This window comes from Neobacillus canaveralius (genome assembly GCF_047237705.1).
In the GTDB taxonomy this organism is placed as follows: Bacteria; Bacillota; Bacilli; order Bacillales; family Cytobacillaceae; genus Neobacillus; species Neobacillus niacini_K.
In genome coordinates this window covers 1-57,671 of the sequence record NZ_JBDFLL010000001.1, presented here as the reverse complement: position 1 = coordinate 57,671, position 57,671 = coordinate 1, and the positions used below count along the sequence as shown (strand labels likewise).

Annotated in this window: 58 protein-coding genes and 1 tRNA gene; 56 read left to right on the top strand and 3 right to left on the bottom strand. The window is 38.6% G+C overall.

The window, feature by feature from the left end; all coding sequences use genetic code 11:
• The first annotated feature begins 52 nt into the window (after positions 1-52).
• From ABC255_RS00295 to ABC255_RS00285, 3 genes are read left to right on the top strand one after another with little or no spacing between them, the layout of a single operon-like run.
• A complete protein-coding gene (locus ABC255_RS00295) occupies positions 53-709 on the top strand; it encodes an SGNH/GDSL hydrolase family protein (RefSeq protein ID WP_412990862.1) in 657 nt (218 codons plus the stop codon).
• A 44-nt stretch (positions 710-753) separates the two neighbouring features.
• Positions 754-1,737 carry an aldo/keto reductase gene (locus tag ABC255_RS00290; RefSeq protein WP_412990861.1) on the top strand — a complete coding sequence of 328 codons (984 nt, stop codon included), beginning with the start codon at positions 754-756 and terminating at the stop codon, positions 1,735-1,737.
• Positions 1,738-1,750: 13 nt separating this feature from the next.
• On the top strand, positions 1,751-2,353 hold the full coding sequence (locus tag ABC255_RS00285; RefSeq protein ID WP_412990860.1) for a polysaccharide deacetylase family protein: 603 nt from the start codon (positions 1,751-1,753) through the stop codon (positions 2,351-2,353).
• Between the two features lie 15 nt (positions 2,354-2,368).
• On the opposite strand, the gene ABC255_RS00280 is transcribed toward ABC255_RS00285, so the two are convergent.
• On the bottom strand, positions 2,369-2,986 hold the full coding sequence (locus tag ABC255_RS00280; RefSeq protein WP_412990859.1) for a YesL family protein: 618 nt from the start codon (positions 2,984-2,986) through the stop codon (positions 2,369-2,371).
• A 170-nt stretch (positions 2,987-3,156) separates the two neighbouring features.
• Between ABC255_RS00280 and ABC255_RS00275 the strand changes: the two genes are divergently transcribed.
• The 11 genes from ABC255_RS00275 (at position 3,157) to rsmI (ending at position 13,451) form a co-directional block, all read left to right on the top strand.
• Positions 3,157-4,926, top strand: a complete 1,770-nt coding sequence (locus ABC255_RS00275) for a sensor histidine kinase (RefSeq protein WP_412990858.1) — start codon at positions 3,157-3,159, stop codon at positions 4,924-4,926.
• Complete coding sequence (locus ABC255_RS00270) at positions 4,895-5,680, top strand: response regulator transcription factor (RefSeq protein ID WP_412998430.1); 786 nt, start codon at positions 4,895-4,897, stop codon at positions 5,678-5,680. The genes ABC255_RS00275 and ABC255_RS00270 overlap by 32 nt, the downstream gene beginning before the upstream one ends.
• Before the next feature lie 137 nt (positions 5,681-5,817).
• Positions 5,818-7,110 (top strand): extracellular solute-binding protein, encoded by a 1,293-nt coding sequence (locus tag ABC255_RS00265; protein WP_374935227.1) that lies wholly within the window; start codon positions 5,818-5,820, stop codon positions 7,108-7,110.
• 90 nt (positions 7,111-7,200) lie between these two features.
• The gene (locus ABC255_RS00260; protein WP_412990857.1) at positions 7,201-8,076 is read left to right on the top strand and encodes a carbohydrate ABC transporter permease; all 876 of its coding nucleotides are present in this window, start codon (positions 7,201-7,203) and stop codon (positions 8,074-8,076) included.
• A 17-nt stretch (positions 8,077-8,093) separates the two neighbouring features.
• Positions 8,094-8,987 carry a carbohydrate ABC transporter permease gene (locus ABC255_RS00255; protein WP_412990856.1) on the top strand — a complete coding sequence of 298 codons (894 nt, stop codon included), beginning with the start codon at positions 8,094-8,096 and terminating at the stop codon, positions 8,985-8,987.
• 192 nt (positions 8,988-9,179) lie between these two features.
• Entirely contained in the window at positions 9,180-9,509 is a 330-nt protein-coding gene (locus tag ABC255_RS00250; RefSeq protein WP_090767872.1) for a cyclic-di-AMP receptor, read from the top strand.
• Between the two features lie 30 nt (positions 9,510-9,539).
• Positions 9,540-10,547, top strand: coding sequence for a DNA polymerase III subunit delta' (holB, locus tag ABC255_RS00245; protein WP_412990855.1), 1,008 nt, complete (start codon positions 9,540-9,542; stop codon positions 10,545-10,547).
• On the top strand, positions 10,540-11,367 hold the full coding sequence (locus ABC255_RS00240) for a PSP1 domain-containing protein (protein ID WP_335537295.1): 828 nt from the start codon (positions 10,540-10,542) through the stop codon (positions 11,365-11,367). The genes holB and ABC255_RS00240 overlap by 8 nt, the downstream gene beginning before the upstream one ends.
• Positions 11,368-11,379: 12 nt before the next feature.
• Positions 11,380-11,751, top strand: a complete 372-nt coding sequence (gene yabA, locus ABC255_RS00235) for a DNA replication initiation control protein YabA (protein WP_412990854.1) — start codon at positions 11,380-11,382, stop codon at positions 11,749-11,751.
• A 60-nt stretch (positions 11,752-11,811) separates the two neighbouring features.
• Positions 11,812-12,555: a tRNA1(Val) (adenine(37)-N6)-methyltransferase gene (locus ABC255_RS00230; protein WP_335537294.1), complete on the top strand. Its 744-nt coding sequence runs from the start codon at positions 11,812-11,814 to the stop codon at positions 12,553-12,555.
• Between the two features lie 14 nt (positions 12,556-12,569).
• Positions 12,570-13,451: a 16S rRNA (cytidine(1402)-2'-O)-methyltransferase gene (gene rsmI, locus ABC255_RS00225; RefSeq protein ID WP_412990853.1), complete on the top strand. Its 882-nt coding sequence runs from the start codon at positions 12,570-12,572 to the stop codon at positions 13,449-13,451.
• Between the two features lie 44 nt (positions 13,452-13,495).
• Here the strand turns inward: rsmI and abrB are convergent, their stop codons facing one another.
• Positions 13,496-13,780: a transition state genes transcriptional regulator AbrB gene (gene abrB / locus ABC255_RS00220; protein WP_045515586.1), complete on the bottom strand. Its 285-nt coding sequence runs from the start codon at positions 13,778-13,780 to the stop codon at positions 13,496-13,498.
• A 484-nt stretch (positions 13,781-14,264) separates the two neighbouring features.
• On the opposite strand from abrB, the gene metG reads away from it, so the two are divergent.
• From metG to ABC255_RS00090, 26 genes are all read left to right on the top strand, one after another.
• The gene (metG, locus tag ABC255_RS00215; protein ID WP_412990852.1) at positions 14,265-16,232 is read left to right on the top strand and encodes a methionine--tRNA ligase; all 1,968 of its coding nucleotides are present in this window, start codon (positions 14,265-14,267) and stop codon (positions 16,230-16,232) included.
• 383 nt (positions 16,233-16,615) lie between these two features.
• Positions 16,616-17,383, top strand: coding sequence for a TatD family hydrolase (locus tag ABC255_RS00210; RefSeq protein ID WP_412990851.1), 768 nt, complete (start codon positions 16,616-16,618; stop codon positions 17,381-17,383).
• Positions 17,384-17,620: 237 nt separating this feature from the next.
• A complete protein-coding gene (locus tag ABC255_RS00205; RefSeq protein ID WP_412990850.1) occupies positions 17,621-18,799 on the top strand; it encodes a ubiquitin-like domain-containing protein in 1,179 nt (392 codons plus the stop codon).
• A 198-nt stretch (positions 18,800-18,997) separates the two neighbouring features.
• The gene (gene rnmV, locus ABC255_RS00200; protein ID WP_412990849.1) at positions 18,998-19,558 is read left to right on the top strand and encodes a ribonuclease M5; all 561 of its coding nucleotides are present in this window, start codon (positions 18,998-19,000) and stop codon (positions 19,556-19,558) included.
• Positions 19,551-20,429 carry a 16S rRNA (adenine(1518)-N(6)/adenine(1519)-N(6))-dimethyltransferase RsmA gene (rsmA, locus tag ABC255_RS00195; protein WP_412990848.1) on the top strand — a complete coding sequence of 293 codons (879 nt, stop codon included), beginning with the start codon at positions 19,551-19,553 and terminating at the stop codon, positions 20,427-20,429. Before rnmV ends, rsmA begins: the two co-directional genes overlap by 8 nt.
• A 127-nt stretch (positions 20,430-20,556) precedes the next feature.
• Positions 20,557-21,441, top strand: coding sequence for a sporulation peptidase YabG (yabG, locus tag ABC255_RS00190; RefSeq protein WP_412990847.1), 885 nt, complete (start codon positions 20,557-20,559; stop codon positions 21,439-21,441).
• 204 nt (positions 21,442-21,645) lie between these two features.
• Complete coding sequence (gene veg / locus ABC255_RS00185) at positions 21,646-21,909, top strand: biofilm formation stimulator Veg (protein WP_132097037.1); 264 nt, start codon at positions 21,646-21,648, stop codon at positions 21,907-21,909.
• A 224-nt stretch (positions 21,910-22,133) separates the two neighbouring features.
• Positions 22,134-22,319, top strand: coding sequence for a small, acid-soluble spore protein, alpha/beta type (locus ABC255_RS00180; protein ID WP_307193111.1), 186 nt, complete (start codon positions 22,134-22,136; stop codon positions 22,317-22,319).
• A gap of 196 nt (positions 22,320-22,515) precedes the next feature.
• Positions 22,516-23,385, top strand: coding sequence for a 4-(cytidine 5'-diphospho)-2-C-methyl-D-erythritol kinase (gene ispE, locus ABC255_RS00175; RefSeq protein ID WP_335530493.1), 870 nt, complete (start codon positions 22,516-22,518; stop codon positions 23,383-23,385).
• 56 nt (positions 23,386-23,441) lie between these two features.
• Positions 23,442-24,272 carry a pur operon repressor gene (purR, locus tag ABC255_RS00170; protein ID WP_179603568.1) on the top strand — a complete coding sequence of 277 codons (831 nt, stop codon included), beginning with the start codon at positions 23,442-23,444 and terminating at the stop codon, positions 24,270-24,272.
• Positions 24,273-24,274: 2 nt separating this feature from the next.
• The gene (ridA, locus tag ABC255_RS00165; protein ID WP_335530491.1) at positions 24,275-24,649 is read left to right on the top strand and encodes a 2-iminobutanoate/2-iminopropanoate deaminase; all 375 of its coding nucleotides are present in this window, start codon (positions 24,275-24,277) and stop codon (positions 24,647-24,649) included.
• Positions 24,650-24,831: 182 nt separating this feature from the next.
• On the top strand, positions 24,832-25,122 hold the full coding sequence (spoVG, locus tag ABC255_RS00160; protein WP_003347151.1) for a septation regulator SpoVG: 291 nt from the start codon (positions 24,832-24,834) through the stop codon (positions 25,120-25,122).
• A 369-nt stretch (positions 25,123-25,491) separates the two neighbouring features.
• Complete coding sequence (gene glmU, locus ABC255_RS00155) at positions 25,492-26,865, top strand: bifunctional UDP-N-acetylglucosamine diphosphorylase/glucosamine-1-phosphate N-acetyltransferase GlmU (RefSeq protein ID WP_412990846.1); 1,374 nt, start codon at positions 25,492-25,494, stop codon at positions 26,863-26,865.
• Positions 26,866-26,886: 21 nt separating this feature from the next.
• Complete coding sequence (locus ABC255_RS00150; RefSeq protein ID WP_412990845.1) at positions 26,887-27,843, top strand: ribose-phosphate diphosphokinase; 957 nt, start codon at positions 26,887-26,889, stop codon at positions 27,841-27,843.
• Between the two features lie 99 nt (positions 27,844-27,942).
• Positions 27,943-28,578 carry a 50S ribosomal protein L25/general stress protein Ctc gene (locus tag ABC255_RS00145; RefSeq protein WP_412990844.1) on the top strand — a complete coding sequence of 212 codons (636 nt, stop codon included), beginning with the start codon at positions 27,943-27,945 and terminating at the stop codon, positions 28,576-28,578.
• A 258-nt stretch (positions 28,579-28,836) separates the two neighbouring features.
• Positions 28,837-29,397 carry an aminoacyl-tRNA hydrolase gene (gene pth / locus ABC255_RS00140; protein WP_335530484.1) on the top strand — a complete coding sequence of 187 codons (561 nt, stop codon included), beginning with the start codon at positions 28,837-28,839 and terminating at the stop codon, positions 29,395-29,397.
• A gap of 113 nt (positions 29,398-29,510) precedes the next feature.
• On the top strand, positions 29,511-29,741 hold the full coding sequence (gene fin / locus ABC255_RS00135) for an anti-sigma-F factor Fin (protein ID WP_179603562.1): 231 nt from the start codon (positions 29,511-29,513) through the stop codon (positions 29,739-29,741).
• A 98-nt stretch (positions 29,742-29,839) separates the two neighbouring features.
• Complete coding sequence (gene mfd / locus ABC255_RS00130; RefSeq protein ID WP_412990843.1) at positions 29,840-33,373, top strand: transcription-repair coupling factor; 3,534 nt, start codon at positions 29,840-29,842, stop codon at positions 33,371-33,373.
• Positions 33,374-33,565: 192 nt separating this feature from the next.
• Positions 33,566-34,102: a stage V sporulation protein T gene (spoVT, locus tag ABC255_RS00125; protein WP_095250673.1), complete on the top strand. Its 537-nt coding sequence runs from the start codon at positions 33,566-33,568 to the stop codon at positions 34,100-34,102.
• Between the two features lie 523 nt (positions 34,103-34,625).
• A complete protein-coding gene (locus ABC255_RS00120; RefSeq protein ID WP_412990842.1) occupies positions 34,626-36,248 on the top strand; it encodes a putative polysaccharide biosynthesis protein in 1,623 nt (540 codons plus the stop codon).
• 6 nt (positions 36,249-36,254) lie between these two features.
• Positions 36,255-37,715 carry a bifunctional methyltransferase/pyrophosphohydrolase YabN gene (gene yabN, locus ABC255_RS00115; protein ID WP_412990841.1) on the top strand — a complete coding sequence of 487 codons (1,461 nt, stop codon included), beginning with the start codon at positions 36,255-36,257 and terminating at the stop codon, positions 37,713-37,715.
• 17 nt (positions 37,716-37,732) lie between these two features.
• Positions 37,733-38,002 (top strand): RNA-binding S4 domain-containing protein, encoded by a 270-nt coding sequence (locus ABC255_RS00110; RefSeq protein ID WP_090767940.1) that lies wholly within the window; start codon positions 37,733-37,735, stop codon positions 38,000-38,002.
• A gap of 90 nt (positions 38,003-38,092) precedes the next feature.
• Positions 38,093-38,395: a sporulation protein YabP gene (gene yabP, locus ABC255_RS00105; protein WP_095250671.1), complete on the top strand. Its 303-nt coding sequence runs from the start codon at positions 38,093-38,095 to the stop codon at positions 38,393-38,395.
• Positions 38,392-39,024, top strand: a complete 633-nt coding sequence (gene yabQ / locus ABC255_RS00100; RefSeq protein WP_412990840.1) for a spore cortex biosynthesis protein YabQ — start codon at positions 38,392-38,394, stop codon at positions 39,022-39,024. The genes yabP and yabQ overlap by 4 nt, the downstream gene beginning before the upstream one ends.
• A gap of 13 nt (positions 39,025-39,037) precedes the next feature.
• The gene (locus ABC255_RS00095) at positions 39,038-39,433 is read left to right on the top strand and encodes an FtsB family cell division protein (RefSeq protein WP_412990839.1); all 396 of its coding nucleotides are present in this window, start codon (positions 39,038-39,040) and stop codon (positions 39,431-39,433) included.
• Between the two features lie 83 nt (positions 39,434-39,516).
• The gene (locus tag ABC255_RS00090; RefSeq protein WP_412990838.1) at positions 39,517-39,966 is read left to right on the top strand and encodes a S1 domain-containing RNA-binding protein; all 450 of its coding nucleotides are present in this window, start codon (positions 39,517-39,519) and stop codon (positions 39,964-39,966) included.
• Positions 39,967-40,127: 161 nt separating this feature from the next.
• On the opposite strand, the gene ABC255_RS00085 is transcribed toward ABC255_RS00090, so the two are convergent.
• Positions 40,128-40,201 (bottom strand) — tRNA-Met (locus ABC255_RS00085).
• A gap of 237 nt (positions 40,202-40,438) precedes the next feature.
• Between ABC255_RS00085 and spoIIE the strand changes: the two genes are divergently transcribed.
• The 16 genes from spoIIE (at position 40,439) to lysS (ending at position 57,421) form a co-directional block, all read left to right on the top strand.
• A complete protein-coding gene (gene spoIIE, locus ABC255_RS00080; RefSeq protein WP_412990837.1) occupies positions 40,439-42,919 on the top strand; it encodes a stage II sporulation protein E in 2,481 nt (826 codons plus the stop codon).
• 89 nt (positions 42,920-43,008) lie between these two features.
• Positions 43,009-43,752, top strand: coding sequence for a vWA domain-containing protein (locus ABC255_RS00075; protein ID WP_335530466.1), 744 nt, complete (start codon positions 43,009-43,011; stop codon positions 43,750-43,752).
• Positions 43,721-44,737 carry a protein kinase domain-containing protein gene (locus tag ABC255_RS00070; protein ID WP_412998429.1) on the top strand — a complete coding sequence of 339 codons (1,017 nt, stop codon included), beginning with the start codon at positions 43,721-43,723 and terminating at the stop codon, positions 44,735-44,737. Before ABC255_RS00075 ends, ABC255_RS00070 begins: the two co-directional genes overlap by 32 nt.
• Before the next feature lie 156 nt (positions 44,738-44,893).
• Entirely contained in the window at positions 44,894-46,282 is a 1,389-nt protein-coding gene (gene tilS, locus ABC255_RS00065; protein ID WP_412998428.1) for a tRNA lysidine(34) synthetase TilS, read from the top strand.
• Positions 46,283-46,307: 25 nt separating this feature from the next.
• Positions 46,308-46,853, top strand: coding sequence for a hypoxanthine phosphoribosyltransferase (gene hpt / locus ABC255_RS00060; protein WP_218895895.1), 546 nt, complete (start codon positions 46,308-46,310; stop codon positions 46,851-46,853).
• Positions 46,854-46,986: 133 nt separating this feature from the next.
• Entirely contained in the window at positions 46,987-48,933 is a 1,947-nt protein-coding gene (gene ftsH, locus ABC255_RS00055; protein WP_412990836.1) for an ATP-dependent zinc metalloprotease FtsH, read from the top strand.
• A 110-nt stretch (positions 48,934-49,043) separates the two neighbouring features.
• On the top strand, positions 49,044-49,829 hold the full coding sequence (locus ABC255_RS00050) for a type III pantothenate kinase (RefSeq protein ID WP_335530459.1): 786 nt from the start codon (positions 49,044-49,046) through the stop codon (positions 49,827-49,829).
• 14 nt (positions 49,830-49,843) lie between these two features.
• Positions 49,844-50,722, top strand: a complete 879-nt coding sequence (gene hslO, locus ABC255_RS00045; protein ID WP_412990835.1) for an Hsp33 family molecular chaperone HslO — start codon at positions 49,844-49,846, stop codon at positions 50,720-50,722.
• Positions 50,723-50,743: 21 nt separating this feature from the next.
• Complete coding sequence (locus ABC255_RS00040; RefSeq protein WP_412990834.1) at positions 50,744-51,640, top strand: peptidyl-prolyl cis-trans isomerase; 897 nt, start codon at positions 50,744-50,746, stop codon at positions 51,638-51,640.
• A gap of 164 nt (positions 51,641-51,804) precedes the next feature.
• Positions 51,805-52,731 carry a cysteine synthase A gene (gene cysK, locus ABC255_RS00035; protein WP_412990833.1) on the top strand — a complete coding sequence of 309 codons (927 nt, stop codon included), beginning with the start codon at positions 51,805-51,807 and terminating at the stop codon, positions 52,729-52,731.
• Between the two features lie 110 nt (positions 52,732-52,841).
• Entirely contained in the window at positions 52,842-53,687 is an 846-nt protein-coding gene (folP, locus tag ABC255_RS00030) for a dihydropteroate synthase (RefSeq protein WP_412990832.1), read from the top strand.
• Positions 53,680-54,039: a dihydroneopterin aldolase gene (gene folB / locus ABC255_RS00025; RefSeq protein WP_412990831.1), complete on the top strand. Its 360-nt coding sequence runs from the start codon at positions 53,680-53,682 to the stop codon at positions 54,037-54,039. The genes folP and folB overlap by 8 nt, the downstream gene beginning before the upstream one ends.
• Before the next feature lie 2 nt (positions 54,040-54,041).
• Complete coding sequence (gene folK / locus ABC255_RS00020; protein ID WP_412990830.1) at positions 54,042-54,569, top strand: 2-amino-4-hydroxy-6-hydroxymethyldihydropteridine diphosphokinase; 528 nt, start codon at positions 54,042-54,044, stop codon at positions 54,567-54,569.
• A complete protein-coding gene (locus tag ABC255_RS00015; protein WP_283862999.1) occupies positions 54,521-54,727 on the top strand; it encodes a helix-turn-helix domain-containing protein in 207 nt (68 codons plus the stop codon). Before folK ends, ABC255_RS00015 begins: the two co-directional genes overlap by 49 nt.
• A 14-nt stretch (positions 54,728-54,741) precedes the next feature.
• Complete coding sequence (gene dusB / locus ABC255_RS00010) at positions 54,742-55,728, top strand: tRNA dihydrouridine synthase DusB (protein ID WP_412990829.1); 987 nt, start codon at positions 54,742-54,744, stop codon at positions 55,726-55,728.
• A 208-nt stretch (positions 55,729-55,936) separates the two neighbouring features.
• The gene (lysS, locus tag ABC255_RS00005; protein ID WP_412990828.1) at positions 55,937-57,421 is read left to right on the top strand and encodes a lysine--tRNA ligase; all 1,485 of its coding nucleotides are present in this window, start codon (positions 55,937-55,939) and stop codon (positions 57,419-57,421) included.
• The last annotated feature ends 250 nt before the right edge of the window (positions 57,422-57,671 follow it).

The following is a 57,671-nucleotide window of genomic DNA, read 5'->3' as shown; positions in this document are numbered from 1 at the left end:
CTTCTAGTTGACTGGCCTTAGCCAGTTCTCTTAAGCAAGGGAGGAAAGAGAAATGAAGCTGGACCAAGGTCAAAAACTCTTATTTATCGGTGACTCTGTAACAGATTGTGAACGAGCAAAACCAGAGGGTGAAGGTTTATTTGCTGCCCTGGGTAAAGGGTACGTATCTTATGTTGATGGGCTGCTTCAAGCTGTTTATCCTGAATTAGGAATTCGGGCAATAAATAAGGGCATTAGCGGCAACACCGTCCGTGATTTGAAAAATAGGTGGCAGGAAGATGTCATCGATCAAAAGCCAGATTGGTTATCCATTATGATTGGAATTAATGATGTATGGCGTCAATATGATACTCCTTTTATTAAGGATTGGCATGTGTACATTGATGAATACGAACAAACGCTTAGGGAGCTCGTGTTGGAAGCAAAGCCATATGTGAAGGAAATGGTTCTAATGACTCCATTTTATTTGGAGAGCAATGAACAGGATCAAATGCGCCGGTCAATGGACCAGTACGGGCAGGTTGTCAAAAAAATAGCGGAAGAAACAAATTGTTTATTTGTGGATACACAGGCAGCATTTAATTTTTTATTAAACGATCTGTACCCAGCAACTATTGCTTGGGACCGTGTTCATCCTTCTACTGCGGGACATATGGTACTGGCCCGTGCTTTTCTGAAAACAATTGACTTTGATTGGAACCGTTCTTAAGCAGTGTCTAAATTGAAAAAAGATTAGATAAAGGAGTTGTCGTTATGAATTATCGTGAGCTAGGTAATACAGGAATCATGATCAGTGAGGTCAGCTTTGGAACATGGGCAATAGGCGGTTCATGGGGCAGGACGAGTGATACAGAAGCCCTGAAATCTTTAGAATATGCAATGGACCAGGGTGTTAACTTTTTTGATACTGCCGATGTATATGGTGATGGTCATAGTGAAGAGTTATTGGCCAAAGCCACGAAAGGCAAGGAAAACCAGATACATATAGCAACCAAGTTCTGCCGTCAGGGTGATATTTTTGATCCGAAAAATTACAGTTATGAAAAAGTAAGCGCTTATTGTGAAGACAGCCTGCGCCGATTAAACAGGGAAGCGATAGATTTGTATCAAATCCATTGCCCAGCAACAGAGATTTTAAGAGATGGCAGTGTTTTTGAGGTACTAGACCGTCTGAAGAAGGAAGGGAAAATTCGTCACTATGGTGTCAGTGTGGAAACCGTCGAAGAAGGACTGATTTGTTTGGAACATCCTAATGTAAAAAGCCTGCAAATCATATTTAACATGTTCCGTCAAAAGCCAGTAGAAAAGTTATTACCTGAGGCTTATCAAAAAGGCGTAGGCCTGCTTGTTCGTTTACCGCTGGCGAGCGGACTGCTGACTGGTAAATTCACCACTGAGCATGTTTTTGAGGCCGATGACCATCGCTGCTTTAATGAAAATGGGGAGGCTTTTAATGTAGGGGAAACCTTCGCAGGTCTCGGATTCCGTAAGGGTGTCGAATTAGCTGACGAATTAAAGTGGATTGCAGAAGACCGTAAATCAATGGCTAGTGCAGCACTTCGCTGGATTCTTGATCAACAGGAAATTACGTGTATTATTCCTGGATTTAAAAATGTTAAACAGGTAGAGGACAATCTCTCTGCTCTTGATACGAAGCCATTCTCTGCAGAAGAACAGAAAGAGATTCAACGGTTCTATCAGGAAAAAGTAAGGGATTTTATAAGAGGTCCTTATTAAGGGAGTGTGCATGATGATTAACGAAATTCCTACATCGCAGAGAGCTGTTGCCATTACATTTGATGATGGACCAAATCCGATTTATACCCCGCAAGTTTTAGAGATTTTCTCTGAAGCAAAAGGAAAAGCAACTTTCTTTATGATCGGTGAACAGATGAAGGATCACCCAGATGTTGTAAAGCAGGTTTGTGACCAGGGACATGAAATTGGAAATCATACTTTCACTCACCCAAAACTATCTGAGCTAAGTGTACAAGATTGTTTAAAGGAAATTGACGAAACGGAAAAATTAATAGAGGAAATGGCGGGAAGAAAACCTGTTGTCTTTCGTCCTCCATACCTTGATTATAATCAGGATACAGTATCTTTGCTCCAAAACAAGGGATACCCAATGATTGGTGCGCTAAATTTAGAGGCTCAGGACTGGGAGCAGCCCGGAGTTGAGCATATCCTGGGGAAATCGAGAGAGGCTGTAAAGAATGGAAGTATTCTCATCTTCCATGATGGCTATGGTGACCGATCACAAACTATAGAAGCCGTGCGGATGCTTGTTTACGAGTTAACATCACAAGGCTATCAACTCGCAACGGTCAGCGAACTATTAGATTTAGCATAACAAAAGGAAGCACAACTAAAGTGTTTGTGCTTCCTTTTGTTTTTTCTCAACTTTTTGAAAGGCTAGATAACAGGATGACATGATAATCCCTGCTGAGAGGCTTCCGCCGAAGAAGACTGATAGTGCGGGTAAAAACTTCATAACAAAGAATAAAGCCACAAAGCCTATTAGCATGATTATACTTGAGAGTGGATTCACCATCATGATAAAGAATGAGTTCTTAAACAGTTGAATGAATGTAACGTTATAGTGAACGTATACAGGAAATATATACAAAATTGTCATAACGATCGCAAAAATGATGAGGTATAAAGGAAGTTGAATAATCGTATCTATTTCTATATAGTTCAAATCAATAAAAATAATATAAGCAAATAAAGCTATGATGAGTCCTAATCTATTACCTCTAAGGAACTCTTTTTTATAGGAATTCCAAAATGTTTGAAATACCGGAATTTCAATTTCACCCATGATCCATTTACGTATGATTGCAAACATGGCAACAGTCGCAGGGCTGATTCCAAAGACAACAAGACCAAGAAGCGTGAAGCCAATCCATAATAAATTTACATAGGCAAACCTAGTGATCCATTCGGTAAGAGTATACAGGCCGCTAAATGATAGCTTATTCATAATCATTCCCCTTCTTATGGTGCTTAACTTTTATACACATTATAGAACAATAGGTACATGTTGAAAACGGTTAATTTCTAAATTTACAGATTTTTGATATTTTAAAATAATATTACGTTATTCGACAAAATGCGTTATAGTAAAAAAAACTATTTTAGAAGGGCGATATTATGTTCGCTAGATTACACAAATGGAACACATTGCGAAATCAAATACTTGTGGTATTTTTAGTGGTCATGCTGATTGTTTTAGCTATTGTCAGCTTAATCACTTTTAATAGAGTATCAACCCTGTTGAAAAATAATGCCGAAAAACAAATACACCAGACGGCAGTAGAGGCAAACGGAAGATTAGAATCTTTATATAAACAAATTAGCACTTCGTCTAAACTAGTCATGACAAATGATGCAATTCAGAGAACCTTAACAAAAGCATCTCAAGGAGAAAATATTAGTTTTGCTGAGCGGCAGCAGTTAGACGGCATAGTAACCACAATTCAAGCAAATACAGATGGGATTTTTTCGTTTGAACTTTATACAGATACAATGGATCGCTTAATCCCGTTAGATGACACAAATTTACTCACGAGAATTGACAGTAATTGGATTCAACAGGCTGATTATGCAAATGGAAGCCTAGTCTGGATTGGTGACGACCCGCGTAACTCTGATAACATCCTTGTACTCAGGCGGGTCAATCTATTAAACCACGGCTTTGAGAATGGCGGTTATCTGCTCATTAGTATTTATCGAGATTACCTTCAGTTTGTGGATCCAGATACATCCAATATTGAAAATCAGTATTCAATTTTACTAGACCAGTACTCTGAGCCGATTCTATCAAATTATAATGACCCGCTTGAACCGATTATTTTAGATCCTTCTCCTACGTTGACGTTGGACAACCAAGAGTATATGGTGACAAGACAAACGTCAGATGAAACAAGGTGGACACTGATAATCTTAACTCCGATTAAAGCCCTTACGGAAGGAATTAGTGTATTACGGTCGGGAATCATTATCGCTGGAATTATCGGATTTATTATCTTTTTAATCAGTACGCTGGGGCTATCGAGTTTTATTACAAGACCGATTGTTAAATTGACAAAGACTATGCAGCAGGCGAGCGCAGGCTCGCTAACCTTAAACCCTAGTGTTACCGCTGTTAATGAGATCAATGAGTTAAATAGTACCTATAACCAACTAGTAAAAGAAACAAACCACTTAATCAAAATGGTTTACCAAAAGGAAATTACCCGCAGTCGGAGTGAATTAAAAGCATTACAAGCACAAATTAATCCACATTTTCTTTTTAATACATTGGATGCGCTTAAATGGTCGCTTGAAGATAAAGATGAGGATGAACTGGCGGAGCTTGTAGTGGCGATGTCAAACTTATTCCGTTATACAATAACGAAGCAAAGTGATGGGGATTGGGTTCCAATCAAGGCTGAAATCAAACACATCGAAGACTATATGGAGATTATGAAAATGCGCTTTGGTGATCACTTAAAGTGGTACCTCGACATGCAGTGTGAATTAGGGCATGTCAGAATCCCGAAACTATTAATTCAGCCGTTAGTCGAAAATGCCATTCTGCATGGGGCTGGGAATACATCACAGCCATGTACCATATCTGTATCAATACAACCTACGGAAAATCAGGAATACCTTGAAATTGTCGTTAGAGATGATGGACCGGGGATGAGTCGGGAAAAACTAGACTCTATTAAACAAGCAATACATTCAGGAGGGGTCATTTCGAAAGGCGGAAATGGAATGGCAATTTCGAATGTACACAAACGCTTGGAATTATATTATCAAAAAAGTGGTTTGACCATTATAAGCGAAGAAAATAGAGGGACAAAGGTTTCGTTTGTCATACCTGTGAAGGGGGAGGAAGACCATGTTGAAAACAAAGACGATTTTAATCGTGGATGATGAACCAAGAACCCGGCAAGGGCTGAAAAAAAACTTAGATGCATGGGCGAATGGGAATTACCAAATTATCACCGCTTCAAATGGAGAAGAAGCCATCCAAATGATGAAAGAGAATAAAGTTCATATCCTCATCACCGACATCCGGATGCCGGAAATAACAGGATTAGAATTATTAAAAATTGCAAAAGAACTTAATATTTTTCCTGTAATCATCGTGATTTCGGCATACTCTGAGTTTGAGTATGCCCAAGAAGCCCTTCGTCTAGGGGTTATAAACTATCTCCTAAAACCAATCAGCAAAAAGGCGTTAATTGAGGCTGTAGAGGAAGCGCTTAAAGAGGTGGAGAAAAAACAACGGGCGGGCTTGATCGAAAAAGTAGTCGATACGAAGCTTGTGGATGCCAATACCCAAAATCCACAGAATCGTGAACCAATCAGAGAAGCAATTGACTATATCAACAACAATCTCAAAAATGAGTTAACCCAGAAAGAAGTTGCGGACCATGTTCATTTAAACCCAAGCTATCTAAGCTCGCTTTTTAAAGAACATGTGAAATTAACCTTCAGTGAATATGTAACTCGCCGCAGAATCCAGCGGGCAAAGGAATTGTTAATGACAACCAATCTCCCAATTAATGATATTGCCGAAGAATCCGGCTATAAAACGGCAAAATACTTTATTAAAATCTTTAGGGAATTAGAAGGTGTGACACCAAGCGCTTACCGAAAAAACAATAATGAAAAGGCTTTCTAAAAATAGTGGCATTTTTCCTAATGGTTGTGACCTATTTTTCAGAACTATCAGAATGTAAGATATAAATGTAAGCGAAAACATACAAAAGGTCATAGGGGGAATCACGATTGTTTAATAAGAAAACGGTTGCAATCTTCATGTCAGTCATTATGCTACTCTCTCTAGCACTTGCAGGATGTTCTTCTTCAAGTTCTTCAGAGGAAAGCAGTGCAGATGGTAAAAAGGTTATTAAATTTATGCATTTATGGCCGGAAGGCAGCTCAAATGCTCAGTTCTCTATTGTAAAAGATGTGATTGCAGAGTATGAAAAAGAGCACACAGATATTAAAATCGAAACTGAAATCCTAAACCCTGATCAATACCGTGAAAAGCTGAAAGTATTAGCTTCATCAAATGAACTGCCAGATATCGGTATGACATGGTCAGATGGTTTTATCAAGCCTTACGTTGAAGGTGACATGTTAGCTCCACTAGATGATATCGTTGAAAATGATGCTGACCTTAAAGATGCATTTATCCCTGGTGTAAAGGAATCATATGCAGTAGATGGAAAAACATATGGTCTTCCACTTGAGTTAAATATTTCTTACGTATTCTACAACAAAGAAATTTTTGAGAAATATAATTTAGAAGTTCCAAAGACTTTCGAAGAGTATAAAAATGTTGTAAAAACTTTAGCTGACAACGGTGTTGTTCCTGCAACTGTTGGTGCGAAAGACGGCTGGCCGGCATCATTCTGGTTCATGTATCTAGCAGACCGTATAGGCGGATCTACTATTTTAACAGACGTTATTAAAGGTAAAGCAAAAATGGACGACCCAGCGATTGTAAAAGCAGCTGAGGAAGTACAAAACCTAGTTGATATGGGTGGATTCGTTAAAGGTTCAAGTGCATTATCAAACGACGATGCAAAAGGTTACTTCATGAATGAACAGGCAGCGATGTTCTTAACGGCTACTTGGGAATTGCCAAACTACACAACAAGCCCTGACGTGGCACAAGAATTCAAAGATAAGATTGGCTATTTCAAGTTCCCTACATATGAAGGCGGAAAAGGGGAAAGTATCGACAGCTACGTAGGCGGACCTGGTGTTGGTTTATTCGTAGCAAAAGATTCTAAAGTACAAGAAGAAGCAAAAGACTTCGTTGGATACCTTGTAAAGAGATGGGGAGAAAAATCAGTAATCGACGCTGGTGTTATTCCTGCAACGAAAGTAGACACAGCAAGCCTTGATCTTGCTCCAATGTACATTGAAATCTTAAAGGATTTGAGCGAAGCATCAAACGTTACAACATACTTTGATACTCAATCCAGCCCGGCTGTATCTGAATTACATCATGATTTAGTAACTGCTCTCTTTGGAAAACAAGTGACACCGGAAGATTTTGTGAAACAACACAAAGATGAACTTGCTGAAGAGAAAAAGTAAATGGCCTAATCAAAATCTCAGTGTAGAGGGCATACAGGTTATGCCCTCTATCATTTTAGCCGCCTTTTCAAATAAGAAGGGAGTATAAACATGAAAAGTGTAATGTCAAACAAATGGGTAATCAGCCTTTACGTACTTCCATCGTTACTTCTTATTCTGCTATTAATCTATATCCCGATTGTCTTAACTGGATATTACGGTCTAATGGACTGGAACGGTATCGGTAAGATGAAATTCATCGGTTTAGAGAATTACATTGAATTAGCAAAGGACACAAAGTTTTGGCAAAGTGCATGGCATTCCCTATTGCTGGGTCTTTTTTCCACTTTAAGCTTAGTTGGTTATTTAATTTTATCACTAATTTTAGCAAGTAAAATTAAAGGTGCTAACTTTTTAAGAAAAATTTACTTAATCCCAATGTTATTATCTTCTGTCGCTATCGGACAGCTTTGGGCGAAAATTTTTGACCCTACGAACGGTATGCTTAACAGAATGCTAGTGTTGATTGGCGTTGACAATCCTCCGCTATGGTTAGCGGATTCTAATATCGTATTATATGCGCTCTTTTTTCCAATTGTTTGGCAATATGCCGGTTTCTATATCATTATTTTCTATGCAGCATTAAAAAATGTTCCGGAAGAACTGATTGAGGCTGCAAAAATTGATGGGGCCACTTCCATTCAAATTGCTTATAAAATTAAGGTTCCTTTAATCGCAGGTGTAATCAAAGTCATGATCATCCTGGCGATAGTCGGTTCGTTAAAGTACTTTGACTTGATCTTCGTCTTAACTGGCGGCGGACCTAACGGTGCCTCTGAGGTTATGGCATCATACATGTATAAAGAAGCATTCAGCAAGTATAACTTCGGATACGGAAGCGCTATTGGCTTCGGTTTATTGGTCATTTGTATTGTTGCAACATGGGTAATTCAAAAGTTACTTAATACAAAAGATGTCGACTATTAAAAAGGGAAGTGAAAAGGATGAGTAGATTTGCACTAGAAACACAAAAAACGACCCTATCAGCTTCTTATAAAACGAGTAAAACACTAGGAAACAAAATTGGATATGGAATTCTTTATTTTATCCTAGGAGTAATTGCAATCATACAGGTGTACCCGCTAATATGGTTATTCCTGTTCTCCTTAAAAACAAATCAGGAAGTTTTCGGGATGTCCCCGTTTGCGCTCCCGCAAGATCCACAGTGGGGCAACTACGCGAAGGCCTGGACAGCAGGTCATATCGATGTTTACTTCTTTAATAGTGTTTTTTACACGGTGGCTGCAGTTGTAATTACTGTTATCCTTGCCAGCTTTGTAACATTTGCTATTACGAGAATGGAATGGAAGCTAAGTGGATTGGTCCTTGGTTTGTTTATGGCTGGATATATGATTCCGCTTCATTCAACCTTAATTCCATTATTTAATTTCTTTAAAACAGCAAATATGATTGATAATCCAATGTCTGTAATCTTATCGTATGTAGCATTTAACTTGCCGATTACGATTATGATTTTAACTGGATTTTACAAAACCATTCCACGGGAGATTGAAGAAGCAGCCGTTGTGGATGGCTGTTCTATCCACCGGATCTTCTTCCAGATTACACTTCCAATGACAGTACCAGTGCTTTCAACCACTGTCATCATCAACATGATCTATAACTGGAACGAATTCGTATTCGTTAACACTTTCCTGAGCTCTGACAAATGGAAAACCATTACCGTTGGGGTAAACAATTTCGTAGGACAGTATTTGACGGATTGGGGAGCAATTGGTGCCACATTGATGATTAGTATTATCCCGGTATTGATAGCTTACTTTATTTTAAGTGATCGTATTGTTGAGGGTATTGCAGCAGGATCTGTAAAAGGATAATGATGTAAAAAAGCTGACTTGAAAACGAGTCAGCTTTTTTACTATAAAACACATAATTAGTTAACTTGCGGCCCATAAAAAGATTTCAGACAACTTTCATAAACAACCTCTGTCGAATATCAATGTAACGAGGACAAATACCTGTTATAATATAGGAAAGATATATGAATGTTGACGAAGGGGTTGGTAAAGATGAAACTTATCATCGCTGTTGTTCAGGACCAGGATAGCAATCGGTTATCAAAAGCACTGGTTGATCATAATTTTAGAGCGACAAAGCTTGCCACTACAGGCGGCTTTTTGAAATCTGGCAACACCACCTTTATGATTGGAACAGAAGATATTCGTGTAGATCGTGCCTTGCAAATCATAAAAGATAATTGTAAGTCTCGAGATCAATTAGTAGCACCCGTCTCCCCTATGGGAGGAAATGCTGACTCTTTTGTACCTTATCCGGTTGAAGTTGAGGTCGGCGGTGCTACGGTTTTCGTTCTTCCAATTGAACAATATATGCATTTTTAAATCAATAATATATGTAAGTGGGTGATAAACTTGGTGAAAACATGGGATCAACTAGAAGAACTTCAGCCTACCGTTTTAAAAATGTTAAAGAACAGTTTGTTGAAGCATCGTGTCGCCCACGCCTATTTACTTGAGGGAATCAGAGGGACTGGAAAAAAGGAAATTGCCTTGTTAATCACAAAAGCTATATTTTGTGATTCTTTACTAGAAGGCTATAAACCATGCGAGACCTGTCATAATTGCCGTCGTATTAATAGCGGTAATCACCCAGATGTCCATAAGGTTGAGCCTGATGGACTATCGATTAAGAAACAACAGATTCAAGATCTCCAGCAGGAGTTCTCAAAAAAAGGTGTGGAATCGTCAAGAAAGGTTTATATGATTAGTGACGCTGACAAAATGAGTGTGAGCGCGGCAAATAGTTTGTTAAAGTTTCTTGAGGAACCAAACTCACAAACAACAGCTTTTCTATTATCAGAGCAGCCACAACAATTGCTGCCAACCATTCTTTCACGGTGCCAAATTTTATCATTTAAGCCATTATCTCCATTAGCGATGATTAATCAACTGACTGAAAACGGTGTAAATCCAATGAAAGCGCCCTTATTAGCACAGCTAACGAATAACCTTGATGAGGCATATGAGTTAAATGGTGATGATTGGTTTGCACAAGCTCAAAAGATAGTGGTAAAATTATATGAGGTGTTGAGAAAAAATCCTTTAGAAGCAATGGTTACTCTTCAAGGAGAATGGTTCTCACACTTTAAAGAGAAAGAACAGATTAATCGTGGTTTAGATCTTTTACTTCTTATTTTTAAGGATTTATTATATATACAATTAGATAAACAGGAGCAAATCGTCTTTATAGCTGAAAGTGACCGGTTGAGACAGTATGCTCTTGAAACATCCGGACGGCGGTTATCGGATCAAATGTCGGCTATTCTCGAGGCAAAAAGGAAGCTTGCGGCTAATATGAATCCGCAGCTAATGATGGAAGAGCTTGTGTTGAATTTGCAGGAGGGATCTTCATTTGTATGATGTTGTAGGAGTACGCTTTAAAAAAGCGGGTAAAATCTATTATTTTGATCCTGGAGACCTCTCAATTCAAAAGGACGACTTTGTAATTGTCGAAACAGTGCGCGGCGTAGAATACGGCAGGGCCGTGGTTCCACGTAAACAGGTTGAAGACCATGATGTCGTTTTACCTTTAAAAAAGGTAGTGAGAATTGCAGATCATAAGGATCGAATGATCGTTGAAGAAAATAAACAAGCTGCCCAGGAAGCATATGATGTTTGTAATGAAAAAGTAAATGGACATCAATTAGATATGAAACTAGTCGATGTTGAATATACATTTGACCGAAATAAAGTGATTTTCTATTTTACTGCTGACGGAAGAGTAGATTTTCGTGAGTTAGTAAAAGATTTAGCGTCCATTTTTCGGACAAGAATTGAATTGCGCCAAATCGGTGTCCGGGACGAAGCAAAAATGCTTGGAGGAATTGGCCCATGTGGAAGAATGCTATGTTGTTCCACATTTTTAGGTGATTTTGATCCCGTGTCCATTAAGATGGCCAAGGACCAAAATCTCTCATTGAATCCTACTAAGATATCCGGTTTATGCGGTAGACTAATGTGCTGCTTAAAATATGAAAATGATGAATATGAAGCTGCTAAAGAACAACTGCCGGATTTAGGTGAAATGATTGAAACTCCTCAAGGTCGAGGAAAAGTGGTAGGATTAAATATATTAGAGCGGGTACTTCAGGTGGAACTAAAGGAACAGGATCGAGTTCTGGAGTATACATTGGACGAAATCATTAAAGAGGGTGCCTTGTCTATACAATCCACAGATTAAGAGGTGTGCGACGTGGATAAAAAAGAGATATTTGAATCAGTAAGTAATATGGAAACACAAATTGGCCATCTTTACCAACAGCTCGGAGAATTAAAGCAGCATTTAGCCGAAATACTAGAAGAGAATCACTATTTAAAGCTAGAAAACGAACATCTAAGACGCCGTTTAGATGTAACCACGGACAAAGAAAAAAAGAATGAGAAAGTTAAAAAAGGGACAACTTCTCGCGTGTCTGCCGGAGATCGGACTTTAGATATCGGAGAAGGATATGATAATCTTGCTCGTCTATACCAAGAAGGATTTCACATTTGTAATCTTCATTTTGGAAGTTTACGTAAGGAAGGCGATTGTTTATTTTGTCTCTCCTTTCTTAATAAGAAATAACATGAAGAGGTTGACACAGGTCAACCTTATTTTTTTACATATTATTTAGAGGTGTATAGGATGGTTATGTTAAAGGGTGATGAACGGCTTGATTACTTGCTTGCTGAGAATCTAAGGATTATCCAAAGTCCGTCAGTTTTTGCTTTTTCGCTCGATGCGGTTTTACTCGCTCGATTTGTGTATGTGCCGATACAAAAAGGAAATATCATTGATCTTTGTAGTGGAAATGGGGTTATTCCATTATTTTTGAGTGCCCGTACAAAGGGGAATATTATCGGTGTAGAGATACAAGAACGACTTTATGACATGGCAGTAAGAAGTATTGAATATAACAATCTTCAGGAACGTCTTCAGATGGTTCATGGAGATATAAAAGAAATACCTAAACAATTAGGTTATGGAAAATATGATGTAGTTACCTGCAATCCTCCCTATTTTACAACAGCTTCAAAAGAGGAAATAAATCCGAATGAACATCTCGCGATTGCCCGCCATGAGATCCTATGTACTCTTGAAGATGCCGTAAAGGCTTCAAGTCAACTGGTGAGGCAGGGTGGGAAGGTGGCATTTGTCCATCGTCCAGGAAGGCTGATGGATATCATTACGGTCATGCGGCAGTATCGCCTTGAACCGAAGCGCATTCAGTTTGTCTATCCAAAGCAGGGGAAAGAGGCCAATACATTACTAATTGAAGCGATTAAGGATGGCAGTCCTGATTTAAAAATACTTCCACCTTTATTTGTTTATAATGAAGAGGGGGAATATACAGCAGAAATCAGAAAGATTTTATATGGAGAAAAATAAGGGGTTGTTGTTAGATGTGGCAGCAAAAGAGTTATGAAAATGAGGCGCAAAAAGGAATACTATATCTTGTCCCAACACCAATTGGCAACCTTGAGGACATGAGTTTTCGTGCTGTAAGGATTTTAAAGGAAGCAGATTTGATTGCAGCAGAGGATACAAGAAATACAAAGAAGTTATGCAATTACTTTGAAATTCAAACGCCAGTTGTCAGCTATCATGAGCATAATAAAGAATCAAGTGGTGAAAAGCTCATTCATAAAATTAAGGACGGCATGAAAATTGCTTTGGTGAGTGACGCTGGGATGCCAGCTATTTCAGACCCAGGGTATGAGCTCGTAGAGGCTGCAATAAGTGAAAAGGTAACCGTAGTGCCATTACCAGGAGCGAATGCAGCACTCCCAGCATTAATTGCCTCAGGACTTACCTGTCAGCCCTTTTACTTTTATGGATTCTTAGACCGAAGTAAAAAGGGAAAGAAAACAGAGTTAGAGAACTTAAAGAAACAAACAGGAACTCTTGTTTTCTACGAGTCACCACATCGACTAAAAGAAACCTTAACGAGTATGTATGATATCCTCGGAAATCGTAAGGTGGCTATTTGTCGGGAATTAACAAAAAAATTCGAGGAATTTATAAGAGGAAACTTATTTGAAGTAGTGGAATGGGCTCATCAGGATGAAATTCGCGGTGAATTTTGTTTGATCATCGAAGGTGCTGATGAAAGCAAATTAAAGGTAGAAGAAAGTTCCTGGTGGGAAAATTTGTCGATTGAAGAACATGTAAATCACTACATAACCGAAAAAGACATTCCTTCAAAAGACGCAATCAAACAAACAGCTAAAGATCGCGGCATTAACAAACGCGAGGTGTACCAAGCATATCATATCGACCAATGAGCATTAAAAAAAGCTTCTCCACTGAGGGAGAAGCTTCATTTATATTATTTTACTAATTCAAATTGGCTTTTGATTTCATTTACTAACTGTTCTGCACCTTCGCGGCTAAGGATTAACTTACCGCCAGCAAGTGCTAAGTTATCATCAGAAACTTCGCCAGTAACTTGGCAAGTCATATTTGGCTTGTATTTCTTTAAGATAATGCGCTCATCGTCAACATAAATTTCGAGAGCATCTTTCTCAGCAATACCAAGTGTTCTTCTTAATTCAATTGGAATTACTACACGACCTAATTCATCAACTTTACGGACAATACCTGTAGATTTCATTTTTTATAGCTCCTCTCGTATTTAACCTATTAATTTATTTCTCTATCAATTCGTCAATATTCGACATTATTTTTATAGATTAATAATACCAGCCATTCCCATTTCCGTCAATTAGTTTATAGTAAAAAATAATGGCAAATATTATCAATTCACAGGAATGTTGATATATCAATGTATAATGAATAATCATTCAGGTGAAATAGGTTTTTAACATTATTGTTGTTTTTGAATTACACTATTAACGCTTTTGTAAAATTCGACAAAAAACTACAATAATCTTCTATTTCAGTAATATATGTTTCGGTTGTGGTTCCATTTTTTTGGGGGGGGAGATAGAAAAATGGTAAAATAATTCTAAAGCTTATTTTTAGGCTTTATTGCACATTTATTGATTTTTGGGTATATTTTGATGATATAAGAGGATGAAAAAAGGTAATAATGTTTTAATAGAAAAGTCGATTGTTTACTACTAGGAGGGTATCAAATGCAAGAAAAATTAAAAACCTTTTATCTCACCACTCCGATTTATTATCCGAGCGGAAATTTACATATTGGGCATGCTTATACTACTGTAGCTGGAGATGCAATGGCACGCTATAAAAGGATGCGCGGCTTTGATGTGATGTATTTAACAGGAACAGACGAGCACGGGCAAAAGATTCAGCGCAAAGCTGAGGAAAAGGGGATATCGCCACAGCAGTATGTGGATGAAATTGTTGATGGGATTAAGGTTTTATGGAAAAAGCTAGACATCTCTTATGACGACTTTATTCGAACAACGGAAGAGAGACATAAGCAAGTTGTCGAAAAGATTTTTGCTAGACTACTTGAACAAGGAGATATCTACCTGGATAAGTATGAGGGGTGGTATTGTACTCCGTGCGAATCCTTTTATACGGACCGCCAATTGGTTGAAGGAAATTGCCCTGATTGCGGCAGAGCCGTAGAGATTGTCAAAGAAGAATCCTACTTCTTTAAAATGAGTAAATATGTCGATCGATTGTTGCAATACTATGAAGAAAATCCAGAGTTTATCCAACCGGAATCACGTAAAAATGAAATGATTAACAACTTTATTAAGCCTGGTTTAGAGGATTTAGCGGTTTCAAGAACGACCTTTGATTGGGGAGTAAAAGTGCCTGGCGATCCGAAGCACGTCATTTATGTTTGGATTGACGCGTTATCTAACTACATCACTGCCCTTGGCTATGGAACAGATAATGATAGTAAATATTTGAATTATTGGCCAGCAGATGTTCATCTAGTTGGGAAAGAAATTGTTCGATTCCATACTATTTATTGGCCGATCATGTTAATGGCTTTGGATCTTCCCCTTCCTAAAAAGGTTTTTGCTCATGGCTGGCTTTTAATGAAAGACGGAAAAATGTCCAAATCAAAAGGAAATGTAGTGGATCCTGTTACATTAATTGACCGCTATGGTCTAGATGCTCTTCGTTATTATTTACTCCGAGAAGTGCCATTTGGTGCCGACGGTGTATTTACACCAGAGGGATTTGTTGAACGAATAAATTTCGACTTAGCCAATGACCTTGGCAACCTATTAAACCGAACAGTGGCAATGATTGAGAAATATTTCGATGGTGTTATTCCTTCTTATACTGGTTCTACGGGTGAATTCGATGAAGCGTTACTTCAAATGAGTCGTGAAACAGTCACTAAATATGAGGAAGCCATGGAGAAAATGGAGTTTTCAGTGGCGTTAACATCGATTTGGCAGTTGGTGAGTCGTACAAATAAGTATATAGATGAAACACAGCCATGGACCTTAGCAAAATCAGAAGAACGAAAAGAAGAACTTGCTAGTGTAATGGTGCATTTAGCTGAATCTTTAAGAACAACAGCTATTCTTCTTCAGCCTTTCTTAACTGTGACACCTAGTGGTATTTTTCAACAGCTTGGCATTCAGGATGAGGAACTTAAAACATGGGAGAGTTTAGCTTCCTTCGGATCTATTCCAAATGGAACAAAGGTTTCGAAAGGAAACCCATTGTTTCCACGTCTTGAAATTGCAGACGAGGTTGAATTTATTCGAGGGAAAATGGGAGGTTCAACTCCTGTCGTTGAAGAAAAGCAAGAAGTTAAACAGGAAGAAAAACCGGAAGAAATTGATGAAATTGCTATAGATGATTTTATGAAAATTGATTTAAGAGTAGCTGAAGTTATTCAAGCGGAGCCTATTAAAAAGGCAGATAAGCTTCTAAAGCTCCAATTGGATTTAGGCTATGAAAAGCGTCAAGTGGTCTCTGGTATTGCCCAATATTATAAGCCTGAGGAGCTAGTTGGCAGAAAAGTAATTTGTATTACAAATTTAAAGCCGGTGAAACTACGTGGTGAATTATCACAAGGAATGATATTGGCAGGTTCAAAAGATGGATCTCTATCATTAGCCACTGTTGACCAAACATTGCCGAATGGTTCTAAAGTAAAGTAGATAAGTATTTAGAAGAGCCTTTATAGGCTCTTTTAATTTGAGAAATGTCTAGCTACAGCGCCTAGGGGCTCGGGTCATAAGCTTGTCTAGTTACGGCGCCTTGGGACTCGAGTCATAAGCCGCCCCCTGAAGAAGGCAAAAAGCGCCTTCTTGCAGGGTTCGTCTTATGCCTTCGTCCCAGGGCAGTCGCCTCCACATTTCAGACAATCCGTCAAGAAGGTTAAAGAGCAACCTTCTCGCCGGCTCGTCTTATGCCTGTCGCCCCTGGTCAAGGCGCTTCCGCTTTGAATTGTTCCACGTGAAACAAATTTCGTGGCATTTCCATTTTTTCTTTATAGGTTCGACAGGAAATAGTGATGAAATTCAACAAAGGAGTTTAACTAATGTTATTTGACACACATGTCCATTTAAATGCAGAACAATTTGAGGAAGACTTAGAAGAGGTAATAATAAGGGCCCAAGATTCCGGAGTGTCAAAAATGGTTTGTGTTGGTTTTGACAGACCAACTATACAAAAGGCAATGGAACTTGCTGAGAAATACGATTTTATTTATGCATGCGTTGGATGGCACCCTGTTGATGCGATTGATATGACTGATGATGATTTGCATTGGATAGAAGAGTTGGCCGCTCACCCAAAGGTAGTAGCGATAGGGGAAATGGGATTAGATTACCATTGGGACAAGTCTCCAAAGGATATTCAAAAAGAGGTATTTCGAAAGCAAATTCAGTTGGCCAAAAAGGTAAAACTTCCAATTGTCATTCATAATCGGGAAGCAACCGCTGATATTGTAGAAATTCTACAGGAGGAGGGAGCAGCTGAAGTTGGGGGAATCATGCATTGTTTTAGTGGAAGTCCTGAGGTTGCCGTAGAATGTCTAAAAATGAATTTTTACATCTCACTTGGCGGTCCTGTTACGTTTAAAAATGCCAAAAAATCCAAGGAAGTGGCAGCGCTTGTTCCAATAGAAAAACTACTGATTGAAACCGACTGTCCTTATTTAGCTCCTCATCCTTATCGGGGGAAACGCAATGAACCAGGATATGTAAAGTTAGTTGCAGAGCAAATTGCAGAAATCAAAGGGATATCTTTTGAAGAAGTTGCAGAAATAACGACTGCTAACGCAAAAAAAATATTCGACATAAACTGATAGACAAGCCTGTCGAAGTATATAGAAGCTTGTCCGAATTTTTTACTATAACTTAAAGTTCTACACGTCTCCTTTACCTCATAGGATAACCGTGTCGATAAGTTTCCCTTTGCAAATTTCCCAACTATATGCATAATAGGAAATACGTTCACAACAAATGCAAGGGTTGACAGCCGACAGCATGGTTCTCAATAATCTCTCCGAGAGAAGGAGGCGTTTTTCATCGTATTCAAAAACATGAAAAACCTGTTTTCCAAGTCTTTGAGTAGTAAAAGGTTGGCGATCACTTTTGCTAGTTTTGTAGTTTTAGCAGCACTTCTTGGTTTTTCATACTATGAAGGATCTAAGAAAACGTTAGCACTGACTCTTAACGGACAGCAAAAAGTAGTAAAAACGCATGCCAATACAGTTAAGGAAGTATTTACTCAACTGGAAATACCACTCAACTCAAAAGACTACTTGTCACCTTCAGGTAACGCTAAGGTGAAAGACAATCAAAACATTGTCTGGAAACAAGCAAAGCAGGTTCAAATTGTCCAAGACAACGAGAAAAAAACGATATGGACAACAGCAGGTACAGTCGCTGAGCTACTAAAAGAGCAACAAATTGTATTGAACGAGCAGGATGAAATTTCTCCAAAACCGCAGGAAAAGCTCAAAAGCAAAATGGATATTCGCATCAAACTAGCTCTTCATCTTACACTAGTTGACGGCGGGAATGAGCAACAGGTATGGTCCACTTCGGCTACGGTCGCTGACTTTTTAACACAACAGGGTATTAAACTTAATGAATTTGACCGAGTTGAACCGTCATTATCAGAGACATTGCAAAAGGATGGCGTTATTAACGTCATTCGCGTAGAAAAAGTCACCGATGTAGTGGAAGAACCAATTCAATTTGCCGTTATCACCAAGAAGGATGAGGGCTTAGACAAGGGAAAACAAGTAACTGTTACAGAAGGTAAACAGGGAATTGTTTCGAAAGAATATGAAGTCACCTTGGAAAATGGTAAAGAAGTCTCAAGAAAAATAATTGGTGAGCAGAAGCTTAGAGAAAAACTCGATAAAGTTGTGGCTGTCGGAACGAAGGAATTAGATATTCAAGTTTCCCGTGGAGCAGAAACTGGTACTGAGTTTTATGTGAATACTACTGCCTATACGGCATATTGTAATGGCTGTTCAGGAAGAACAGCTACGGGATTTGATCTGCGTGCAAACCCAGGTGCAAAAGTAATTGCAGTTGACCCACGAGTTATTCCGCTCGGGACGAAGGTTTATGTGGAAGGCTATGGTTATGCTGTAGCAGCTGATACTGGCGGTGCCATAAAGGGACACAAGATTGATGTTTTTTTCCCAACAAAGACAGAGGCTTTCCGCTGGGGAGTCCGAAAGGTAAAGATTAAGATATTACAATAAGCTTACCATTGCAGAGGTTTAATTTAGCCTCTGCATTTTGCTTTTTCTCTAATATTCTTTATACTTACATCAAATACATTAAGCTATTTACTAAATAATATGAATACATTTGTTAATATAGACGATGGACATTACAAAAATGTTTCATTTATTTTTCAATTTATTTTATCTTTTTATCATTCATGTGCGGAGGAAATAATGAAGATTAAGGAATTCATTGTGGTGGAAGGAAAAGACGATACTACCACAATTAAACGAGCAGTTGACGCAGATACAATTGAAACCAATGGTTCTGCAATCAATGAAGAAACTATTGAAAAAATAATAAGAGCACAAGAAACAAGAGGGGTTATTATCTTTACAGACCCCGACTTTCCAGGAGAGAAAATCAGAAAAACGATCGCAGAAAAGGTACCCGATGCAAAGCATGCTTTTATACCAAAAGAAGTTGCTATCGCTAAAAACGGAAAAGGTCTTGGTGTGGAACATGCCTCTTTAGATGCCATAAGGAACGCATTAAGAGACGCACAGACCATGACAGAGACTATCCAAGAGGAATTTACACAAGAAGATTTAATTGTGGCGGGACTCATTGGTGGATCAGGTTCAAAAGAACGAAGGATCATGTTGGGAAAATTATTGAAAATCGGATATACCAATGGGAAACAATTACACAAAAGGTTAATGATGTTCCAAATCAGTAAAAAGGAATTTGCAGATGCCCTTGCACTTGTCATACAGGAGGAAAAAAATGAATAAAGACATTGCTACCCCGATTCGAACACGAACAATACTTGAAAAATACGGCTTTTCTTTTAAGAAAAGTCTAGGTCAAAACTTTTTAATAGATACCAATATCTTACATAGAATTGTTGATTTTGCTGAATTAGGAGATCATTCAGGAGCGATTGAAATTGGCCCTGGCATTGGAGCTCTGACAGAACAGCTTGCACGCAGGAGTAAAAAAGTAGTTGCATTTGAAATCGACCAAAGATTATTGCCGATTTTGGCTGACACTCTTTCACCATATGAAAATGTAAAAGTGATACATAAAGATATACTGGAGGCAGATGTTCAGGAAGTCATAGATACAGAATTTACTCAGATCGATGACCTGATGGTTGTGGCCAATCTTCCTTATTACGTGACGACTCCGATTATTATGAAACTACTTGAGGAACAAATCCCAATTCGAGGTATCGTGTGTATGCTTCAAAAAGAGGTCGCAGATCGCATTTCAGCAAAGCCTGGGACAAAGGAATACGGATCACTTTCCATCGCTGTACAGTACTATACAAGGGCTGAGACGGTGATGATTGTCCCAAAAACAGTCTTCGTCCCGCAGCCAAATGTAGACTCTGCTGTCATTCGCTTAACAAGAAGGGAAGAACCAGCCGTAATCGTAAAGGATGAAAAGTTCTTTTTCCAAGTAACACGAGCAAGTTTTGCCCAAAGAAGAAAAACGTTACTGAATAATTTAACGAGCCAGCTTCAGGATGGAAAACAAAAGAAGGAAGAAATCATACGAGCTCTAAATGCAGCTGGTATTGAGCCAACAAGAAGAGGTGAAACACTATCTGTTCAGGAATTTGGCCGTTTGAGTGACGAATTGCTTACCTATTTCCAATAGACCTTTTTGGTCTATTTTTTTTAGTTAAAGGCAGGTCCATTCACAACATTGTGTGTAGTTGCATAGCCTATCACAGAGAAACTTTATTTCCGAAGGCCTATACGCTGGTCTAATTGGAGTGACAGCAGTGAATATAAAGATGATGGATATTGTCGGCAGACGGTCCTATAACTGTGATATTCTATTCCGAGTTATTGATATTCAAACACTAAATGGCCAGAAATTCGCAATCCTATATGGTGAGGATATTCGTTTGATGGCAGATGCACCTTATGATGATTTAGTAGTGATTAACTCTAATGTAAGGTCAAAAATAGTACAGGAATATAAAACCCTGGAAGAGCAATCTTTCCGCTTGTTTGCACAGGACGTTGATTTACTAAAGCAAAGGCAGGATTATGAAGCGACAGGCGGTTATGTTCAGCCAGCCAATTACTTTCAAATGCCAGGAAGGGTTCTTCACTTGGATGGAGATCCTGATTACTTACAAAAGTGTATGACCTTATACGAGAAAATTGGTATTCCTGTCTATGGCATTCATTGTAACGAGAAAGAAATGCCAAATAAAATTGGCGGATTAATTGATCAATACCGTCCTGATATTTTAGTCATTACTGGTCATGACGCCTACTCAAAGGCGAAGGGGAAAATAACAGATATTAATGCATACCGCCACTCGAAGCATTTCGTCCAAACCGTCAAGGAGGCCCGCAGAAAGATACCACACTTAGATCAACTCGTCATTTTTGCAGGGGCATGTCAGTCACACTTTGAATCCTTAATACATGCAGGAGCAAATTTCGCTAGTTCCCCATCACGAATCAATATACATGCTTTAGACCCCGTTTATATCGTTGCGAAAATCAGCTTCACGCCGTTTATGGATAGTATCAATGTTTGGGATGTACTAAGAAACACACTTACAGGAGAAAAAGGACTGGGAGGCATTGAAACTAAAGGAGTCTTACGAACAGGAATGCCTTATAATCCTGTCCAGGAAGAGGAATCCTAAGCCTTTTGGAAAAAAATAAAGGCTTATTTTTTTATATGCACATAATCCGCCCTTGTTAAGGAAACTATAATGATTGTTGAAAATTGGGAGAAAAAGTAGAAGAAAAGATATTGACAATCTTTTTGTCGGACTGATATAATTTTATGTTTTTATTTGACAGGGACTATGTCAGTGTGATATACTTTACACAGTGAGGTGGACCGAATGCCAAAAACCTTAGCCGATATTAAAAAGGCTCTTGATTCAAATTTAGGGAAAAGATTGTTGCTCAAGGCAAACGGAGGACGTAGAAAAACAATCGAACGATCAGGCGTATTAGCCGAAACGTACCCTTCGGTGTTTGTAATCGAGTTAGATCAGGAAGAGAATTCATTTGAACGAGTTTCATACAGCTATGCTGATGTACTTACTGAAACGGTTCAAATAACCTTCTACGAAGATGCAGCAGGAAACATAGCTTTAAGTTAGAATATAGGGCAATTTTTAGGGCAGAAAATCATCCGATTTTCTGCCTTTTGCTTTTTACAAAATGGCTGTGTTAAGTCTATTTTTTTTATTACTGAGTTGAATTGTGCGAAGTGCCCAGAGCGCAAATCAACGGGCTAGTTAACACATCCAAATAAATAACTAATTGAATAAATCACTTAATACCATACTAATACTGCCGTGAGTGTAAAAAAGGGGTTGTTTAGATGGCAAGAAGAAGAGGTGTAATGTCTAGTCAATTTAAAGAAGAACTTGCAAAAGAGCTTGGTTTTTATGATGTCGTCCAAAAAGAGGGCTGGGGTGGCATCAGAGCTAAAGATGCAGGAAACATGGTAAAAAGAGCAATTGAACTAGCCTCCGAGCAGCTGATGAAAAACAACAGGAATTCTTAAAAAAAGGCAGTTCATAGCCAGCAAGATGAAAACCAGCACTGCGCTTCTCAATGTTTAAACAAATCAAACACCACGGTAAGACCAGAGGGTAGAATCCCCCTGGTCTTTAAATATTATTATTAGACTTTTTTCCTATCAGTAGTTTTGTGGTAAAATAGGAAAAAATATATGAACGATAGAAGTGTAGGTGTGCATATTGAAGCTTTTAGTAAAAGCACCAGCTAAAATCAATCTATCCCTGGATGTTTTATATAAGCGTCCGGACGGTTTTCATGAAGTTGAGATGATCATGACGACGATTGATTTGGCGGATCGTGTTGAACTAACATTATTAGAACAGGATAAAATACATATTCTCTCCCATAACCGTTATGTTCCTGATGACCAAAGGAACTTAGCTTTTCAAGCAGCACAATTGTTAAAGGACCGATATCAAGTTAAAAAAGGGGTCCAAATAACAATTGAAAAAACAATTCCTGTTGCGGCTGGACTGGCTGGGGGCAGCAGTGATGCCGCTGCAACCCTTAGGGGGCTTAATAAACTATGGGGACTCGGTTTAACGTTGGACGAATTAGCTAGTCTTGGTTCAGAAATAGGTTCGGATGTATCATTTTGTGTGTATGGCGGCACTGCTTTAGCGAAGGGTCGAGGTGAAATGATTACAGATCTTCCTGCTCCGCCCACGTGCTGGGTCATTTTAGCAAAACCGTTTATTGGAGTCTCGACAGCGGAAGTCTATCGCCGTTTAGATTTAAATGGAATGAAGCACCCCAAAATTGACGAAATGGTCAAAGCAATAGAAAACAATGACTATCAAAGTGTATGTGAAAATGTCGGAAATGTCCTAGAAGATGTTACATTAAAACTTCATCCAGAGGTAGCACAAATCAAGGAGCAAATGAAGCGTTTTGGTGCCGATGCAGTACTGATGAGCGGAAGTGGACCTACTGTCTTTGGAATTGTCCAGCACGATTCAAGAATGCACCGGATTTATAATGGGCTCAGAGGGTTTTGTGACCAAGTATTTGCTGTCCGGATGCTCGGAGAACGACATACCCTTGATTAAAAACGTACATTGATGATATCCTATAAGTAGAATATTCGTCTTTTTGGAGGATTGCTATGAAGTTTCGCCGCAGTGAACGATTGATCGATATGACGAGCTATTTACTTGACCATCCGCGCCAGTTGGTACCGCTTACCTTCTTTGCTGAACGTTATTCTTCTGCGAAATCTTCTATCAGTGAAGACTTAGCAATAGTTAAGGAGACCTTCGAACAAAGAGGTATCGGAACGCTGCAAACTGTACCAGGTGCAGCGGGTGGAGTTAAATTTTTTGTAAGTGTAAGTGATGAAGAGGCAAGGCCTTTTGTAAATGAGTTATGCTCATTAATTGCTCATCCTGATCGCCTACTACCGGGGGGATACTTGTATTTAACTGATATTTTGGGTGACCCATCCGTTGTCCAAAAAGCTGGCCGGATTATTGCTTCCGCCTATGTGAATACTAAAATCGATGTGGTCATGACAGTAGCTACAAAGGGGATACCTCTTGCTTATGCTGTTGCGAGTCAGTTAAATACGCCTGTTGTGATTGTTAGACGAGATAGTAAAGTAACAGAAGGTCCAACTGTCAGCATTAACTATGTATCTGGGTCCGCAAAAAGAATTCAAACGATGGTCCTTTCAAAAAGGAGTTTGGCTCAAGGCTCTAGGGTCTTGGTTGTCGATGACTTTATGAAAGCAGGCGGAACAGTGATGGGAATGATCAGCTTACTAGAAGAGTTTAATGCTACCGTCGCTGGTATAGCCGTTTTGGTTGAAGCTGAAAAAATCGAAGAACGACTCGTTGATGAATACAAATCACTTGTTAAATTGACGGATGTTGATGTAAAGGAAAAGAGGATTCAGGTTACAGAAGGAAATTATTTTAAGAGAAGAACGGAGGAATAAGTATGAAAGTTGTTCAAACCAACCAAGCGCCTGCAGCGATTGGACCCTATTCCCAAGGAATCATCGTAAATAATCTTTTTTATAGTTCTGGTCAAATTCCGTTAACAGCAGAGGGAGCCATGATAGAGGGCGGTATAAAAGAACAGACTCATCAGGTTTTTTCAAATTTGGAAGCCGTGCTTACAGCCGCAGGGGCTTCATTTGAGACAGTCGTAAAGGCTACTGTTTTTATTAAGAGTATGGATGACTTTGCGGCAATAAATGAAGTATATGGTGAATATTTCTCAACGAATAAACCAGCGCGTTCTTGCGTAGAGGTAGCAAGATTACCGAAAGACGCATTGGTGGAAATAGAAGTGATTGCGCTCGTGAAATAATCGAGCGTTTTTTAATTTATTCTATAAGCACTATATTTAATACTAAAATATCTGACTTTTAAAAATGTTCACCATTTTGCCTAAAATATTTTTAAAATATTTAATAGATTAAGAAGGATTTACTAGAAACCATGTTGAATTAATAACACTAGCTTTTTAACATAAGAAAAGGGTGTGAGCACATGGAAGTAACAGACGTAAGATTACGCCGTGTTAACACGGATGGTCGTATGAGAGCGATTGCATCAATTACATTAGACAATGAATTCGTTGTTCATGACATCCGCGTTATTGACGGCAACAATGGTTTATTTGTGGCTATGCCAAGTAAACGTACTCCAGACGGAGAATTTCGTGATATTGCGCATCCAATCAACTCTGGTACACGTGGTAAGATTCAAGAAGCTGTCTTGGCTGAGTATCACCGCTTAGGTGAATTAGAAGTAGAATTTGAAGAAGCCGGTGCTTCCTAGAAAGCAAAATTCAACTAGAGCCTACTACACAAGTAGCGCTCTTTTTTTAGTTCTCCTTTATTCCCCGCGCTTTCTTCCTTCTGCTAATTTTTTAAAAATAACAAATTCGGACACTTTTCCTACACTCCTTGAAATGACTGACTAATTACGTTAATATTTTTAATGGATAAGGCTGTTTTTTTAAAGAGGCTTGTTAAAATCTAAAAGCCGATTTTAACTTGGAATAAGTCATATTGAGCTTAGAACAAAGTTTACAGGCTCTTTTCTCATAAAATGAAGGCTTTTCATATGAAAATAACGCTCAATCAATCGTATTTTACTTCTGAGAAAAGAGCCTTGGATAAAAAGGTAAAATTGGAGGACTTGAATATGCATAATCGTTATGCTGTGATTTTGGCTGCAGGACAAGGAACACGGATGAAGTCAAAGCTATATAAAGTCTTACATCCTGTATGTGGTAAGCCGATGGTACAACATGTTGTTGACCAAGTGAAGAAGCTAAATATTCAAGAATTTGTTACTGTGATTGGACATGGAGCTGAATTGGTAAAAGCTCAATTAGGGGAAGAAAGTCATTATGCCCTTCAAGAAGAACAGCTTGGAACGGCACATGCTGTTATGCAGGCCGAGCAGAGGTTAGAAGGTAAAGAAGGGGTTACCATTGTAGTTTGTGGTGACACGCCTCTAATTAAAGCAGAAACGATGGAGTCTTTATTTAAACATCATGAGGAAGTATCTGCAAAGGCTACAATTCTTACAGCAAGAATTGAGGACCCAACAGGATATGGACGAATTATTCGAAATGAAAATGGCTTTGTTGAAAAAATTGTGGAGCATAAAGATGCTACTGAGACAGAGCGGGAAATAAATGAAATTAATACAGGTACCTATTGTTTTGATAATGCTGCTTTGTTTGAAGCACTTAAGAAGGTCTCAAATGGCAATGTTCAAGGCGAATTTTACCTGCCGGACGTAGTAGAAATCCTAAAAAATCAAGGGGAAGTTGTTACTGCTTTCCAAACCACGGATCTTGAAGAGACTTTAGGCGTTAATGATAGAGTTGCATTGGCAGAGGCAGAAAGAATTATGCGCAGCCGGATAAATGAAAGCCATATGCGAAATGGAGTCACAATTATTGATCCTCGGAATACATACATTGAATCAGATGTCGTAATTGGTCAGGATACAATTATTCTTCCGGGTACAATTCTAAAAGGCAAAACTGTAATTGGTTCCGACTGCCAAATTGGACCAAACTCAGAAATTGATTCATGTGAAGTAGGAGATGAAACGGTAATCCGTCAATCTGCCGCTTATAATAGTTCGATTGGATCGCTTGTTAATATCGGGCCATTTGCACATATTAGACCTGATTCCAACATCCATGATGAAGTGAAAATTGGGAACTTTGTTGAGATTAAAAAAGCTGTTTTTGGTAAGGGAAGTAAAGCTTCACACCTTAGTTATATTGGTGATGCTGAGGTTGGCAGTGATGTTAATATTGGTTGTGGATCTATAACAGTTAATTATGATGGGAAAAATAAATTCTTAACAAGAATTGAGGATGGAGTCTTTATAGGCTGTAACTCTAATCTAGTTGCGCCTGTTACCGTTGGAAAAGGCGCATATGTAGCTGCAGGTTCAACGATAACAAAGGATGTTCCTGGCAATGCATTATCGATTGCACGTGCACAGCAGGTAAATAAGGAAAACTATGTCGATAAGCTTAATAAGAAAAAATAAGCATGAATATTGGAGGGCATTATGTCAAATCAATACTTAGATCCAAACTTAAAGGTATTCAGTCTAAATTCAAATCTACCTTTAGCGAGAGAGATTGCCAAGGTTATTGGTGTTGAATTAGGAAAAAGCTCTGTTACAAGATTTAGTGATGGAGAAATTCAAATTAATATCGAAGAGAGTATCCGTGGTTGTGATGTATATGTCATTCAATCGACTAGCTCACCTGTTAATGAACACCTCATGGAATTGTTAATCATGATAGACGCTCTTAAGAGAGCCTCTGCCAAGACAATCAACATTGTTATGCCATACTATGGGTATGCTCGCCAAGATCGTAAAGCACGTGCACGTGAGCCGATTACCGCGAAGTTAGTGGCAAACCTTCTTGAAACTGCAGGTGCCACTCGTGTAATCTGCTTAGACTTACATGCACCACAGATTCAAGGCTTCTTCGAGATTCCAACAGACCATTTAATGGGCGTACCGATCTTAGCAGAATACTTTTTAAAGAGAAAGTTCAACGGCGACCTCGTTATCGTTTCTCCAGACCATGGTGGTGTAACGCGAGCTCGAAAATTAGCTGAACGATTAAAAGCCCCAATTGCGATTATTGACAAACGTCGCCCACGGCCAAATGTTGCAGAAGTAATGAATATTGTCGGTAATATCGAAGGGAAAATTGCTATCTTAATTGATGATATTATTGACACTGCAGGGACAATCACACTTGCCGCAAATGCGCTGGTAGAGAACGGTGCAAAAGAAGTATATGCATGCTGTACACACCCTGTTTTATCTGGACCGGCGATGGATAGAATTCAAAATTCAAAAATTAAAGAATTAGTTATTACAAATTCAATTGCTATGCCAGAAGAGAAAAAGACAGATAAAATCATTCAACTTTCAGTAGCACCTTTAATGGGCGAAGCAATTATCCGCGTACATGAAGAACAATCTGTAAGTACATTATTTGATTGATCTTTATCATTGCTTTTATAAATAAATGTTTAGACCTTCCTGTTTTGGGGAATTTTTATAGAGACAGTTAAGAACAAAACTAGGAAGGTGACTAAACTCATGAGTACAGTTTTACAAGCAAAGGAACGTAAGGAACTGCGTAATTCGGAGTTAAGAAAGATAAGAGAAACTGGTAACATTCCTGCTGTAATTTATGGGCGGAAGCTTGAAAGTAGACCTGTTTTTGTCAGCTCTGCTGATTTAACAAAAACCATTCGAAACGTAGGCAGGAATGGAGTTATTTCACTTGATATAGACGGCAGTAAGCATGATGTAGTTTTAACTGACTATCAAGAGGATTTTATTAAAAAGGAAATCATTCATGTTGATTTTCTAGCTGTTGATAAATCCTCTAAGATTAACGTAACCGTAAGACTCGTCCTTACTGGCGAGGCTGCTGGGGTAAAGGATGGCGGTGTTCTTCAGCAGTCTGTTCATGAATTATCGATTACCTCAACTCCAACAGAAATACCACAGCAAATTGAAGTCGATGTAAGTAACCTTCAGGTGGGCGAAACAATGAAAGTTTCCGATATCCTCTATCAAGGGTCATTTACAATTAATCATGAGGAAGACGAAGTAATTGCCAGCATTCTGCCTCCTCGACAAGAAGAGGAAATCAACGCTGGTGAACAGCAAGAAGGCGGCCACCCTGATAACGAAGAAGGAAGAGAAACAGAGCCTGTCGGTGAATAGAAAAGCGGAAGCGCCTTGCTCAGGGGCGACAGGCATAAGACGAGCCGGCGAGAAGGTTGCTCTTTAACCTTCTTGACGGATTGGCTTATGACCCCGAGCCCCTAGGCGCTGCAGCTAGACAATATTTTTAGACGTAACCTTAAAAGGGTTACGTCTTTTGTCGCATTTATCATTAAAAAGACGTATTATTAGGTGGGAGAGATTACGATGCTCCGAAAGTTAATAAACAGGTGGACTGGGCCGAAAGAGAGGGTAAGAATGAAATTAATAGTTGGTTTAGGAAACCCTGGGAAGCAGTATGATAAGACAAGACATAATATAGGATTTGAAGTCATTGATGAGCTTGCGGATCAATTAAATATTCCTTTAAATCAATCAAAATTCAAAGGACTATTTGGAATTGGTTCTCATAAAGGTGAAAAAGTGGTTTTATTAAAGCCGTTGACTTATATGAATCTCTCTGGGGAATCAATTCGAGCGATAATGGACTATTACCAGATTGAGTTAGAAGATTTTCTGGTTATCTATGATGACCTTGACTTGCCAGTCGGAAAAATCAGGCTTCGCCAAAAAGGAAGTGCTGGCGGGCATAACGGAATAAAATCTACGGTGGCACATCTTGGAACCCAAGAATTTAACAGAATACGGATTGGAATTGATCGGCCAAGAAACGGTATGAAGGTACCTGATTACGTGTTGGGACGTTTCAACGAAGAAGATCTTCCGTCAACAAAGGAAGCCGTAAAAAAGAGCTCTGAAGCATGTAAGGCTTGGTTAGAAAAGCCGTTCTTACAGGTAATGAATGAATTTAATCAGTAAATGATTCATTAGATAACCCTTTCTTTCATAGAATAAAGAACGCATTTCTTTTGAATAAACTCGCTATTCTTCGTAAATACTATTATTAATAGTAGAATAGGGAGGGCTTGTTAGTGGCCATTCATTATCACTGCCGTCATTGTGGCACAAATATAGGTTCCATTGAACAATCATCGATACACAGCGAAACACTCGGTCTTCATAAATTAACGGAGCAGGAAAGACAAGAGATGGTTGCGTATGATGTGTCTGGTAATATACACATTACAGCTATATGTGAGGATTGTCAGGAAGCATTAGAAAGAAATCCAGATTATCACCAATATGATTTCCTCATTCATTAAACAGCTTTGGAAGCACTCCAAAGCATTTTTCTATTTTTTAAAATACTAATGTTAAAGTTATAATACGAAGAAGATTCCGAGAGAGGAGGAACGGGCTTTTGAAAGGTTTAAAATCATTATTTCTAGACCAAGAAGATATTCACTCTATCATATCTGGAGTTCAAGAAGGCTTGAAGGAACAGCTTATTGCTGGATTGTCGGGTTCATCAAGAACAGTCCTAACAGCGGCAATTTACGAGCACATGAAAAGACCAATTCTATTTATTACCCATAATCTCTTGCAAGCACAAAAACTCTATGACGATATTGTAAATCTATTAAGTGAGAATGAAGTTTTTCTTTTCCCAGCAAATGAATTAATAGCAGCTGAGATGAGTATAGCGAGTCCAGAGTTAAAGGCACAAAGGATTGAAGCCTTAAACCATTTCAGTAAGAAAAACAAGGGTATTATGATTGTTCCTATTGCTGGGCTAAGAAAAGTCATTCCTCCAAAGAACATCTGGAAGAAGTACCAGTTGACATATAAAATAGGTGATGACCTTGATGTAACAGAGGTACTAACTACATTCGTTAAGATGGGATATGTTCGGGTGGATATGGTTTCGACCCCCGGAGAGTTTAGTATAAGGGGCGGGATTATTGATATTTATCCGCTTACAGTGAGCAATCCTATCAGAATTGAGTTGTTTGATACAGAGATTGATTCAATCCGCTATTTTTCCTTAGAAGACCAGCGTTCCATCGAGAAAACAGCTGAAGTTTCAATTGGACCTGCTACGGAGGTTCTTTTTGAGGCAGAGAATTATAGCCGATTAATCGGTAACCTAGAGGATGGTTTAGCTAAAAGCTTACGAAAATTAAAGGATGACAAAGCAAAGATTAAGCTCTCGCAAAATATTAGTTATGAGCTGGAACAGCTAAAAAATAGTCACAAACCAGATCATGTATTTAAATATCTTTCACTAGCATACGAAGGCGGTACTAGTTTACTAGACTATCTACCTTCTAATGGAATGGTATTTATTGATGAAATAAGCCGGGTTCAAGAAATGAACGAATCGTTGATAAAAGAAGAGGCCGAATGGTATACTGCCTTGCTTAGTGAAGGTCAAATTATTCATGATTTGGCTATTTCCCATGATTTACCCGGGCTGCTTCATAAAAGTGAGTTTCCGATTCTTTATATGAGCTTGTTTCTTCGTCATGTTGCCAATACGAGTCCGCAAAATATTATCAATGTTTCCTGTAAACAAATGCAAAATTTCCATGGACAAATGCACTTATTGAAGGCAGAAGTCGACAGATGGAAAAAAGGAAATTATTCGATTGTCTTTTTAGGACCAGACAATGAAAGAGTAAAAAAATTAGAACGAGTTTTAGAAGATTATGAAATAGAAGCCTCCATTGCACGCAGCGGTCAGCAGCTTCTACCTGGAAAAGTTCAGATTTTGAAGGGGAACCTGCAAACTGGATTTGAGCTGTCAATTCAAAAGCTTGCTGTCATTACAGAAGAAGAGCTTTTTACTAAACGTGTCAAAAAGTCTACTAACAGACAAAAGCTTTCAAATGCCGAAAGGATCAAGAGTTATTCTGAACTTAAAGTCGGGGATTATGTCGTCCATGTTAATCATGGGATCGGAAAATACTTGGGAATTGAAACCCTGGTTATAAACGGTGTTCATAAGGATTATCTCCATCTTCGATATCATGGGACAGATAAGCTTTATGTTCCAGTGGAACAAATTGATCTTGTTCAGAAGTATGTTGCTTCAGAAGGAAAAGAGCCCAAAATATATAAACTTGGCGGCAGTGATTGGAAAAAGGTTAAAAAGAAAGTTCAATCCTCCGTTCAAGACATTGCAGACGATTTAATTAAGCTTTATGCAGAACGTGAGGCAGCGGTTGGTTATGCTTTTTCTCCTGATGGGGATATGCAAAGGGAGTTTGAAACGGCTTTTGCGTACCAGGAAACAGAGGACCAGCTTCGGTCCATCCATGAGATTAAAAAGGATATGGAACGACCTAGACCAATGGACCGTTTGCTTTGTGGTGATGTTGGATATGGAAAAACAGAGGTAGCAATTCGAGCTGCATTTAAAGCCATTGCAGATGGTAAACAAGTGGCACTACTAGTACCAACAACGATTTTGGCTCAGCAGCATTTTGAGACAATGAGAGAAAGATTTCAAGACTATCCAATCAATATTGGTCTGTTAAGCCGCTTCCGTTCTAAAAAGCAACAAACAGAAACGATAAAAGGATTAAAAGCAGGTACAATCGATGTGGTAATTGGAACACATCGTATCCTTTCAAAAGATATCATTTATCGTGATTTAGGTTTATTAATCATTGATGAAGAGCAAAGATTTGGGGTAACCCACAAAGAAAAGATAAAAAAGCTAAAATCAAACATTGATGTTTTAACATTAACAGCAACACCGATACCTAGAACACTTCATATGTCCATGCTCGGTGTTCGTGATTTATCGGTAATTGAAACACCTCCTGAAAATCGTTTCCCAGTTCAAACCTATGTAATGGAGTACAATGGATCCCTTGTTAGAGAGTCGATTGAGAGAGAACTAGCACGCGACGGACAAGTATATTTTCTATATAACAGAGTTGAAGATATAGAAAGAAAGGCCGAAGAAATATCGATGCTCGTTCCAGATGCTCGAGTAACATTCGCCCATGGACAAATGTCAGAAAATGAATTGGAATCTGTTATGCTTAGCTTTTTGTCTGGGGAGTTTGATGTACTAGTCAGCACGACCATTATTGAAACTGGGGTAGATATTCCTAATGTAAACACCTTGATTGTCTATGATGCCGATCGAATGGGGCTTTCACAGCTTTATCAGCTTCGCGGTCGTGTGGGAAGATCTAATCGTGTTGCATATGCTTATTTCACGCACCGGAAGGATAAGGTATTAACGGAAGTAGCAGAAAAACGTTTACAGGCAATAAAGGAATTTACTGAGCTTGGCTCCGGTTTTAAAATTGCTATGCGCGACTTATCGATTAGGGGTGCAGGTAATTTATTAGGGGCACAGCAGCATGGATTCATCGACTCAGTAGGATTTGATCTGTACTCTCAAATGCTGAAAGAAGCGATTGAGGAAAGAAGAGGGGATTTGAAAGTAGAGCAAAAGTCTACTGTGGAAATTGATTTAGAAGTCGATGCCTATATCCCTGATACCTATATTAAAGACGGCCATCAAAAAATCGAGATGTATAAGCGTTTTAGAGGCCTGCAAACACTAGAAGATGTTGAAGAACTTCAGGCAGAAATGATTGATCGTTTTGGTGAATACCCTGAAGAAGTTGATTATCTATTCCAGGTGGCGGAAATGAAGGTTTATGCGCTTCTAGCGGGTGTTGAAAGCATTAAGCAAGCTAAACAGGAAGTTACCATTTTAGTTAATGAACGAGCGAGCAGCACAATTGATGGACAAAAGGTCTTTGCAATCAGCAGTAAATATCCACGAATGATTGGACTTGGAATGGAAGGTCAGAAGCTAAAAATGACCCTTCAGACTAAAGGGACAGACACGGTTTACTGGCTAAATATAGCATTTGAGATGATAAAAGGGATCCAAGCTGCAAAAAAGGGTCAGGAAAATCCTGTGTAACTATGTAAATTGGCAGGGGTAACATTCTCTTTTAATGGGATAATTTTCCTGTTTGTGAAAAAATATTACGAATGTGTATAGAACTTTCCAGATGAAAGATACTAAGTTCAAAGTTGGTGATGATTCCTACAAAAGGAAAAATTGTCATTACCAAGTTAGTAAAATCATCAGATGAAAGTGAGGCAACATTGGATGAAAGCAACTGGAATAGTTCGTCGAATCGATGATTTGGGTCGTGTTGTCATTCCCAAAGAAATACGCAGGACTCTGCGTATCCGTGAGGGGGATCCGTTAGAGATCTTTGTTGATCGAGATGGGGAAGTAATCTTAAAGAAGTATTCACCAATCAGCGAGTTAAGCGATTTTGCCAAGGAATATGCAGAAGCCCTATTTGACAGCCTCGGAAACCCGGTATTAATTTGTGATAGAGATAGTTATATTGCGTTAGCAGGAAGTTCTAAAAAGGATTATTTAAATAAAAATATAAGCGATTTAGTGGAAAAAACAATGGAAGACCGTAATTCAGTTCTAGTTACACAGCAAGGTGATATTGCATTAGCGGATGGGAATGATGAAACTATCTCATCTTATACAATTGGACCAATCATTGCAAATGGTGACCCAATTGGAGCTGTTATTATTTATGCAAAAGAAGGTACACTTGGTGAAGTCGAGAAAAAGGCTGTTGAAACCGCTGCTGGATTTTTAGCAAGACAAATGGAGTCCTAGAACTAATATTATTCTCACAAATAAAAGAGGCAGCCTTCGCTGTCTTTTTTATTTGTCTCCTAATCCAACTCCACAAGAGTTTAAGAGTGCATAGTGCCGATAAATCAGGAGAGCAGAAATTACGGGAACTATAAGAGGCATATAGTGCCGATAAATCAGGAGAGCAGAAATTACGGGAACTATAAGCGGCATATAGTGCCGATAAATTAGGAGAGCAGAAATTACGGGAACTATAATAGGCATATAGTGCCGATAAATCAGGAGAGCAGAAATTACGGGAACTATAAGAGGCATATAGTGCCGATAAATTAGGAGAGCAGAAATTACGGGAACTATAATAGGCATATAGTGCCGATAAATCGAGAGAACAGAGTTTACGGAAACTATAAGCGGTTTATAGTGCCGATAATTCCAAGAGACCAAGGTTTACGGGAATAAGCGGCCGTCTAGAAGGGGTTCAAAGGTGCTTCCGCTTTATACTATGTTATAATACACACGAGTTACGTAAGTTAGGAGATAAAAAATGAAGCATGTAAACCAATCAAAGGCTCTTTTTAGGGGGGCTTTTATTTTAGCCATTGCAGCATTAGTAACCAAAGTTCTAAGTGCTGTATATCGGGTTCCGTTTCAAAATATTGTTGGTGATGTTGGTTTTTACATATATCAGCAGGTATACCCATTTTATGGTCTTGCTATGGTCCTTTCGACAACAGGTTTTCCGGTGGTTATTTCTAAGTTATATGCTGAACAAAAGGAAAAAAATGATCATGAAAAAGTAAGACGGCTTTTATTTGTCTCGTTCATCATTTTACAGTTATTTGGAATTATATGTTTTCTTATCCTATATTTTAGTGCTGATCATATTGCGATTTGGATGAATGATGAGAAATTAGCCATTTTACTAAGGGTTGTCTCGATTGTCTTTCTATTATTTCCGATTGCCGCTATTTTGAGGGGCTATTATCAGGGGAAGGGGGATATGGTACCAACGGCTCTATCACAGGTGGGTGAACAATTAATAAGGGCATTCACCATTCTCTTTCTTGCCTACGTTCTAACGAAGCTGGGATATTCGCTGTATCTGATTGGCGGCGGTGCCATGTTTGGATCGATTACCGGTAGTATGGTATCAGCACTTATCTTGTTTACATTCCTTTGGATTCGTAAAGAATGGGGAGTAATTGCTCCTCGAAAAGGAATGGTGGCGGGCTATTATCGAGAGATGGGCTTTATTTTAAAAACGCTTGTCTATCAAGGTCTGACAATCTGTATAAGTGGAATGCTAATGATTTTGATACAAATGGCTGACGCACTGAACCTCTACTCTTTACTTACAGAGAATGGATATGGGACAGAAATGGCCAAGGGGATAAAGGGGATATTTGACCGTGGGCAGCCAATAATCCAGTTAGGGACGATTGTTGCTGTATCCATGTCCTTATCACTTGTACCATTAATAACGAGTGCAAGAATGAAAAAGGACATTTCTTTTTTACGTGATAAAATTCAGCTGGCTATTCGAATAGCTATCGTCATTGGTGTCGGAGCTTCGTTTGGTCTATGGGCAATTATAGAGCCAGCTAATATTATGCTATTTCAAAATAACTCAGGTTCATCGGTATTAGGAATCCTTAGCTTTGTTATTCTCCTTAGCTCATTCATTACGACGATTATTGCTATAATGCAGGGGCTAGGATCTTTGCTTTTTCCTGCAGTAATCGTTCTAGCAACCTTTCCTTTAAAATACATGTTAAATAATTTTTTCGTTCCGACATTTGGGACGATGGGTGCCGCATATGCAACCATTATCACGTTAGTTTTTGCTTGCGGCATTCTTTACATAAAATTTATAAGAATGCAGAACATTCCGCTGCTCTCGTTTCACTTCCTTCGAACCCTTTTAACAGCAGCCTTCATGATGGTGCTCCTTTTAAAAGGCTATCTAGCGTTAACAGATATGATTTCGATACCGGTTGGAACCGAGAGGATAATGGCAGCCATTCAGGCGCTCGGAGGTGCCGTTTCCGGAGGATTCCTTTTCTTGTTTATTATCATTAGAGGGGGCGTCTTTTTGGAAAAAGAATTATCATTATTTCCTTTTGGCAGCAAATTAAGCCTTTTATTACCTAAGAAGAATAGGAGTTAGAAACGTATGGGCAAAACAATTGAAGTTCTCGGTTTAGGAGCGGGAGATCTTGAACAGCTCCCCTTTGGCGTTTATAAGAAGTTAATGAATGCTGATCATGTTTACTTAAGAACAAAGGAACATCCCGTTATTGCAGAACTAGTTCAAGAAGAGATGGGCTTTACATCATTTGATTCCATTTATGAAAAGCATGACCAGTTTGAAGAGGTATATCAAGAAATTGTCCAAAACCTATTGGAAAAAGCAAAAGCAGAACAGGTGATTTATGCAGTTCCAGGTCATCCTCTAGTTGCCGAAAGAACAGTTCAATTGCTTCTGGAATATGGTCCAAAAGAGGATGTAGACATCATCATTGGCGGGGGTCAAAGCTTTATTGACGCCATTTTTCAATCACTAAAAATAGATCCTGTAGATGGTTTCCAGCTTTTAGATGGAACCCTTCTCAAATCCAGTCAGCTGCAAATCGATCAGCATATTTTTATAAGTCAGGTTTATGACCAGTTTGTCGCATCAAATATTAAACTAACTCTTATGGAAAGACTTCCTGATGATTATCAGGTTGTGATTGTTCGTGCCGCAGGAAGCAGAGATGAAAACATCGAACGGGTTCCTTTGTATGAGTTAGACCGTAAAGTAACGATTGATAACCTCACATCTGTTTATGTACCTCCTGTACAGGATGAACAAATAATGCTGAAAAATTTCTCCAAGCTGCGGGAGATTATTGCTGTATTAAGAGGTCCGAATGGCTGTCCGTGGGATAAGGAACAAACACACGAGTCACTAAAAAAATACTTAATTGAAGAGACCTATGAAGTAATCGAAGCTATTGATAGTGGTGATATTGACCATTTAATAGAAGAACTCGGTGATGTCTTGCTGCAAGTTATGCTTCACGCCCAAATCGGTGAGGATGAAGGCTATTTTACGATTGAAGATGTCATTGAGGTACTGTCTGCGAAAATGATTCGCAGGCATCCACATGTTTTTGGAGATAAGAAGGCAGAGGATTCTAAAGAGGTTCTTCGTAACTGGCAGGAAATAAAGAAGCAGGAAAAGGGCGAAATAGAATCCTCTCTGCTTGAGGGTATATCCAAATCTCTGCCCAATTTATTAAGAGCTTACGAAATTCAGAAGAAGGCAGCAAAAGTTGGCTTTGATTGGCAGGAAATAACACCAGCTCTGGAGAAAGTGAAAGAAGAGCTTGAGGAATTTGAGAATGAGATAAACCAGGAGAGTTTTGTTGAAGCAAAAAAAGAATTTGGTGATATCCTATTTGCTTTTGTGAATGTTGCAAGGTTTTTAGATATACATCCTGAAGAGGCATTATTTGAAACCAATCAAAAGTTTATTCGAAGGTTTCAATTTATAGAAGAACGGGTAAAGAGTAGCGGAAAGTCAATTGAAGAGCATTCACTCGAGGAACTTGATCAATTCTGGGATGAAGCAAAGTCTAAAGGACTATAGAAACGGGGGATTATGAAATGAGATTAGATAAATATCTAAAGGTATCAAGACTAATAAAAAGAAGGACACTGGCAAAAGAGGTATCCGATCAAGGCAGAATTCTCATAAACGGAAAAGAGGCGAAAGCAAGTTCAACCGTAAAAGTCGGTGACGAACTCACAATACGTCTTGGACAAAGACTGGTTACGGCAAGAATTGATCAAATTCAAGATACGACTCGAAAAGAAGCAGCCGCTGAAATGTATACGATTATTAAAGATGAAAGAATTGGAGAATCACAGTTCTAAACCGTCCCGCGAAAAGGCTTGTTCTAATTCATTTATCCCTTACATAAAAATGTAATAAATGGTTGTACAAATGATTGTGAGGGATGAATGATGAGCCAATATTATGAAACAAATCCTGTCAAAAGTACTGTTCCAGAGCATGATGTCATCATGAGGGGAAGAAAGCTTCTCGATATAACCGGTGTTAAACAAGTGGAAAGCTTTGATAATGAGGAGTTCTTATTAGAAACTTCGATGGGATTCTTAGCGATTAAAGGGCAAAACTTGCAAATGAAAAACCTCGATGTAGAAAAGGGGATTGTCTCCATAAAGGGAAAGATATTTGATTTAGTTTACTTAGATGAACAGCATGGGGAGAAAGCTAAAGGATTCTTTAGTAAGTTATTCCGATGACACTCTCCACTCAATTTCTTACCATGCTTTCGATGATTGGAATGGGTTCGCTGTTTGGGGTTATGTTGGATACCTATCAGCGTTTCTTAGACCGACCTAACAGAAGGTCATGGATTGTTTTTATTAATGACTTGTTGTTTTGGGTCATTCAGGCACTAATTATCTTTTACATTCTTTTCCTTGTTAACAATGGGGAGTTACGTTTCTACATTTTTGTGGCACTACTTTGTGGCTTTGCAGCCTATCAAAGTTTATTTAAAGGTATTTATTTAAGATTACTTGAAGCCATGATAAGAAGTGTAATAGCCCTTTATCAATTTTTCAGAAGGGCTTTCCAACTCCTTATCTATAAACCTGTCGTAGGCATCCTGCAGTTGCTAATTTCAATTATTATTCTACTTGGCAGGGGGACTCTTTCCCTTGTCAAATTTATTTTAAAGATTTTATTGTTTATTCTTAAGGTACTATGGGTGCCAATCGTCAAGATTATACTAATACTTTGGAAACTTTTGCCGAAAAGTATTAAAAAATCCGTCGAGAAGTTATATAATAAAACGGCAGGAATTTTTATGGAAATCAAGAACTATTTAGGTAAGTGGATTAAAAAGTGGAAAAGACCAAAAGAGTAAGGAGGGATGGGAATTGAGTTCAGTAAAAGAAAAGAATATAGCCAAAATCCAATCAACGTATGTCCACCAGCAAGAAGTAGCAGAAATTGCTTCAGCCAGGAAAAGGAAATTATTATATAGAAGACTTTTCTTGTTTTTAGTATTTGCTACAGTCATGTCATATTTAATGATTACTAGCTTTATTTCCCAATCCTCAACTTTAGATAAAAAAGTGGCACAAAAGAGACAGCTGGAACAAGAGCTGACACAATTAAAAAAACAACAACAATTGCTAAAAGAAGATATTGTAAAATTAAATGATGATGATTACCTTGCTAAGCTTGCTAGAAAAGAATACTTTTTCTCGGAAACTGGTGAAATTATCTTTAATATTCCAGAAGAAAATAAAGATAAAAACAACGCTAACTAGTCTTATTGACACTTATTTTTCCCATTTTGTATAATATAAAGTATGTATCATTTTTTTATTTCTTAAGGAGGAAAATTCTTTTTATGTCAATCGAAGTAGGCAGCAAGTTACAAGGAAAGGTAACAGGGATTACGAAATTCGGAGCTTTTGTGGAGCTGCCTGATGGCTCAACTGGACTCGTACACATCAGTGAGGTTGCTGACAATTATGTGAAAGATATCAATGATCATCTTAAAGTTGGTGACCAAGTAGAAGTTAAAGTCATCAATGTCGAGAAAGATGGAAAAATTGGACTTTCTATAAAAAAGGCAATTGATAAACCAGAGGCTCAAGCTAGATCCCGTTCACACTCACACTCAAACTCACATTCACAACGTCCTCGTCAGAACAGGTCAAATGATCGTAATGCTCCTAAAGTAGAAAATTTTGAGTCAAAAATGGCGAAGTTTTTAAAAGATAGTGAGGATCGTTTAACTTCTTTAAAACGTCATACGGAATCTAAGCGTGGTGGAAGAGGAGCTAGAAGGGGTTAACTTGTTGCTTATTTATAAAACATATATTGCCTATTCAAGACAGGTCTAGCGACTTGTCTTTTTTGTTTGTTTTCTAATAAAAAAACGAAACAGCACTGCTACAATAACAGTGCTGTTTCGTTTGTCTAGCTGCAGCGCCTAGGGGCTGCAGCTTTTCTGTATAGCGGCGGAGGGGATCGAACCCCCGACCTTACGGGTATGAACCGTACGCTCTAGCCAGCTGAGCTACACCGCCAAGTATTCAAGACACAAAGACTATAATACAGGTGATAACGATAGGTGTCAATTAGTTTTTTTGTTTTATTAATCTTCATTCCTTATTCCGACATCCTTTCGATTTGTCAACATTATTTGAATAAATATAGTGGAAACCGTCGAACGAAACTTTACATACGTTCACTGATTTGACAAAATTTTAAATCTATTAATTTTATAATAGTCTTTAACAAGAATTAATAGAGGAGTGTGACTTATGGAAAAGCTAGAACGGAGTTTACTAGAACCGGTCGGAGAGGTTAACTTTCGATCCTCTAAATGGTCTTGGGACAGCGTTATGAAAAAATTCCAATTAAAAGTTGAGTCCTTCTTTCTTATAAAGGGTTACCTATTACTTATTGTAGGTTTCTTATTAGGAAGAGCTTTGATATTATCCACGCTTGCTCCCTTTAGTCTGCCTTTTTTCGCAGCCGTCTTTTTAATAAAAAGAGATCGATCTCCGCTAGCATTAGTAGGATTGGTTGCGGGCGCAGCGACTGTCTCCTTGAAGAATGCAGCATTTACCTTTTTGGTATCCATTCTTTTTCTAGTTATATATCGGATTAGTGAGAGATGGATTAAGAATGAAATGAGAATGATTCCGCTTTTTGTTGCAATCATTCTAGGGGCAGGGAAATTGGCCGAGGCCTTTATTATTTCTAGGCAGCTGACACTTTATGACGCGATGATGGTTGGTGTTCAGGCGAGTTTATCTTTTATTCTAACGCTTATCTTCTTACAGAGTATCCCCTTATTAATCTTGAACAAGCGCAGACAATTGTTAAAAACGGAGGAAATTGTTTGCTTAATTATTATGCTTGCTTCAATCATGACCGGAACGATTGGCTGGAAAATTTACGATTTATCACTTGAGCATATTATGTCTCGCTATCTTGTTTTAGTATTTTCGTTTATTGCGGGAGCAACAGTTGGTTCGACAGTTGGTGTCGTAACGGGTTTAATTTTTAGTCTTGCGAGTGTTTCAAGCTTCTATCATATGAGTCTGCTTGCTTTTTCAGGTGTACTAGGTGGTTTATTAAAAGAAGGAAAGAAAATAGGAGTAGCAATTGGTTTGTTTATTGCAACACTTTTAATTGGAATGTATGGGCAGGAGGGCGGTTCCGGCTCTTTAGCTACTACACTATTGGAGTCCGCCGCAGCCATTGTACTTTTCCTATTAACACCACAACTATTTACTTCTAAATTGGCCAAATATATTCCTGGTACACCAGAATATACATCGGAACAACAAAAATACATGAGAAAAATGCGTGATGTGACAGCACAAAGAGTGGCCCAATTTTCAAGTGTCTTCCATGCGCTTTCAAATAGTTTTTCGCAAATGGAAACAAAGCCTAATGATAAAGAAGATGAACGTGAAATGGATTATTTTATGAGCCATGTAACCGAAAAAACCTGTAATACTTGCTTTAAAAAGGAGCAGTGTTGGGCGAAGAATTTTAATACAACCTATGGATATCTAGAAGAAATTATTCATGAAATGGATCAAAATGATGGAGTAGTTTCGCCGAAATTATCTCGTGAATGGGATAAGCACTGTACTCGTTCAAAAAGAGTATATGAGGCGGTCGGGCAGGAGCTGACCTTTTACCAAGCAAACCAAAAATTAAAGAAACAGGTCCAAGAAAGCAGGAGACTAGTAGCAGATCAACTACTCGGTGTTTCCGAGGTGATGGATAACTTTGCTAAAGAGATTCAGCGCGAAAGAGAGAATCATCATAAGCAGGAAGAACAAATTTTGGAGTCCATTCAAGCATTTGGCGTTCAGGTGGAGCATGTTGAGATTTATAGTCTTGAATCAGGAAATGTGGATATCGAAATGTCCGTTCCATTTTGTAATGGCCATGGGGAATGTGAAAAGTTAATTGCACCCATGTTATCGGATATTCTCGGAGAGCAAATTATCGTTACCTCAGAAGAATGTGCTGCATATCCTAACGGTTTCTGTCATGTAGTATTCCAATCATCAAAGGCCTATACCGTTGAAACAGGAATGGCTCATGCGGCAATGGATGGCGGTTTTGTTTCGGGTGACAGCTATTCAACCATGGAACTGGGATCAGGAAAGTTTGCTATTGCTATTAGCGATGGAATGGGGAACGGGGAAAGAGCTCATTATGAGAGTAAAGAGACACTGCAGCTTTTACAAAAAATATTGCAATCAGGTATCGATGAAAAAGTGGCGATAAAGTCAGTCAATTCCATTCTGTCGCTTCGGACGACAGATGAAATTTTTGCGACATTAGACTTAGCCATGATTGATCTTCAAAATGCTTCAGCGAAATTCCTAAAGATAGGTTCTACCCCAAGTTTTATAAAAAGGGGAAATAAAGTAATTAAAATCCAAGCTAGTAATTTGCCAATAGGAATTTTAGAGGAATTTGAAGTGGATGTAGTGAGTGACCAGTTAAAAGCCGGAGATTTACTCATAATGATGAGTGATGGAATATTTGAGGGTCCTAAGCATGTAGAAAATTATGATTTGTGGATGAAACGAAAAATACAGGAACTACAAACGGAGGATCCTCAGGAAATTTCTGATTTAATATTAGAAGAGGTGATTCGTTCACGGGATAATTTGATTGGTGATGATATGACCATTGCAGTGGCAAAAATAAAGCACAATACACCTAAATGGGCCAGTATCCCTGTTACAAAGATGAAGAAACAAGCGTAATCAACTATTTTATCCGGTTTATCCTTTAAATATGTATAAATCCCCTCCACAGTGTCGAAAATGGGAGTAACTCGAAAAGTGGAGGGAGAATGAGTATGTATACAGGGAAAATTCGTCAGATTTTATTAATAACGGACGGCTGTTCAAATCAAGGGGAAGATCCCATTGCTATGGCTGCACTTGCAAAAGAACAAGGGATATCTGTAAATGTTATCGGTGTAATGGAGCAAGATGTAATTGATGAAAAGGGAATGACGGAAATAGAGGGAATAGCGATGTCCGGAGGCGGAGTCAGCCAGGTTGTTTATGCTCAAGCGCTATCCCAAACTGTTCAGATGGTTACGAGGAAAGCAATGACACAGACAATCCAAGGTGTCGTAAACCGGGAGCTTCAGCAAATTCTTGGTCGTTCACAGACAATAGAAGACCTTCCTCCTGAGAAAAGAGGGGAAGTAATGGAAGTAGTCGATGAACTTGGAGAAACTGTCGAATTAGAGGTGTTGATTCTTGTCGATACAAGCGCAAGTATGAAACACAAGCTTCCAACCGTTAAAGAAGCCCTGCTTGACCTTTCCCTTAGCTTAAATGCACGTACAGGTGATAATCAGTTTGCGGTGTTTGTATTTCCCGGGAAAAAGAATGATGTCGAAAAAATCCTAGATTGGACGCCAAAGCTACAATCTTTGACAAGTATCTTCTCTCAGCTTACAACAGGAGGAATTACTCCAACTGGACCCGCAATCCGTACAGCTTTATCTTCATTTCATTCAAAACGTTCATTAAGGAGTCTCATGACCGGTGATGATGAATCATTCCTTGAAGAGTCGATGTAAAGTAACTCCAGGCACTGTAATAACAGGGAAATGGCATTCGAATAAATATACAGTTTTAAAGGAACTAGGATATGGAGCAAACGGCATTGTCTACCTTGCAAAGTTTAAAGGCTCGCAAGTAGCCTTAAAGATGAGCGATAACGGGATGTCCATTACCTCAGAGGTTAATGTATTAAGATCGTTTGCAAAGGTCCAAGGGTCTACCCTCGGGCCTTCTTTACTTGATGTCGATGATTGGAATAGTAATCGCGGACAGATTTCATTTTACACAATGGAGTATATTCAAGGACCAGATTTGCTGACTTTTATTCAAAATAAGGGGAAATCGTGGACCACTGTCCTTTTTCTTCAATTATTAAATGACTTGAATACGTTGCATGAGAATGGCTGGGTATTTGGCGATTTAAAGCCAGAAAACTTAATCGTTACAGGTCCATCCCCAAAAATCAGGTGCATTGATGTTGGCGGCACAACGATTAAAGGGAGAGCAATTAAAGAATTCACCGAGTACTATGATCGGGGATATTGGGGGTTGGGAACGAGAAAGGCAGACCCTGCTTATGATTTATTTGCTGTTGCGATGATTATGATTAATACGGCTTATCCAAAACGCTTTAACAAAACAACAGGTGGTCTTCCGCAGCTTAGAGAAGCAATTAGAACACAAAAGGAGTTACATCCATTCGAAAGGGTCATCGTAAGAGCACTCCAAGGACAGTACACAAACGCACTTCAAATGAGAACTGAACTAATGTCGTTGGCAATGAGCAGGCAAAATCCCGGAACAGTCCCTAAATCAACACCAACCGCAGCTAATCCCAAAGGCACCAGTCAATCACAAAAGATAAATTATACAGGAAGTCAGCCAAAAACCCGGCAGAATTATATAAAGAAAAAGAAAAAAGGCCGCTGGGCGGAAACATTCATCATCACGATGTCTATTGCACTTTTATACTTTTTGTATATTTTTCAAAAACTTCTTTAATTTTTGAAACTAATCGTTATTCACAACGTATAAAAGGGAAGGAAAAAAAGACCTAATCAATTAGGTCTTTGTTTTTGATACTTTTGTCATAAAAGTGGTAAGCTAGGGATATTCAAATAAATGATTAAGGTTGTTTTCGTAAAGGAAGAATGCAGAATGTTAGAAGCAAAGGTAGCAGCACTGCTTAATCGCCTCTCATTTGAAATTGAAAATAAAAAAATGGTGGTTGGTGTATCGGGCGGACCAGATTCACTCGCATTGCTTCACTATTTATGGGCGCAGCAGGAAAAGAAAAATCTATCCATTGTTGTAGCACACGTTGATCATATGTTTCGTGGTCAAGAGTCACTGGAAGATGGTTTATTCGTGAAAGACTATTGTGAACAAAGGGGCATTCCTTTTGAAATGGCACGAATAAATGTTCCTGAGATTATTAAGAAAACTAAGAAAAACTCGCAAGTGGCATCGAGACATGCCAGATATGAGTTTTTTGAAAAAACAATGAATAAATATGGTTACAACTTTCTAGCTCTTGGTCACCATGGAGATGACCAGGTTGAGACCATATTAATGCGTCTGACAAGGGGGAGTTCCGGTGCTGCGAGAGCTGGTATCCCGTTTATGAGACCATTCGGTAATGGATACATTTTTCGTCCCTTCTTATCTTTAACGAAGGCAGAGCTTGCAGAATATTGTCAGAAGCAAAATTTGGTGCCTAGAATTGACCCTAGTAATAAAAAAAGTATTTATAGCAGGAATCGTTTTCGCAACGAAGTTCTTCCTTTTTTAAAAACGGAAAATCTCCATGTTCATGAACATTTTCAACGGTTTAGTGAAGAATTGCAAAATGATGAAATACTTCTTCAGGAATTAACTGTCCAAAGAATGAATAAAGTAATGAAAAAGAGAGAAAAGAATAAAATTACCATTGACATAATTCCTTTTTCGGAAATGCCAAATTCTTTACAAAGAAGAGGTATTCAACTAATATTAAACTATCTATACAAAGTAATACCAGTGTCACTTTCCGCTTTACATATTGATCATGTTCTATCTTTAATTCGACATCATCATCCATCTGGAACACTTGATTTTCCTAACGGTTTAAAGGTTATTCGGTCGTATTCACTACTATCTTTCCAATTTGAAGTTAGCGAATCTCACACGTATTTACTCGAAATGGTAGAACCTGGCGAGATTGAATTACCTAATGGGGCAAGTATAAAAATGGATGTCATTGATGATAAGGAAAACATTGAAACAAATGGATTTTATGCATTATTTCCAGCTGACAAGATTAAACTGCCCATTCAGATTCGAACGAGAAAAATAGGTGATCGCATGAACCTGAAAGGAATGTCAGGAACAAAAAAGCTAAAAGATATTTTTATCGATAGTAAGATTCCTATCCAGGACCGCGATGCTTGGCCTGTAATTACTGACAAAGATGGTTGTATTCTTTGGCTTCCTGGAATTAAGAAATCAGCCTTTGAAGGCATTGATCACTCAACAAGTCAGCATATACTACTCACATATCATAAGTAATGATCTTCTAGGAGGCACAATTATTATGAAACAGGATATTAAAGAGGTTTTATTTTCTGAAGAAGAGATTCAGGAGAAAATCAAGGAGTTAGGGGCTCAATTATCAGAAGAGTATCAAGATCGCTTCCCTCTCGCAATTGGTGTTTTAAAAGGTGCAATGCCATTTATGGCTGATTTACTTAAACGTGTGGATTGCTATTTGGAAATGGATTTTATGGATGTCTCAAGTTATGGTACTGCGATGGTTTCTTCAGGAGAAGTGAAAATCCTAAAGGATTTAGATACTTCAGTTGAAGGAAGAGACATCTTAATCATTGAGGATATAATCGATAGTGGTTTAACTCTAAGCTATCTTGTTGATTTATTCCGTTACCGAAAAGCAAAATCCATTAAGATTGTAACCTTACTTGACAAACCAACAGGAAGGAAGAGCGCAATAAAAGCAGATTATGTTGGTTTTATTGTCCCAGATGAATTTGTGGTGGGGTACGGATTAGATTATATCGAAAAATACCGAAACCTTCCATATATTGGTGTTTTAAAACCAGAAGTATATAGCGATAATCTTTAAGTGAAAACTAAAAAGGCTATTGCGAGCGTTATTTGTCAACATTGTGGTACCCAGTTAAAAACAGTAATTAAGAATTGGAATGATTTTCTATGATACTATCTAAAAAAGTTTTTATCGCGGGAGGAGGTAAGAGATGAATCGGATTTTCCGTAATACCATCTTTTATTTATTGATATTTTTAGTCATTATTGGTGTGGTAAGTTTCTTTAATGGCAGTAACGAACCTACGGATAATATTTCCTACAATGAGTTTGTTGACAGCTTAGAAAACAATGAAGTGGATTCATTTTCTATGCAGCCTGAACGTGGTGTATTTGAAGTTCGGGGGCAGTTTGAAAAAGAGGTAAAAGACGGTAAGAACTTCTTAACGTATGTACCAAATAGTGAGAAAATTCTAGAGCGTATTGATGCGGCTGGCTCAAAGGTAGAAGTAATGCCAGCTAAGGAAACAAGCGGCTGGGTGACATTCTTTACTTCCATTATTCCATTTGTGATTATCTTTATCCTATTCTTCTTCTTATTAAACCAGGCTCAAGGCGGCGGCAGCCGTGTAATGAACTTCGGTAAGAGTAAAGCAAAGCTTTACAATGACGACAAGAAGAAAGCACGATTTAAGGATGTTGCAGGTGCAGATGAAGAGAAACAAGAATTAGTCGAAGTGGTAGAATTCCTAAAAGATCCGAGGAAGTTTGCTGAACTTGGTGCACGTATTCCAAAAGGAGTCCTGCTTGTAGGGCCTCCAGGAACAGGTAAAACCTTATTAGCGCGCGCAGTAGCAGGTGAAGCTGGCGTTCCTTTCTTCTCAATCAGTGGATCTGACTTCGTTGAAATGTTTGTTGGGGTCGGTGCATCCCGTGTACGTGATTTGTTTGAAAATGCAAAGAAAAATGCTCCTTGTATTATTTTTATTGATGAAATTGACGCCGTTGGACGTCAACGTGGTGCAGGTTTAGGTGGAGGACATGATGAGCGTGAACAAACCTTAAACCAGTTATTAGTTGAAATGGATGGGTTCGGAGCAAATGAAGGAATTATCATTATTGCCGCTACAAACCGTCCAGACATTCTAGACCCTGCATTATTACGTCCAGGTCGATTTGACCGACAAATTACTGTTGACCGTCCAGATGTTAATGGTCGTGAAGCAGTTCTAAAAGTACATGCAAAGAACAAGCCATTAGATGAATCTGTTAACTTAAAAAATATCGCGATGCGTACACCAGGTTTTTCTGGTGCAGACTTAGAAAACTTATTAAATGAAGCAGCCTTAGTTGCTGCTCGTCAGAATAAGAAGAAAGTCGACATGGAGGATATCGATGAAGCAACAGACAGGGTTATTGCAGGACCTGCGAAAAAGACTCGCGTGATCTCTGCAAAAGAACGTAATATTGTTGCTTTCCATGAAGGCGGACATACAGTAATTGGATTAATCCTAAATGAGGCGGACATGGTCCATAAGGTTACGATCGTTCCTCGCGGCCAAGCGGGCGGTTATGCAGTAATGCTTCCAAGAGAAGACCGCTACTTTATGACGAAGCCAGAATTACTTGATAAAATCGTTGGTTTATTAGGTGGACGTGTTGCAGAAGAGATTGTATTTGGTGAGGTAAGTACAGGTGCTCACAACGACTTCCAGCGTGCAACCGGAATCGCTCGAAGAATGGTTACAGAATTTGGTATGAGTGACAAACTTGGAGTTGGACAGTTCGGTCAAGCTTCAGGCGGCCAGGTATTCTTGGGTCGTGACATCCATAATGAACAAAACTATTCTGATGCCATTGCCTTTGAAATAGACCTTGAAATTCAACGCATTCTTAAAGAATGTTATGAAAGAGCTAAGACTATCCTAACTGAGAACAGAGATAAGCTTGATCTGATTGCTAAGACTCTTCTTGAAGTCGAAACGCTAAATGCAGAACAGATTGAGTACTTAATTTCAAATGGGCGTATGCCTGAGTCTGCATCTGAGTTAGAAGGTATTAAAGTCGATACTAAAAAATCAGATGACGTCAAGGTTACGATTAATACAAAAAAGGATGAAGATCCTGCCGGCAAGAATACTGAAAGTGATGAAAAGTAATTTTCTAAGAGAGTGCTTATAAATAGCACTCTTTTTTTCACGATAAAAAGTAATTATGATATGATGTTTGCAGTATGACACAAGTTAAATCAGAAAAGTGAGTGATTCTTTTGATCTTTGTATTCGATGTAGGGAATACCAATACTGTTTTAGGTGTTTATAAAGGGGAAGAACTTAAATATCACTGGCGTGTAGAAACGAACAGAAATCGAACAGAAGATGAGTTCGGGATGATAATTAAATCCCTTTTTGATGCTTCTGGCCTCTCATTTTCGCAAATTGATGGAATTATTATTTCATCCGTTGTTCCACCAATCATGTTTGCTTTAGAAAGAATGTGTAAAAAATACTTTCACCTTACTCCATTGGTAGTTGGACCAGGTATAAAAACAGGGCTAAATATTAAGTATGAAAACCCTAGAGAGGTAGGCGCCGATCGAATTGTTAATGCAGTTGCAGCCATTCATGAATATGGCAGTCCTTTGATTATTGTCGATTTTGGAACTGCGACAACTTATTGCTATGTCAATGAACAGCGTCAATATATGGGTGGTGCCATTGCACCAGGGATTGGTATCTCGACAGAAGCGCTGTATTCCAAGGCGGCAAAACTTCCTAGAATTGAAATTGCTCGTCCTGAGGGTGTAATTGGTAAAAATACAGTTGCGGCAATGCAGGCAGGAATTGTTTACGGGTATGTTGGTCAAGTTGAGGGAATCGTTAAAAGGATGATTGACCAAAGTGACCAAAAGCCTACAGTCATTGCGACGGGGGGATTATCTTCTTTAATAGCCCAAGAATCAAAGGTTATTGATATTGTTGATCCATTTTTAACTTTAAAGGGATTACAGCTAATCTATAAAAGGAATATGGATACCATAAGAAGTAGCAACTAGAAAGGAGTTACATAATGAGTGATTATTTAGTAAAAGCTTTGGCTTATGATGGTCAAATTAGAGCGTATGCGGTACGTACTACCGAGGTGGTTTCGGAAGCACAGCGTCGCCATGAAACATGGCGCACCGCTTCAGCGGCTTTAGGGCGTTCCCTGACAGCCGGTGTAATGATGGGGGCAATGTTGAAGGGTGAGGACAAATTAACGATTAAAATTGATGGGGGCGGCCCAATTGGCGTCATCTTAGTAGATAGTAATGCCAAGGGCGATGTTCGTGGGTATGTATCAAATCCCCAAGTTGACTTTGAAGCAAATGAGCATGGGAAGTTAGATGTGCGCCGCGCGGTTGGCACTGAGGGCACTCTGTCTGTGGTTAAAGATACCGGTCTTCGTGACTTTTTCTCGGGTTTAGTACCAATCGTGTCTGGTGAATTAGGTGAAGACTTCACTTATTACTTTGCTACTTCAGAACAGGTGCCTTCCTCAGTTGGAGTAGGTGTCTTGGTAAATCCTGATGATACCATCCTGGCGGCAGGCGGATTTATTTTTCAACTAATGCCTGGAATTAAGGATGAGACCATAACTAAGGTAGAGGAGCGTTTAAAAACAATTGCGCCAATTTCAACTTTAGTAAAGCGAGGTCTTACGCCAGAAGAAATCTTGCAGGAACTCTTTGGGAAGAACCAAGTAAATGTCTTAGAGACAATGCCTGTTCAATTTAAGTGTGTCTGCTCAAAGAATCGTTTTGCTGATGCGATTGTTGGTTTAGGTAAAGGCGAAATTGACGATATGATAACGGAAGACGGACAGGCTGAAGCGCACTGCCACTTTTGTAATGAAAAGTATCTATTCACTAGGGAAGAACTAGAGGAATTAAAGAGTCAGGCAAAATAAGCAGTGCGGGGGGAGGAGTAGTTGAGGCGAAAGCAGCTATGGATTGTGATTGCAGCGCTAATTCTATTGAACTGTCTAACGCTTATCTTTTTCCTAACCAAAGTGAAAGAGATAAGCGGGACTGCTGTCAGTGAAGAAGTCGTCGCGTCAGTGGGGAAAAGTGACATTACAAGGCAACAATGGCTCAATGAATTAGAGACAAGATATGGAAAAGATGTACTCAAGGATATGATCGACCAAAAAGTCATAAAAGAAATGGCAGCTAAATATAACATTAAGGTTTCCGAAAAAGATGTGGAACGCGAATATAGAATCCTTCAAACTACATATAGTTCACCAAGTGAGAATAAAAAGACATCCGAGAAGAAATGGAAAGAGCATATTCGAAACAGTCTCTTGCAGGAAGAAATTCTTACAAGAGATGTAAAAGTCTCCAATAAAGAGATGAAAGCATATTTTGAGAAAAATAAAGAGCTCTTTTCAATTCCTGACGCTTACCATGTATCACATATTATTGTGAAATCAAGTGATGAGGCAGAAAATGCCATCAAGGAACTCGAGCAAGGTTCCAGTTTCTCGGCATTGGCGATGGAACGTTCCATCGAAGAATTTTCTGCAAATGAGGGCGGAGATATAGGTTTTCTAATAGAAGAGGAAGAACGCTTTCCTTCTGAATATTTACAAGCGGCAAAGAAGTTAAAAGAAGGCGCATGGAGTGATCCTATCCATGTTGAACAGGGTTTTGCTATTGTTAAGCTTGAAGAAAAAATAAAAGGTAAAAAATATAACTATGACGATGTTAAACAACAAATTCGCCGAGAAATTGCACTTGAACAAATGAAAACGTCAGCGTCTGCGACAGCCTTTTGGGAAGAAGCGAAGGTAGAATGGTTTTACGGGAAAACGTCAGCAAACTAAGAGAAGCACAGAATTATATTCTGTGTTTTTATTACAGATTCAGAATAAAAAATTGATATATTTGGGAATTTTGTACTGCAAAATGGTTGACAAAACTAGTAGAAAGCTGATAAATTTAATATAATACCAATAAAATTACTCGGAATTAAGAAAGAGGTGCTCTAATGGTACGTGTAGCAAACTCAGTTGCAGAATTAGTTGGTCAAACTCCTATTGTAAAATTAAACAGATTAGTAGATGAAAACAGCGCAGAGGTTTATTTGAAGTTAGAATACTTTAATCCAGGCAGTAGTGTAAAAGACCGTATTGCTTTGGCAATGATTGAAGCAGCAGAAGAGAAAGGCTTAATTAAGCCTGGTGTCGATACGATTATTGAGCCTACAAGTGGAAATACAGGTATCGGTTTAGCGATGGTTGCAGCAGCAAAAGGATACAAGGCAATTTTTGTTATGCCTGAAACGATGAGCTTGGAAAGAAGAAACTTACTTCGTGCATACGGAGCGGAACTAGTACTTACTCCAGGGCCTGAAGGAATGAAAGGTGCAATTGCAAAAGCGAATGCATTAGCTGCTGAGAATGGCTACTTCGTGCCACAGCAATTTGAGAATGAAGCAAATCCTGAAGTACACCGTAGAACCACTGGTAAGGAAATTGTTGAACAAATGGACCAACTTGATGCGTTTGTTTCTGGTATCGGTACTGGTGGAACAATCACAGGTGCTGGTGAAGTTCTTCGTGAGAAGTTTCCAAGTGTTAAAATTTATGCGGTAGAGCCTACTGATTCTCCAGTATTATCTGGTGGTAACCCAGGTCCACACAAGATTCAAGGAATTGGAGCTGGATTTGTTCCTGCTGTATTAAATACAGAAGTATATGATGAAGTAATTCAAGTTCAAGCGGAAGAGGCATTTACAGCTTCACGCCGTGCAGCAAAAGAAGAAGGAATTCTGGGTGGAATTTCCTCAGGAGCAGCTATCCATGCCGCATTAGAAGTTGCGAAGAAACTTGGAAAAGGTAAAAAGGTACTTGCAATTATTCCTGATAATGGAGAGCGTTATTTAAGTACACCTCTATACCAATATGAAGGCTAATTAATAATAAGGAGAGGTTTTGGCTTAATGCTAAGCCTCTTTTTTTTTGCTTTGAAAAACATTCTTCTTGTATGATAGAAGAAGTGAAAAATAGGCGGGAGGTATTTAGGATGAATACAACTGTGAATTACAGTATTAAATGCGGACCATATCAATTAGATTTTGGCAAGAAAACCTATATTATGGGTATTTTAAATGCTACCCCTGATTCTTTCTCAGATGGGGGAAAATATAACAATATGGAACATGCCATCAAGCATGCCCAAGAAATGGTTGAAAATGGAGCTGATATCATTGATATTGGCGGTGAATCAACACGTCCTGGATATACAGTAATTTCTGAAGACGAAGAGATTGAGCGTGTTGTTCCAGTTATAGAAGCTATATCCAAGCATGTAAGTGTTCCTATATCTATTGATACATATAAAGCAAAGGTTGCACAACGAGCGATTGAGGCTGGTGCCCATATCATTAATGATATTTGGGGAGCTAAGGCGGATGACAAAATGGCAGCTGTTGCAGCAGAATATAATGTTCCTATTATTCTAATGCATAATCGACATGATCGAAACTACTCCTTTTTTATAAGGGATGTGTTAAATGATCTTTACGAAAGTATTAACATTGTAAAACAAGCGGGTGTTCGAGACGATCAGATTATTCTAGATCCAGGTATTGGTTTTGCTAAAGACTTGACTGAGAACATTTTAATGATGCAGAACTTAGATACACTGACTGCGCTCGGCTACCCCGTCCTTTTAGGAACCTCGAAAAAATCAATGATTGGACAAGCCTTAAATCTTCCGGTAGAGGAAAGAATGGAAGGGACAGGTGCCACGGTATGTTTTGGCATCCAAAAGGGGTGTCAAATCATTCGTATACACGATGTTAAAGAAATGAGCAGAATGGCGAAAATGATGGATATTCTAATGGAGAAGGGTGTCAGCTATGGATAAAATATTCGTCAATCGAATGGAATTCTATGGGTATCATGGTGTTTTTCCTGAAGAAACGAGACTTGGACAACGTTTTGTCGTAGATTTAATGGTGCTTGTTGATTTAAAAAAGGCTGGTCAAAGTGATCAACTAGAGTATTCGGTAAACTATGGTGAATTATTTCAGGCTTGTAAAGAGGTTGTGGAAGGAAAACCTTATAAGCTTGTTGAAGCAGTTGCAGAAAAAATTGCAGAGTCTGTTTTAGGGAAATTTACTCTTGTTTCTGAAGTAACAATAAAGGTAATCAAACCGGATCCGCCAATTCCTGGTCACTATCAATCCGTCGCAGTAGAAATTACGAGGGGAAGATAAATATGGGAAATACAGCATATATTTCCCTTGGATCTAATATCGGAAACAGGTATGATTATTTAATAAAAGCTATAGAATACCTTGCAAAACATCCCAAAATTCAGCTGGTAAATACCTCCTCTATTTATGAAACAGATCCTGTCGGCTACGAGGACCAAGATTTATTTTTAAATATGGTGATTGAAATCCAGACTGAATGGAGCGCGTTAGAATTATTAGATTTTTGTTTGAAGGTTGAACTTGAACTTGGGAGAAAAAGGGAAATTGTGTGGGGTCCAAGAACAATTGACCTTGACATTCTTCTCTATAACCAAGAAAATATAAAATCAGAGAAACTTATTATACCGCATCCACGGATGCTAGAGCGGAATTTTGTCATGATTCCATTGTCAGAGATAAGACCTGACATAATCATACCAAATATAGAAAAACCACTTAATGCATGGATCAAAGAATTAGCTAACAAAGAAGGAGTCCGAATATGGAAGCGGAAAAATGGGGAAGACGTATTCGAGCCTATCGGAAACTAAAGGGCTACACACAGGAGAGCTTCTCTAAGGAGCTTGGTGTATCAGTATCAATTATTGGGGAAATTGAAAGAGGTAACCGTCTGCCTACAGGTGAGTTACTAAAGAAAATTGGTCAAACCTTAAATATAACCATAGAAGAACTATCACCTAATGAATAGGAAGGTATGATTGTATGTTGAAAATCGGCGACATTGAGATTAAAAATCAGGTCGTTTTAGCACCAATGGCTGGTGTATGTAACTCTGCCTTCCGTTTAACGGTTAAAGAGTTCGGAGCTGGTTTAGTTTGTGCGGAAATGGTCAGTGATAAAGGAATCGTACTTAAAAATGAAAAAACGATGAATATGCTTTATATTGACGAATGTGAAAAACCTCTCAGCCTGCAAATTTTTGGCGGTGAAAAGAAAACACTGGTGGAAGCAGCGCGATTTGTAGATAAAAATACAAATGCAGATATTATTGATATCAACATGGGTTGTCCAGTTCCGAAAATTACAAAATGTGATGCTGGAGCGAAGTGGTTGTTAGACCCCGATAAAATCTATGAAATGGTCTCAGCGGTTGTTGAAGCAGTTGAAAAACCAGTAACCGTTAAAATGCGTATGGGTTGGGATGACGATCATATTTTTGCTGTCAAAAATGCACAGGCTGTGGAAAGAGCTGGTGGTAAGGCAGTTGCGCTTCATGGACGTACCCGCGTTCAGATGTATGAAGGAAAAGCAAACTGGGACATAATCCGAGAAGTAAAGCAGTCTATAAACATCCCATTAATCGGTAATGGTGATGTACAAACTCCACAAGATGCAAAAAGAATGCTTGAAGAAACTGGCTGTGATGGAGTTATGATCGGAAGAGCTGCTTTAGGTAATCCGTGGATGATCTACCGTACTGTACAATATCTTGAGACAGGGAAATTGATGGATGAACCAACTGTTCGTGAAAAAATGGATGTATGTATCTTACATCTTGATCGTTTAATTGCCCTCAAGGATGAGTATATTGCCGTACGTGAAATGCGTAAGCATGCCGCGTGGTATCTAAAAGGTGTACGAGGAAATGCACGTGTCAGAAATGCGATTAACGAATGTAATTCTCGTGATGAATTAGTAGGATTATTAAATAGTTTAGCAGAAGTAGAAGAAGAAGTAATCGTAGGATAAATTTGACTTTGACTATAAGCTTTTCTATAATTATTTTTATTTAATGAGCACTGCCAGTGAAATAACTGGCAGTTTTCTTTTATATTAATATTTTTTGATGTCTGAATTGCCCGGATTGTGTAAAATAATAAAGTATGCATAAAAAGTGAACTATTTAAGGGCTTAGATGTTAGTTTACATAAAAAGAAGTAATTGGAGTTGATTAAGCATGAGTCAAGAGGAATTAAATGACCAGCTAAGGGTCAGACGGGAAAAAATGAATACGATGCGTGAAAATGGACTAGATCCATTTGGAAAACGCTTTGAACGCACTCATACTATCATTGAGTTAGTAGAACAGTATGGAGAGTTAGAGAAGGAAGCTCTTGAGACAAAAAATGTTGAAGTTACTCTTGCAGGCCGAATGATGACTAAGCGCGGAAAAGGTAAAGCAGGGTTTGCTAATATCCAAGATCTCACTGGACAAATTCAAGTTTATGTTAGAGTAGACGCAATTGGTGCGGAAGCTTATGAAGTATTTGATTCATCTGATTTAGGAGATATCATCGGTGTAACAGGAACTTTATTCAAAACAAAGGTTGGAGAATTATCCGTTAAGGTTCAAAACTATACGTTCTTAACAAAAGCTCTCAGACCGTTACCGGATAAATTCCATGGACTCAAAGATGTGGAGCAGAGGTACCGTCAGCGTTACTTAGATTTAATTGTCAGCCAAGAGAGCAGAGAGACCTTTATTACACGCAGTAAAATCATCCAAGCTATGCGTCGTTATCTTGATGATAATGGTTATTTAGAGGTTGAAACTCCAATGATGCACTCTATTGCAGGTGGTGCCTCTGCTCGTCCGTTTATCACGCACCATAATGCACTTGATATGGAACTATACATGCGGATTGCAATTGAACTCCACTTAAAGCGTCTAATTGTTGGCGGACTTGAAAAAGTATATGAAATCGGCCGTGTTTTCCGTAATGAAGGTGTTTCTACACGTCACAATCCAGAATTTACGATGATTGAATTATATGAGGCTTATGCGGATTATCAGGATATAATGAGTCTTACTGAAAATCTAATTGCACACATTGCACAGGAAGTTTTAGGGACAACTACGGTCCAATACGGAGACTATGAAGTTAACCTTAAACCTGAGTGGAAAAGACTACACATGGTAGACGCGATAAAAGAATATACAGGGGTAGACTTCTGGAAACAAATGAGTGTAGAAGAAGCCCGCGGGTTTGCAAAGGAACATGGAGTAGAAATTACTGAACATATGCTATATGGCCATATTGTTAATGAATTCTTCGAGCAAAAGGTTGAAGAAAAGTTAATACAGCCAACTTTTATTTATGGCCATCCAGTAGAGATTTCTCCGCTTGCTAAAAAGAATGAAGAAGATCCAAGGTTTACAGATCGGTTTGAATTATTTATTGTTGCTCGTGAACATGCGAATGCATTTACTGAGTTAAATGATCCAATTGATCAAAGAGAACGTTTTGAAGCCCAATTAAAAGAACGTGAACAGGGTAATGATGAAGCTCATGAAATGGACGAAGACTTTGTAGAGGCATTAGAATATGGTATGCCGCCTACAGGTGGATTAGGAATTGGTATTGATCGTCTTGTCATGCTGCTAACCAACTCTCCATCCATTCGCGACGTATTATTATTCCCGTTAATGCGTCATCGTTAATATGAAATTGGCAAAGCACCAGGTTACTGGTGCTTTGTTGTTTGTTAAAGAAGAGTAGTTTGAAAATTATTATTTTAGTATATTTGCTAAATATGTTGGAAAAGCTATTGCACTCATTCTGTAATGGTGGTATATTAATATCTGTTGTTGCGAGACAACAAGTTTTAAAAAAGTTTTTAGAAATAGTTGTTGACATGAAGTTGATAACTTGGTAAGATGATAAAGTCGCTTTTGAGCGATATGAATAATT

Bases quoted from the DNA above. Each gene is read 5' to 3' on its own strand.
- ABC255_RS00295 (WP_412990862.1), top strand. From the start codon at position 53: ATGAAGCTGGACCAAGGTCAAAAACTCTTATTTATCGGTGACTCTGTA.
- ABC255_RS00290 (WP_412990861.1), top strand. From the start codon at position 754: ATGAATTATCGTGAGCTAGGTAATACAGGAATCATGATCAGTGAGGTC.
- ABC255_RS00285 (WP_412990860.1), top strand. From the start codon at position 1,751: ATGATTAACGAAATTCCTACATCGCAGAGAGCTGTTGCCATTACATTT.
- ABC255_RS00280 (WP_412990859.1), bottom strand. From the start codon at position 2,986: ATGAATAAGCTATCATTTAGCGGCCTGTATACTCTTACCGAATGGATC.
- ABC255_RS00275 (WP_412990858.1), top strand. From the start codon at position 3,157: ATGTTCGCTAGATTACACAAATGGAACACATTGCGAAATCAAATACTT.
- ABC255_RS00265 (WP_374935227.1), top strand. From the start codon at position 5,818: ATGTCAGTCATTATGCTACTCTCTCTAGCACTTGCAGGATGTTCTTCT.
- ABC255_RS00260 (WP_412990857.1), top strand. From the start codon at position 7,201: ATGAAAAGTGTAATGTCAAACAAATGGGTAATCAGCCTTTACGTACTT.
- ABC255_RS00255 (WP_412990856.1), top strand. From the start codon at position 8,094: ATGAGTAGATTTGCACTAGAAACACAAAAAACGACCCTATCAGCTTCT.
- ABC255_RS00250 (WP_090767872.1), top strand. From the start codon at position 9,180: ATGAAACTTATCATCGCTGTTGTTCAGGACCAGGATAGCAATCGGTTA.
- ABC255_RS00230 (WP_335537294.1), top strand. From the start codon at position 11,812: ATGGTTATGTTAAAGGGTGATGAACGGCTTGATTACTTGCTTGCTGAG.
- rsmI (WP_412990853.1), top strand. From the start codon at position 12,570: ATGTGGCAGCAAAAGAGTTATGAAAATGAGGCGCAAAAAGGAATACTA.
- abrB (WP_045515586.1), bottom strand. From the start codon at position 13,780: ATGAAATCTACAGGTATTGTCCGTAAAGTTGATGAATTAGGTCGTGTA.
- metG (WP_412990852.1), top strand. From the start codon at position 14,265: ATGCAAGAAAAATTAAAAACCTTTTATCTCACCACTCCGATTTATTAT.
- ABC255_RS00210 (WP_412990851.1), top strand. From the start codon at position 16,616: ATGTTATTTGACACACATGTCCATTTAAATGCAGAACAATTTGAGGAA.
- ABC255_RS00205 (WP_412990850.1), top strand. From the start codon at position 17,621: ATGAAAAACCTGTTTTCCAAGTCTTTGAGTAGTAAAAGGTTGGCGATC.
- rnmV (WP_412990849.1), top strand. From the start codon at position 18,998: ATGAAGATTAAGGAATTCATTGTGGTGGAAGGAAAAGACGATACTACC.
- rsmA (WP_412990848.1), top strand. From the start codon at position 19,551: ATGAATAAAGACATTGCTACCCCGATTCGAACACGAACAATACTTGAA.
- veg (WP_132097037.1), top strand. From the start codon at position 21,646: ATGCCAAAAACCTTAGCCGATATTAAAAAGGCTCTTGATTCAAATTTA.
- ABC255_RS00180 (WP_307193111.1), top strand. From the start codon at position 22,134: ATGGCAAGAAGAAGAGGTGTAATGTCTAGTCAATTTAAAGAAGAACTT.
- purR (WP_179603568.1), top strand. From the start codon at position 23,442: ATGAAGTTTCGCCGCAGTGAACGATTGATCGATATGACGAGCTATTTA.
- ridA (WP_335530491.1), top strand. From the start codon at position 24,275: ATGAAAGTTGTTCAAACCAACCAAGCGCCTGCAGCGATTGGACCCTAT.
- spoVG (WP_003347151.1), top strand. From the start codon at position 24,832: ATGGAAGTAACAGACGTAAGATTACGCCGTGTTAACACGGATGGTCGT.
- glmU (WP_412990846.1), top strand. From the start codon at position 25,492: ATGCATAATCGTTATGCTGTGATTTTGGCTGCAGGACAAGGAACACGG.
- ABC255_RS00150 (WP_412990845.1), top strand. From the start codon at position 26,887: ATGTCAAATCAATACTTAGATCCAAACTTAAAGGTATTCAGTCTAAAT.
- ABC255_RS00145 (WP_412990844.1), top strand. From the start codon at position 27,943: ATGAGTACAGTTTTACAAGCAAAGGAACGTAAGGAACTGCGTAATTCG.
- pth (WP_335530484.1), top strand. From the start codon at position 28,837: ATGAAATTAATAGTTGGTTTAGGAAACCCTGGGAAGCAGTATGATAAG.
- spoVT (WP_095250673.1), top strand. From the start codon at position 33,566: ATGAAAGCAACTGGAATAGTTCGTCGAATCGATGATTTGGGTCGTGTT.
- ABC255_RS00120 (WP_412990842.1), top strand. From the start codon at position 34,626: ATGAAGCATGTAAACCAATCAAAGGCTCTTTTTAGGGGGGCTTTTATT.
- yabN (WP_412990841.1), top strand. From the start codon at position 36,255: ATGGGCAAAACAATTGAAGTTCTCGGTTTAGGAGCGGGAGATCTTGAA.
- ABC255_RS00110 (WP_090767940.1), top strand. From the start codon at position 37,733: ATGAGATTAGATAAATATCTAAAGGTATCAAGACTAATAAAAAGAAGG.
- yabP (WP_095250671.1), top strand. From the start codon at position 38,093: ATGAGCCAATATTATGAAACAAATCCTGTCAAAAGTACTGTTCCAGAG.
- yabQ (WP_412990840.1), top strand. From the start codon at position 38,392: ATGACACTCTCCACTCAATTTCTTACCATGCTTTCGATGATTGGAATG.
- ABC255_RS00090 (WP_412990838.1), top strand. From the start codon at position 39,517: ATGTCAATCGAAGTAGGCAGCAAGTTACAAGGAAAGGTAACAGGGATT.
- spoIIE (WP_412990837.1), top strand. From the start codon at position 40,439: ATGGAAAAGCTAGAACGGAGTTTACTAGAACCGGTCGGAGAGGTTAAC.
- ABC255_RS00075 (WP_335530466.1), top strand. From the start codon at position 43,009: ATGAGTATGTATACAGGGAAAATTCGTCAGATTTTATTAATAACGGAC.
- ABC255_RS00070 (WP_412998429.1), top strand. From the start codon at position 43,721: ATGATGAATCATTCCTTGAAGAGTCGATGTAAAGTAACTCCAGGCACT.
- tilS (WP_412998428.1), top strand. From the start codon at position 44,894: ATGTTAGAAGCAAAGGTAGCAGCACTGCTTAATCGCCTCTCATTTGAA.
- hpt (WP_218895895.1), top strand. From the start codon at position 46,308: ATGAAACAGGATATTAAAGAGGTTTTATTTTCTGAAGAAGAGATTCAG.
- ftsH (WP_412990836.1), top strand. From the start codon at position 46,987: ATGAATCGGATTTTCCGTAATACCATCTTTTATTTATTGATATTTTTA.
- hslO (WP_412990835.1), top strand. From the start codon at position 49,844: ATGAGTGATTATTTAGTAAAAGCTTTGGCTTATGATGGTCAAATTAGA.
- cysK (WP_412990833.1), top strand. From the start codon at position 51,805: ATGGTACGTGTAGCAAACTCAGTTGCAGAATTAGTTGGTCAAACTCCT.
- folP (WP_412990832.1), top strand. From the start codon at position 52,842: ATGAATACAACTGTGAATTACAGTATTAAATGCGGACCATATCAATTA.
- folB (WP_412990831.1), top strand. From the start codon at position 53,680: ATGGATAAAATATTCGTCAATCGAATGGAATTCTATGGGTATCATGGT.
- folK (WP_412990830.1), top strand. From the start codon at position 54,042: ATGGGAAATACAGCATATATTTCCCTTGGATCTAATATCGGAAACAGG.
- ABC255_RS00015 (WP_283862999.1), top strand. From the start codon at position 54,521: ATGGAAGCGGAAAAATGGGGAAGACGTATTCGAGCCTATCGGAAACTA.
- dusB (WP_412990829.1), top strand. From the start codon at position 54,742: ATGTTGAAAATCGGCGACATTGAGATTAAAAATCAGGTCGTTTTAGCA.
- lysS (WP_412990828.1), top strand. From the start codon at position 55,937: ATGAGTCAAGAGGAATTAAATGACCAGCTAAGGGTCAGACGGGAAAAA.